Raw genomic sequence first — 57317 nt, forward strand, 5'->3', positions numbered from 1 at the left:
ACCCGGCTCCGCTCGCCCGCATCCATCCGCCACACCCGCCCGGTCGCGGCCGTGAACGGACCGGCCACGGTGGGTGAACCCACGGCGAGCGCCACATCCACGCAGTGCCGGAGATAGTCCTGGGTATCGGCACGATACAGCGGGTCGATGAGGTCACGACCGGGACCCATCGCTCCGACGATCCGCGCACCCATGCCATACCCAGCCAGCACCTCGGCGGCGGTGGCCGGGTCCCAGTCATCCGGGTTCTCCACGGGCAACTCCAACAGACCGAACCCGAATCGTCGGGCTCGGTCCGCCAGATCGCCGAGGTGCTGCGTCGTCAGCGGCGAGGTCCACACCCAGGTGTTGACCCCGATCTCGCGAACGATGCCCGTGCTTCCGCTACCGTCGGTCATGACTTCACTCCCCGATCAGGGGATGACTCGGTCCTGCCACACCTGCGGGAATCCGGCCATGTCCTCGCCGCCGAACTTCGCATAGTGGCCATCGGGCATGCCCTTGGTGCGGTCAAGGTAGTCATCGAGGTCCTCGGCCGTGATCGGACTCTGCGGCAGCACCCATTCGGTCGGGACTTCCTCGCCCTTGAAGATCTTCTCCGCGGCCAGCAGCGGGGTCCGCCACTGGAAGTTCGAGTAGACGGGAGCCAGTGCGGTCATCTCGGTGTCCTTCCACTTCCGCAGGAAGCTCAGCTCGTCCTCTCCGGTCATCACCGGATAGTCCTTGCCTGCGTCTTCGAACGCTTCGATGGCGGACACGGCACCGTCGCCCGCATCCATCCAGATGCCCTGGACGTCGCCCTTGGCGAGCTCATCGGAGACGACCTTCTTGATCTCTGCCGGATCGCCCTCGGTGAAGTAGTCGACGACTTCGATTCCGGCCTCACCGAAGAGTTTGTCCGCTGCTGCCCAACGCTGTTCGAGCACGTCGACGCCGGGCAGGATCCGCAGGGCCACGACCTTGTCGCCTTCGCTGAGGTTGTCGATGAGGAACTGCGAGGTGTCGATGCCCCAGGCGAAGCCGCCGATGGGATGGATGAACGTCACGGCGCAGTCGGTTTCGACTCCGCGGTCGAAGACGATGACGGGTTTGTCGGTCTTGCACGCACGCTCGACCGCCGGCGTGATCGCGGCCGTCGAGTTCGGGGAGATGATGAAGCCGTCGCAGTCGCCCTCGGAGATGAAGTAGTCGATGTCCGCGATCTGCGTATCATCGTTGTCCTGGGCATCACGGGTCTCCATCTCGGTGATGACGCCGTCCTTCTTCAGCTCCTTGAGCTGCTCGTTCATCGAAATCCACCCGGTCTGGCGCCAGGGGTTGGAGATCGAGGCGTTGGCGAAGCACATCTTGTTCCCGCCATCGGATTTGAACTCCGAGGTGTCCCCCATCTTCGGGTTGATCATCTGCAGGTAGGGCTTGTCCTCCGGACCGTCCGGGACGACTTCACGCTGCTTGAACTGCTGGTCATAGACCTTCTGGTCGAACCATTCCTCGGCCGGCGCTTCCTCCTGCGCCCCGTCTCCTTCGTCCGCCGGTTCCACGGACGGGTCGGTGGTGCACCCCGCCAATGCGATGAGAGCGGCGGCACTGGCAATGCCGAGCGCGCTCCTCAGTCCTCGTTTCATGATGTAATCTCCCTTGTCATTTCCGTGCGGCATCGTCGCCGCCGGTGAGTTGGATCGGCGAAGATGCCTCCGCCGAGGTTGTGCTTGGGTCCCGCGGCTCGGTTGAGCCTGCCGGGTCGGTTGGGTCGGTCGGGTCAGTTGGGTCGGACGCTGAGGTGGAATCCGCCGAGGTGGTCGGTCGTTTGCGCTTCTTCGCGAACACGACACCGGAGTACGCGACTGCCGCGATGATGATGGCTCCCTGGATCGCATCACGCATCGTCGCCGGCACCGAGGTGAAGTTGAGCAGCGTGAACAGGGACTCGAGGGTGAAAGCTCCGATAAGTGCCCCGATGACGGTCCCCCGACCGCCGCCGAGGACGACTCCGCCCAGGACCACTGCCGTGATCGCCGTGAACTCGTAGCCCTGACCGACCGAGGGATGGACGCCGGCATAACCGGCGAGGAGCACCCCGGCCACCGTGGCGGCGAGAGAGGACAGAACGAAGGCCAAAGTCTTCGTCCTCCACACGTTCGCGCCGGCGAAGGACACCGCCTGGGCGTTGTCGCCGATGGCGACCACGGTCCTGCCGAATGGCCTCCGTGAGATCCAGACGGCGAACACGATCGCCGCGATCAGTATGAGGACGGCGTAGGGCAGGAGGCCAAGGACCGGTATCCCCTCGATTCCTCCGCGGCCCAGCTGTCGGAAGGATTCGGCGGGGTTGCCCGTCGCCGCTCCTCCCGTCCACCACATGACCGCCCCGTGGATGACGAGCATCGTGCCGAGGGTGACGATGAATGAGGGGACCTTGAGCAGCGTCGTTGCCAGCCCGTTGACGATGCCGACCACGACGCCGATGACGAGCATGATGATGAGCACCGGCACCGTCTTCGAGTCGTCCTCGCCGATGAGATGGCCCGCGGTCATCACCTGCGCCGTGACCACTGCACCCATCGACAGGTCGAACTCACCGCTGACGATGACGAAGTACTGGCCGATGGCGACGATCGCGACCGGCGAGACCCGCTGAATGAAGCGCATGAGCGCCCCTGGTTCAGCGAAGCTCGGATTGAGGACGACGATGGCGATCAGAATCACGATGAGGAGGACGACCACGGCGCCGCGCGGATCCGCGATTCGCTCGATCAGTCGACGAAGTCCCCCATCGCCGAGGTGGGTCTCGGGAGTTCTCGAATTCATCCCAGGCTCCCTTCCTGGTCGCTTCGCGCGCCGGTTTCCCGTGGACCGCCGATCGCCGCCGAAGCGGACTCCGGAGCGGGTTCGGACCCTGCCGCGATATTGGGCCCCGTGGGCACATCAGCGAAGCGGATTCTGCGGGCGATGACTCTGCGGCGAGCATAGAGCGCCACGGCGATGATGATGACGAGTCCGCGGATGACGTCCTTGAGGAAGGGGTTGAACTGCATGACGCTCATGAGATTATCGAGGACGGCGAAGATGGCGACGCCGCCGATGGTGCCCCAGATCGAGCCGCGTCCGCCCATGAGAACCGTTCCGCCGAGGACGACTGCCGCGATCGAGAGCAGGTCGTAGCTGCCCTGTGAGCCGACGGTCGGGCTGCCCACACCCAGGCGGCTGGCCAGCAGCAGACCCGCCAGTCCCGCGAATACGGAGCTGCCGATATGGGCGCCGATGAGAGGCAGACGCTGCCGGACACCGGAGAGTCGAGCGACCTCCGAGTTGCCGCCCACAGCGAAGAGATGATGCCCGAAACTGGTTCTGACCAGGATGAATGCCACCAGCCCGGCCAAGGCGAGCATGACGATCGTCGAGATCGGCACGGGGCCCACGCCGGTGGCGCCGAAGAGTTGGAAGGACCAGGGAACGCTGCCTTCGGTGCCCTGGTAGTTCGTATCCAGATATCCCTTGAGCATGAGTCCGACCCCAAGGGTCGCAACGAATCCGTGAACTCCGAGGACGGTGACGATGAGACCGTTGGCCAGACCGATGCAGGCCGTGACCACGAGCGTCAGCAGCACCGCGGGCAGCACCATCGCATCGCTGCCGTTCATCGTCTGCGCCGCGATCAGACTGGCCAGGCTCATCACATAGGGAACCGAGAGATCCAGGGAGGCGCCGAGGATCACCAGGGTCTGTCCGATGGCGACGAATCCCAACACGCTCATCCCGGTGAGAATGTCGCGGATGTTGCCGGGGCTGAAGAAGTTGCGACCGGTCGTGGCGACGAGCACGGCACCGATGATGAGCACGCCGACGAGCGCGAGGTAGACAAGGGCCGTCGTATCGAGGCGACGCAGCTGTGTCCTCATCGCTCCCCCACCTTCCGCCCATCGTCATCAACCAGCCCATCGTCACTGACCACCTGGGCCTCGGTTCCCGTGGCCAGGGCCAGCACCTCTTCCTCGGTCGAACTCGGGGGAAGCTCCCCGGCGATGCGACCATCTGCCATGACAAGAACCCGATCAGACATGCCCAGCACCTCGGGAAGCTCACTGGAGACGAGAAGGATCGCGACACCTCGGCGAGCGAGACTGCGGATCAGACGGTAGACGGCGACCTTGGCGCCGACGTCGATTCCTCGAGTCGGCTCATCGAGCAGCACCACGCGTGGCGAGGTGGCCAGCCACTTGGCCAGCACGACCTTCTGCTGGTTGCCTCCCGACAGAGCCCTGACCTCCTGATCCGCACCGCGGCTGATCACCTCGAGGGATTCGAGGATCCCGGGGATCTTCGCACGCATCCCGGAGGTGCGGGAGGGGAAGACTGCGCGGATCGCCAGCAGTGCATTATCGAGAATGGATTGGGAGAGCACCAGGCCAGTGCCCTTGCGGTCCTCTGTGACCAGAGCCAGACCGCGCCGGACACCTTGCCTGGCGGTGGCGATACGCACTGCCTCACCGTCGAGGCGCACCTGGCCACGAGTGAAGGGCTCGGCGCCGAAGATCGCGGACAGCAGCTCCGAGCGGCCGGATCCCTGCAGTCCCGCGAGTCCGAGGATCTCACCGGCACGAAGGTCGAGGGTGATGCCGTCAAGCTGTTCGTTGCCTCCGCCGGTCACCGAGAGAACGGTGTCACCGATCTCCGTTCCCGTCTCGGCCTCGGGAAAGAACGTGCTGATGGGCCTGCCGACCATGGCGCGCACGAGCCCCGCCTGATCCATCTGGGACGCCGGTTGACTGGTGACGAGAGCACCGTCCTTCATCACGGTGATCGTGTCGCAGAGGTCGAAGACCTCCTGCAGTCGGTGCGAGACGTAGATGATCGCCACGCCCTTGGATTTGAGAGTCTCGATGACCCGGTAGAGGACTGCGACCTCGTTGTCCGACAGCGCCGCGGTGGGTTCGTCCATGGAGATCACCCGGGCATCGACGGAGAGTGCTTTGATGATCTCGACGATCTGCTGTTCGGCCACGGTCAGCCAGCCGACCTTCGCATCGGGGGTGATTCCCTCCACGTCGAGGTCATCGAGCAGGGTCTGCGTCTTGGCTCGCATCGTGGCCACATCGACGAGACCACGGCGTCGGGGTTCCCTGCCTAAGAACACGTTCTGCGCCACGGTGCGGTCGGGCAGCAGATTGAATTCCTGGAAGACCGTGGCCACGCCTGCCTTGCCGGCATCGACGGGATGGGAGAAGTCGACGACCTGCCCATCGATGCGTACCTCGCCGCCATCTCTGCGGTGGACGCCGGCGATGATCTTCATCAGGGTGGACTTTCCGGCTCCGTTCTCCCCGACGAGGCCGTGGACCGTGCCGGCGCGCACCTCGAGCGAGATGTCGTGCAGGACTTCGACTCCGAAGAACTGCTTGCGGATCCCTGTGGCGCTGAGCACCGCTGCCTGGGTCATCGCGCTTCGACCTCGACCCAGGAACGTTCAGCCGCTGATTTGAGTACGGCTTCAGTCACGAGCGCCGCGCGCACACCGTCGTCGAGAGCCGGCACGCCCTCGCGCACCTCACCGGCGAAGACAGCGTAGGAGTCGGCGATGAACGCGTTGAACGCGTCCTGATAACCCTGCGGATGACCGGGCGGAACCGTGCACAGCCGAGCGGCGTCGGGAGACAGCGCGTCCGGGTCACGATCGAGGAGCTGACTGCCCACGCGGCGACCGACCCACAGCTGCTCCGGCTGCTCCTGGGCGAACCGCAGGCTCTCCTTCGAACCGCCGACCTCGATGACGAGTCGATTCTTGCGTCCCGGTGCGAGCTGGGAGATCAGGATCGATCCGATGCCGCCGCCGCTGAGCTCGACCGTCATCGCAACGGTGTCCTCGGTGGTCACCTCGGCACCGCCTCGGCGAGGGTGAACGGTTCTCGTCGTCGCGACCACGGACATGATGTGTTCGCCGGTGATGAATTCGATGAGGTCGACGAGGTGGGAGCCGATGTCGGCGAAGGCTCGGGAGGGTCCTCCGGAGCTGGCATCGACGCGCCAGTTCTCGTCCTCGGCGCTCAGCAGCCAGTCCTGGAGGTAGCTTGCGTCGACGGTCAGCAGTGTTCCGGCGTCTCCTCGGCGAATTCGGGCGCGGGCCTCGCGGACCATCGGATGATAGCGGTAGACGAACGGAACGGTTCCGCCCAATCCGAGTGATTTCGCCCGGTCGCGGATGGCGGCCGCAGCGGAGGCATCGGTGGCCAGGGGCTTCTCGCAGATGATGTTCGAGCCCGCGTCCAGGGCGCGCAGCGAGTGTTCGGCGTGGGTGCTGTTCGGGGTGCAGACGTGGACGACATCGAGATCGTGGTCGAAGAGATCCTCGCCGTTCGCGGCCGCCTCGTAACCGAGTTCAGCTGCGGCTCTTCGACTGCCGGCTGCGCTCGAGGTCGCGATCACGCGAAGCTGAGCTCCGGCGGCGCGGGCGGCCCGAGTGTGCGTGCGGGCCATGAAGCCACCACCCACCATCCCGATTCGAGGTGGAGGGGCGAAGGTCTGGGCAACGGTGTCCATGACCCATTCTGATGTCGGCTTCACCACTTTTGTCAAGTACTTTTTAAAAGTCTGTAGTCAATCGTCACCTTCTGATAATCCCCTTTACCGAATGTGCTTTACTGAGGGAATGAGCCAGGTGACCGTTTCGCACGCCCTCGATCTGTCGCATGCCGGCGGGCTGTTCCAGCTGCTGCGCGACGGACTGCCGCGAACTCGGGCCGATCTGGCGAAGTCGACCGGCCTCTCACGTCCCACCATCGCGCAGAGGATCGACCAGCTCCTGGGCCTCGGACTCATCACTCCCGTCAGTGACGCCGCCTCGACCGGTGGTCGGCCCAGCTCGCAGTTCGCGTTCAATCCCCAGGCCAGGGTCGTCGTCGCCGCGGACTTCGGCGCCTCTCACGCCCGCCTGGCCGTGACGGACCTGACCGGCACCGTCCTGGCGGAGCTCGGCGAGGAACGCGAGATCTCCGACGGCCCAGTCAGTGCCATCGAGTGGCTGAGATCTTCGGCCCTGTCCCTGCTCACCGAAGCCGATCGCAGTGCCGACGACGTGGTCGGGGTGGGCATCGGCCTGCCCGGACCGGTCGAGTTCTCCACCGGGCGCCCGATCAATCCGCCGATCATGCCCGGCTGGGATCGCTTCGATCTGCCCGGTGCCCTCAAGCAGACCTTCTCCGCCCCGGTTCTCGTCGACAACGACGTCAACATCATGGCCCTCGGCGAGCAGACCTCTGCCTGGCCGGAGACCACGGATCTCATCTTCGTCAAGGTTGCCACGGGAATCGGCGCCGGCATCATCTCCGGCGGCTCGCTGCGTCGCGGCTCGCATGGCGCCGCGGGCGACATCGGCCACGTCGCCCTGCCCCGGGCCGCGGGCATTCCCTGCGCCTGCGGCAATCGCGGGTGCCTGGAGGCTGTGGCCTCCGGCAGATCGATCGCCCGCGAACTCTCCCGGGCCGGGCTCGAGGCCAGAACGCCCGGCGATGTGATCCGGCTCGTCAAGGCCGGTGACCTGCAGGCGATACAGGCCGTCCGCCAAGCCGGCCGAGACCTCGGTGAGGTGCTGACCACGTGCGTGAGTCTCATGAATCCTTCGCTCATCCTCATCGGCGGCGCCATGGCGCAGGCGGCAGAGCACCTCGTCGCCGGCGTCCGAGAGGTCGTCTACGCACGGTCGATCCCGCTTTCGACCGAACATCTCACGATCGCGCCATCGAATGCGGCGGGCAATGCCGCCATCCTGGGAGCGGCTCATCTGGCCATCGACGCGGCACTGTCACCCGAACGCATCGCCGCCGCCCTGTCCCGGCAGTGAGGAACGTCCCACACGCCCTTAGCGTCCCAGGTGACTGATCTGCGAGCTCGCACCATTATCATAGGAAGTGCGCACCCCCAAACAGCGGCGCCCTTTCTATGAAGGAGTCCCCCACTTGCCCCATAATCGAGCATTCGCCCAAGTCGACGTCTTCTCCGCGGATCCCTACCGCGGCAACCCCGTCGCGGTCATCCTCGACGCCGAGGGACTGAGCGAGACCGACATGGCCCGGATCGCGAACTGGACGAACCTGTCCGAGACGACGTTCGTCCTCCCTCCGACGAATCCCGACGCCGACTACCGCCTGCGGATCTTCACCCCCGCCCGCGAACTCCCCTTCGCCGGCCACCCCACCCTCGGATCGGCGGCGGCCTGGCTGGAAGCCGGAGGCGTCCCTCGCAACGAGGGGACCATCGTCCAGGAGTGCGGGCTCGGACTCGTCACCCTGCGCCGAGGTGACCAGACCCTGTCCTTCGCCGCTCCCGAACCGATCCGCTCCGGTGACCTCGACGAAGACTTCGTCGAGCAGATCGCCGCCGCCCTCCACGTCGAGCGCACCGAGATCCTCGGTCACCAATGGGTCGACAACGGCCCCGGCTGGGCCGCAGTCAGACTCGCGAGCGCGCAGCAGGTCCTCGACCTCGAGCCCGACTTCTCGCAGATCCCCGACACCAAGCTCGGCGTCCTCGGCCCACACCCCGACGACAGCGCCCACGAGTATGAGATCCGGGCGTTCGTCCCCGGCACGGCCATCGGCGAGGATCCCGTGACGGGCAGCCTCAATGCCTCGGTCGCGCAGTGGCTCATCAAATCCGGCCTGGCCCCGGAAAAGTACACCGCCACTCAGGGCACAGCGCTGGGACGAGCCGGAGTCATCTCGATCTCCCACGAGGACGATGAGGTCTGGGTCGGCGGACCCACGACCGTATGCTTCAAAGGGACGGCATTCGCATGAGCCAAACAGAGAAGAAGCCGGTCACCGGGATCAGGCACAACAAGCGCAATGCCCCGGACAAGCCCCTGCGGATCTTCCACGGCCGCATCTACTTCGCCCTGCAGGCTCTCGCCGGGGCTGCCTGGTGGCTCGGGATCATCAATCTTCCGGGACTGCGCGATGCGACGCTCGGCGGCCTCAATCCGCTGCTCGTCTCCGCCATCCACATCCCGCTCTTCGTCATCGGCTCCGCCCTGGCAGCACTCAACTTCCGGTGGGCCGTGTGGGGAGCCGTCGCCTGGACCACCCTCGTCGCCGTCTTCATGGTCATCTACGCCACCGTCACCACCGAGGGTGGGCTGGGCGCCGTCCTCATGGTGTTGGCCACGGTCGGCAGCCTCATCGCCGGGACACTCATGATCCTCGGCAGGATCCCGTCCGAGCGTCTCGTCACCGGCCCGTTCGCCTTCCGCAGCTCTCACACACGCGTGAGGTCGCAGCTCCTGATCAGAACCACGATCCAGATCATGGTCTTCTGGGGAGTCTTCCTCATCGTCATTCCTGCGATCATCAATGCGTTCGAGGAACGCTGGGACCTGTCCGTGAAGTTCCCGATCCTCGTGATCGTCGCCGGCTTCGCCCTTCTCGCCTTCGGCACCGTCCTCGGCGTGTGGTCCGCACGGGCGATCGCGAACTTCGGTTCCGGTACTCCGCTGCCTTCCGCGATGGCCCACCATTTCGTCCAGCGGGGACCCTACGCCTTCGTGCGCAATCCGATGGCCATCGCCGGCATCGTCCAGGGCGTGGCGATCGGACTCTTCATCGGTTCGTGGTTGGTCATCGTCTACGCCATCGTCGGTTCGCTGCTGTGGAACTGGCTGATCCGTCCGCACGAGGAGGCCGACCTGCGTCAGCGCTTCGGCGCCGAGTACGACGAGTACGCCGCTCGAGTCTCCTGCTGGATTCCGACGTTCTCACAGTCCGACGAGGACTATGACGATGAGGATCGCGACGAGAACGAGGATGAGGCCGCGGTCGCTGAGGGTCGCGCCGACGATGCCAACGCCGACGGAGCCCGCGCCAAGCGCGACAACTCCTAGAGCTCGTGCCCGGCCCGGCCAGGACCGGAGTAAGATTCGGCCATGACCGGAGTAGGATTCGGCCAGGACCGGAGTAGGATTCGGCCATGGTCACCTTCAGCACAACTCTCCTGCAGCTGGGCAACAACGTCGGCATCGAGGTGCCCGAGGACATCGTGCTCGGCTTCGGAGTCGGCAAGCGGGTCCCGGTCATCGTCACGATCGCCGGGTACTCCTACCCCTCGACCACTGCGGTGATGGGTGGGAAGCTCCTGCTGCCGTTGGCCAAAGAGCATCGCGAGGCGAGCGGTGTCTCCGGCGGCGAGACTCATGAAGTCACGCTGACCCACGACACCTCGTCCCGCGAGACTCCGGTTCCCGATGACCTCGCCGAGGCGCTCGGCACTGCCGGTGTCCGTGAGGTCTTCGATGGGCTGGCTCCGTCGAAGCGCAAGGAGCATGTGCGGCAGGTCGAATCGGCCAAGGCCGAGGCCACACGGGAGCGTCGGATCGCGAAGATCGTCGACTCCCTGGGATGAACACCCTCCGCTGACTGATCGGCACTCCCGAGTCTGTCCGGCCTCGAAATGTCCTGCCTCGCAGACTCAGCCCGCGTCGTGCATCGTCACCGCATAGCCATCGGGATCGACGAAGGTGAACGTCAGGCCGAAGGGACTCGGCGCTGGTCCCCGCAGAATCTCCACACCGGCCGCGACGAGGCTGTCGTGCAGCGCCTGTGAATCATCGCAGTTGAACCACAGCGCCACCCCGGTGCCGGGACGATCGATGGAGTCGAGATCGACGTCGGGCAATGGCTCACGCACGGCGAACGGTATCGGCGATGTCGCGAAGACCACCGCTCCGGGTGGCCCCGCAGGCGCCCGCGGCAGCCCGATCGTCTGCTCGTAGAATTCGGCCGACTTCTCCAGGTCTCGCACCTGCAGTGCGAGGAAATCCGGTCCTGTCACAGTCATGATCGTTCCCATCTCTTGCCATTCAGTTGCATGTCAGTGTTCTGACATAACCAATGTATGTCAGAATACTTACATGAGTCAAGAGATGCAGTCGCAGCAGTCCCAATCACCCCAGGCGCTGGAGGCGATGATCGGATATCAGCTCAAGCACCTGCAGTCGGTGCTGCGCTCACGCATGGACGAGACGCTACGGCCCCTGGGACTCTCAACGCCGCAGTACGCCTGCCTCGAACTGCTGCGCCGAGCCCCGGGCGCATCGAACTCGGAACTTGCTCGCGGCGCCTTCGTCACGCGACAGACGATGAATACGCTGCTGAAGGGCCTGCAGGATCGTGGCCTGGTGACGAGAGCAACGAAGGCCGAAACCGGCAGAGCTCTGCCGACGACCCTGACCGCGGAGGGAGGCAAGGCCCTCGATCAGGCGGTCGAACGAGTTGAACGGATCTCGGCACTCATGGTCTCTTCGCTCGATGAGGAACTGAAGGGCCACCTCGGCGAGGCTCTCGATCTGTGCATCGGAGCCCTCGAGAGCGAGGACACGAGAAGCCCACACGAGGGCTGAGGTCGTCGAGGTGATCGTCCTCAGCGTACGACGCGCTCGACCTCTTCCGGTTCGTCACGCTCGGGCAGCAGAACCATGATGAGAAGGGCGAGGACGGCACCGATCCCGGCTCCGAGCGTGTTCGTGATGAGATCGCTGATCGTACCGAAGCGGGTCGGCGAGAGCAGGGTCACCTGGGCTCCCTCGATCAGGCAGGTGAAGGCCGCGCCCGCCGCCCAGCCGACCCACCAGCGCCTACGCCCCATATGCAGGGCGAGCAGGAACCCGAACGGGACGAACATGGCGACGTTCGCCAGCTTCTCGACGAGCGTATAGGTCAGCCATGACGTCACCTGATGATCGGCGAAGAACTGGAGCAGCCTGCCGATCGGACCTTCTGGGCTGACGTCGAGCTGGTAAGGAGTCAGCGTCATGAAGCCGATGAAGACGGTGTAGAGGATCAGCAGCACCAGGGGCATATCGCCCATTCGTCTCTGCCCACTCGTCATGCGATTCAGACTACCGCCGATGCCCCACGACGGCGCCCGGATTGCGGTATCCCGCAACCCGGCTCATAAGCCGTTCAGCTCGCAAATCGAGCACACGACTGCCGATCGAACCCATGACGAGGGGCCGCCTCGCTGCTTCAGCGAAACGGCCCCTGAACCTCACCAGACGGTCACATAGATCGTCGGTCAGTCCGGCTGTCGGTCAGTCCGACTCTCAAACGAGAGCGGTCACCTCGGCGCCTTCGAATGTGGCGGTGTCGATGACGGCACGGAAGTACACGTCACCGGCGACGACGCGATCGTAGGTCTCATCCGCCTTGTCGATGCTCACGGTCTCGATCTTCGCTGCGATGTCGTGCTTCGCGCAGAAGTCGAGCATCTCCTGGGTCTCGGCGATGCCGCCGATCATCGACCCGGCCAGCACTTTGGCGCCGCCGATCACGGAGGCGAAGGACAGCGGCTGCTTCTCCGGAGGCATACCGACGACGGTCATGACCCCGCGAGGCTTGAGCAGGCTCAGGTACTTGTCGACGGGAATGTCGGCGCTGATCGTGTTGAGGATGAGGTCGAACTCTCCGCGGTGGTCACTGAAGAAGTCATCCTCAGTTGTCGCGAGCATCTGCTTCGCGCCGAGCTCGAGTGCTGCCTTCTCCTTGTTCAGGGTGCGGGAAAGGACGGTGACGTCGGCGCCCATGGCGACGGCGATCTGGACGCCCATGTGGCCGAGTCCGCCGAGTCCCAGAATGGCGACCTTCTTGGGTGCGCCGTCCTTGGTCTCGCCTGCGCCCCAGCGGTTGAGTGGTGCGTAGGTGGTGATGCCGGCGCAGAGCAGCGGGGCCGCGACATCGAAGTCGAGAGCGTCGGGGATACGGCAGACAAAGCGTTCGTTGACGACGACTTTCTCGGCGTAGCCGCCCTGTGTGATGGTGTCGTCGACGTCGGTGGAGTTGTAGGTGCCGACCTGGCCGTTGAGGCAGTTCTGCTCCTGCCCAGCCCGGCATTCCTCGCACTCTCCACACGAGTTGACCATGCAGCCCACGCCCACGCGGTCGCCGACCTTCCAGTCGGTGACATCGGAACCGACGGCCTCGACGACGCCGGCGATCTCGTGGCCGACGGTCAGGGGGAAGTGCGCCTCGCCCCATTCGTTGCGGATGGTGTGGATGTCGCTGTGGCAGATTCCGGCGGCCTTGATGTCGATGACCACGTCATCGGGCCTGGGGTCGCGGCGTTCGATGTTGGCAACCTTGAACGGCTGGTCGGGGCCGGTCTTCTGCAGTGCCTTGACGGTGAAAGTCATGAAAACTCCTCTGTGCGGTGACGACTCCGGATGCTGCGGCGGCTCTGTTTCGGGGCCGCCGACACCTTACATGCAGCACTGATTATCTGTCGCCTATTCCGGGCCCTCCCGTGATCTCTGCAACAGACGATCGTTCAGGACCAGTCGCAGCCCCGTCGCCGCCCCCTAGTCCTTGGCTGCCCGCTCGGAGATCGTGAGGTCGAGAGGGAAGTCCACGGGCGCATTGCCGAATAGGAGTGTCCCCGCCGAGGCGGCCGCTTCCCTGATCGCCTCCGCTGCGGCTTCGGCGTGCTGGGCCGGCGCGTGCACGATGACCTCATCGTGGAGGAAGAACACCAGGTGAGCGCGTCGGGAGAACACCGGACCCGAGGCATCGGCGACGTGCCCCATCGTCTCCCCCGCCGAGGTGGTTCCCCCATCACCATCAACCGCCGAGGTTGTCCCCGGGTTCCCGTCATCGATGGCCGGCAACTGTGACAGCCGCAGTCTCAGGTCGGCCAGCCAGGCCAGGGCCCATTCGGCCGCGGTTCCCTGGACGACGAAGTTGCGGGTGAAGCGTCCCTGGTCACCGGCGGCGCGACGGGCCCGGTTCTCATCGGCAGGCGTGGCGTCGAACTGGTTCGCCGCCGACTGAACGCGGCGCCACCCTTCACCTGGCACCGGTGAGGTTCGGCCCAGCCAAGTGGACACGACCCCTCCGGCGGCCCCCACCTCGGCGGCGGAATCAACCAAGCCCATGGCGGCGGGAAAACTGGTGCGCAGTCGCGGCACGAGCCTGCCGCTGTCACCGGTCGTGGACCCGTACATGGCGCCGAGCACGGCGATCTTCGCCTCCTGCCTGGTCGCGACGATGCCTTCGTCGACAAGACCCGAGTACAGGTCGCGACCTCGGCCAGCTTCGGCCATGGCCCGGTCCCCCGACATGGCGGCGAGCGCCCGCGGCTCCAGCTGGGCGACATCGGCCGAGATCAGCCGCCATCCGGGGTCGGCGCGCAGGGCGGGTCGCAGTTGGCGAGGAATCTGAAGTGCACCACCGCCGCTGGCCGCCCAGCGCCCGGTGACGACTCCCCCGGGAACATAGACGGGACGGTAGCGGCCCTCGCTGACCCATTCGTCGAGCCACGCCCACCCGTTGGCGGAGAGCAGACGGGACTGCTTCTTGTACTCCAGCAGGGGCGCGATCGCCGCGTGGTTGCTCTCCTGCAGCTCCCATTTCGAGGTCGAGGCGACGTTGATTCCGGCCGCGTGCAGGGAATGGAGGAGTTTGACGTGGGAGTCGAGATTGGCTCGCGGGTCACCGAGGGCGGCCCGCACCTGCTCGGCCACGGCGAGCATCTTGGCAGGCTTCGCGTCCCGTGCAGGACGGGGCCCGAGTTCCTCGGCGAGGATCCGATCGTGCTCGGCGATGTCCCAGGGCACCCCGGCGGCCTGCATCTCTGCGGCCACGAGTCCACCGGCTGATTCTGCCGCGAGCAGCAGACGCAGCCGGCCGGGATCGGAGGCAGTCTGCAGGGCGGTGGACTGACGTGCGAATTCGGCGAGCGCGGACTCGATGTCGTGCGGGACCGTTTTGATGTGGCTGCGTCGTTCGGTGACCTCGAAGAGCGCCTCCGCCTCGGGTGCGGTCGGTGCGCTCACCGGGCCCGCGTCCCATTCTTCGGCGCTTGCGACGGCGTTTCGGTCGGCCACGAGTTCCGAGCGCATGAGGATCGCGTGGGTCAGCCGCAGGTCATAGCAGCGCTCGATCTGCACGCCGGCAGCCAGCAGGGCCGGGTACCAGTTGGGAGTGTCACTGAAGACCCACCTCGGCCGGCCCTGTGCTTCCCGTTCGCGGACGAACGTGGGCAGCTCATCCGCGCCGAGGTGGTGGTTGCCGATCCGCTGTCTGGCGTCGTCGAGGTCGACGACGGCGATCATCGAACCCATGCCGCGAACGCCGCCGAGGGCGCTGTCGGGAGCACGCCCGATCACGCACCACGCAGGCACGGCAGCGCTTGGGTTGGTCATACCTCAACACTACTGCGAGGGGCGGACGTGGCTGTGCTCCCCCGAGTCTCTCCCCGCGAGGAGTCGACGAGAGGCCCTAGCTCCGGCTCGCGTCGAGGGCCGCTCGTACGATCGAGTCGACATCGATCCCGTGATAGCGGTAGACGTCGTCGATATCGCCGGACTGACCGAAACTGCTCACCCCGAGCGCGACATGGTCGACCTTGTTGATCGTGGCGAGGAACGACAGCGTGTGCGGGTGGCCGTCGAGGAGGGTGACCATCGGCACGGCGCGCTCGGCGGGGAACACCTGGTCGAGGATCCACTCGGATCCCGGACCGGCAGCAGAGACACCAGCTCCTGCACCAGGCGAGCGATTCCCCTGCGCAGCCCGCAGCGCCCGATAGAGCAGACCGGGGCTGGTCACGCACACGACATCGGCGTCGATGCCCATTGCTTCGAGGCGGTCTGCTGCGGCCAGGGTCTCTGTCATCATGGCACCCATACCCACGAGCTGGACTCGCGGCTGCTTCGTCGCCCGCAGCCGGAATCCTCCGGCGATGACCTGCTCCCGACGACGCCGACGCGCCACCGGATCGCTCGGCACCTCGGCCAGGGACTGGTCGACCGCCCGGGTCGACAGGCGCAGGTAGGCCGATTCACCATCAGGCCTGCCCAAGCGCGTGATGGAGTGGAGCAGGGTCCACTCGACGTCCTGGGCGAACGCGGGCTCATAGGTCACCAGACCCGGCACCTCCATGCCCGTCGAGGGGGTCGTGATCGACTGATGCGCACCGCCTTCGGGTGCCAGCGTGACCCCGGACGGAGTGCCGACGAGGATCGACTGTCCACCCGCATACATGCCGAAGGTCCACGGCTCGAGGGCACGGTTGACGAAGGGGTCGTACATCACGCCGATCGGGAAGAGCGGCTCTCCCCACCGGCTCCAGGTCGCACCGAGCTCCCCGAGCAGACCGACCAGGTTCGTCTCGGCGATGCCCAGTTCCATGTGCTGGCCCTGTTCCGATTCGTTCCACTGCAGGATCGTCTCGGCGTCATCGGCGAACCAGTTGCGGCCGGCTTCGGAACTCCACACCCCGACCTTGTTGACCCATCCGCCGAGGTTGGTCGTCGATGACACATCGGGACTGACCGTGACCACCCGGCGGGCCGTCTCCGGTGACTGCCGACTGAGGTCCATGAGAACGCGGCCCAGCGCGGCCTGCGACGAGGAGGTGCCCTTGTGCGCCCGCTCGAGATCACGCGGCAGCTCGCTCTCGGCAGCACGAGGGAACTCCGGTCGCGCCAGTCGCTTCGCACTCACCTCGATGATCTCTCCGGCGGCAGAATCGTGGTCGAACCTGGTCCACGGTGCCTGTGTGTCCTGGCCGCTGCGCCGGGCCAAAGCACCGTATTCCTCATCGCTGATGAGCGCGGAGTGGTTCTGCGGGTGGCCGGAGCTCGGCAGACCGAACCCCTTGATCGTGTACGCAATGATGGCCGTCGGCTTCGAATCGTCGATCCGCGCGAAGGCGTCGAGGAGCGCGGGAATGTCATGGCCGCCGAGGTTTCTGATCGCATCCGTCAATGTGGCGTCATCGAGGCTGCCCACCAGATCCCGCAGGGCCTGGGCGTCCTCCCCCTCACCGGGCAATCGCTCGCGCAGCTCGGCGGCGGTGCATCGCAGCAGACGCTGGTATTCGGGGTTCGACATCGTCAGGATCCGCTGTCTCAGCTCAGGACCACAGGGTCGGGCGAAGAGTTCGTCGAGCAGGCGTCCGAACTTCACGGTGATCACCTGCCAGCCGGCGGCGTCGAACATCGCTTCGATGCGCCCGGCGGCGATATCGGGGATCACGCGGTCCAGTGACTGGCGGTTGAGGTCGACGATCCAGACGATTTCGCCGAGGTGTTTGACGTCGGGGTCAATGACGGCCTCCCACACGGCACCCTCGTCGAGTTCCGCGTCTCCAACCAGGGAGTACTGTCGCCCGAGGCCGATGGGTTTCAGCGTCGAATCGACGTAGCGTCGGGCGATCGAGCCCCAGATGGGTGCCGTGGCTCCGATGCCGACGGAACCGGTGGAGTAGTCGGCTGGAACCGGGTCCTTGGTGCGACTCGGGTAGCTCTGCAGACCGCCGAAGGCCCGCAAGGAGGTCATGTCTGCTTCGTCGAGTTCACCGAAGAGGTAGTTGATGGCGTGCCAGACGGGGCTGGCATGCGGTTTGATGCTCACCCGGTCTTCGGCGCGCAGTTCGTGGAACCACAGTGCGGTCATAATCGTGGCGATCGAGGCGCATGAGGCCTGGTGTCCGCCGACCTTGAGCCCGCTGCGGTTGGGACGCACGCGATTGGCATGGTGGATGATCGAGGTCGACAGCCACAGAATCCGATCGTGGATCTCATCGAGGGTCTCGAACGTCGAGGCTTCTGAGGCGGTGTTGATGTCTGTGTCTGTATCGATGGTCACGGTTGTCCTCCCGAGGTGTGCGCGCATGCATTGTGCCCGCAGATCCGAATTCGCGGCAGGTGTCCTGAACCGGTTGGCTCAGGAGACCTGCCGCCGCAGGACGGAATCGTCCTGTGAGTCGCCGACGGGATATGTCGAACGTGACGCCAGTCAGGTTGATGATCGACGGTGAACCCATTCCAACCCGCCTGAAAGAAATGCTCAATAGTCAGTTTTGAAATTGAGCAGATTGCTCAGAATGTGCGATTCGTCGGTACAGTGGGCTGAACGTTTCGAGCATGTAATGGGGGTCACAGACGATGACGGAGAAGACACGCAGGATCGCCGACGCTCTCGATGCGCGCATCCTCCTCGAACTCGTGCGACAGCCACGATCCACGGTCGCCGGTCTCGCCCAACGGCTCCAGGTTGCCAGGAACACCGCGCAGGCCAGACTCACCCGCCTCGAGGACGAGGGCCTGCACTCCTTCGACCACCGAGTCGACACTGCCGGGCTCGGATATCCCCTCCGGGCACACGTCCTGGCGAACCTCAAACAGCGCAAACTCGATCAGGTCGGCGCCGAACTCGCCCGAATCCCAGAGGTCCTCGAGGTCATCGGAGTCTCGGGCACTGCCGACACCCTCATCCAGGTCGTCGCCCGGGACACCGATGACCTGTACCGCATCGCCGGGCGGATCCTGTCGATCCCCGGCGTCAAACGCACACGCACACTCGTGTCGATGAAGCAGATGGTGGAATACCGAGTGACTCCGCTGCTGCGCCGCACGATTGCGAAGCGCTGAGGCCCTCACTCGGCGGATGAATTCCGCCCGCCAGCGGCACGAATCTCACCCACTTCGACGAATTCCGGCAATAATTGTTCTCAGACGTGTCGAATCGACGTGAACTCGGTCGTCTCAATGATGAGCGATCGAAACGCGATCGCACCTGAGATGAACGGAGTTCAATCATGCGCTACTCACTGGTCTTCCACGCACCCGAACCTCAAGAAGGCGGACCCCAGCCCTCCGCCGAGGTGATGGCCGAGATGCAGAAGCTGATGTCCGACTACGCTGATGCCCTCTACTCCGCGGGAGTCTTCATCGCCGCAGAGATGCTTGAACCGCAGCAGGCGACAACCACCGTCACCCGCCGAGGTGGCTCTGTCGTCATCGAGGATGGTCCCTTCGCAGCAGCGAAGGAGGCCCTGGCCGGAGTCTTCGTCATCGACGTCGAGAGCCGCGACGCGGCTCTGGCGTGGGCAGAGAAGTTCCCCGGCACGAGCTACGGAGTCATCGAGGTCAGAGCGGCGGCAGTCTCCTATATAGACGGACGTTGGGTGCAGCCCTGAACGAACATCGGGACCCGATCGATCGGGCGATGATCCTCTCCCAGGACGGCTGGGGGCGGATCATCGCCCTCATCGCTGCCGCCGACGGGGACTTGGCCGGCGCCGAGGATGCCCTGAGTTCGGCTCTCGAACGCGCAGTTCGCGTGTGGCGGGAGCAGGGAGTGCCGACCAATCCCGAGGGGTGGCTCTACCGGGTTGCCCTCAATGCACGACGCGACGTGTGGAAGTCGGCCGCGGCCCGCACCTCGGCGGCCTTGGATCCCGAGGTTCATGATGGTGCCGATCTAGGTAACCACGACAGGTCCGCGTCCCACGGCGCAGGCCAGCCGGCTGCAGCCCACCTGGTCGCTCCAGCGGATCCTGATGCCCTGCCCGATCGTCGTCTCGAAGTGCTGGGCGCGTGTGCTCATCCGGACATCGAGCCGGGAGTCCGGCCGCTGCTCATGCTCTCTGCGGTCATGGGCATGACCGGGACGCAGATCGCTGCAGGAATGGCCCTGCCTGCAGCGACGGTCGCTGCGCGGCTGACTCGGGCGAAGAAGCGCATCGCCGCCTTGGGCATCGGTTTCGGCCTGCCAGATCGCACCGAGCTCGAAGCTCGCCTGCCCGACATCCATGAGGCGATCTACGGTGCCTTCGCCATCGACTGGGTGCATGCGGCGAGCGAACCACGCGATGGCATCATCGGCGAGACCCTCTATCTCTCCCGACTGCTCGCCGAGCTGTGTCCCTCCGATGGGGAATCACACGGCCTCGCGGCCCTCATCCACCTCTCTGCCGCCAGGTTCCCGGCCCGCCGCAGCCCAGACGGAGAGTTCGTACCCCTCGGCGATCAGGACCCGGGCAGTTGGGACTCCGTACTCATCGCCAGGGGCGAGGATCATCTGCGGGCAGTGCAGGGCAGCGGCGAGATCGGTCGCTTCGGTCTGCAGGCTGCGATCCAGATCCTCCACATGTCCGGTGTGCGCAGCGGAAGCACCGATTGGCCGATGCTGCTGCGCCTGCACGACGATGTGGAGCGGATGGCGCCCAGCCTCGGCGGAGCTGTGGCGAGAGCCGCGGTGATTGCTGAGATCGACGGCCCGAAGGCTGGTCTGGCTGAACTCGACACTCTGGACGGCCCCAGTAGTGGTGAGCCCCCTGTCGGAGAGAATGCGTTCTCCTCCGCACGCGTCGACTCGTTCCAGCCGACGTGGGCATTGCGCGCACACCTGCTCGCCCGTGCCGGGCAGGGGCAGGAGGCCCAAAACGCCTATCGCCGTGCCATCGAGCTGACCACCGACCCTGCCGAACGCGCCTACCTCGAGGCCCGATCACTCGAGGCTCAATCCTGCCGCTAACCCGCACAATCGAAGTCACCTGGGAACGGGATCGATCGAAGTTTCAGAGCCCTGCTTCAAAGTCGAGCTTTGAAACTTCGATCGATCCCTTACCTCTGAGGCGACGCATCCCACCCGCACCCGAACCCGCACGACGCAGCACCCAGACACGAAACAGCCCTCCACCTTGGCCCCGAAGGGTCCCGGTGAAGGGCTGTTGTTCACTGTGCGCGAGGGGGGACTTGAACCCCCACGACCTTGCGATCACTGGCACCTGAAGCCAGCGCGTCTACCAATTCCGCCACTCGCGCGAACAAGAGAAAACTCTAGCATCGCGGCCGGGAAGAATGAAACCGAGTTCGGTCGAAACACCCAAAACGTGTCGACGCTCACACCCACCACCCCCTGCACCACCCGCGTTTCGTGACCCAGCACTCATTTCCGGTAACATCGGCGCTCGTCACAGGCTCATGGAGTACTCAGCGACAATCTCTAAACTGGGCGACTGCCGGGAATCCGAACAGACCTCGGCCCCGAAATACCTAGTGACGTGAGTTGAGAGCCTCACCGCGTTAGGATTGGGTGTTGATGTCTCCGTTTCGGTGTTCCTTTCCGAACTCGGATTCACCAGGACAGACTCGTTCGGGCGCATGCGTCCGGGCTGGTGGCGAACGGTTCGTCACGCGCACGACACCTGGAAGAGGAGGTGCCATGGGGATTCTCGATCGTTTCGAGAAGGGATTGGAGAATGTCGTCAACGGCGCCTTCGCCAAAGCGTTCCGCTCACAGGTGGAACCGGTCGAATTGGCCGGCGCGCTGCGACGCGAAGCCGATAACAAGGCCGCTGTGGTCTCACGCGGACGAACACTGACGGCAAACCACTACAGCATCGAACTGTCTCCCACAGATTTCGACCGTCTCTCTGGTCTCGAGAACGAACTTCGCTCCGACCTGCGACAGGTCATCGGCGATCACGCGGTCGAGCAGGCCTACAGCTTCGTCGGTCCCGTCTCCGTCGAGTTCGTCGAGGCAGAAGACCTCGACACCGGAATGTACCGAGTCGTCTCCAGCACTCAGCGACCCGACGGCTCACACGCAGCCCAACCGGCCAACCGCGGCGGCTATGACCCCGTGTCCCGCTCACACAACATCGTGGGCGAAGGACAGGCCAACTCCGGATCACGTCCGGTCCCACCCAGACGCACACCCGAACCAGCACCGGCCCGACCGGCGGCCACCAGCCGCCCGGCATCGGCCCCCGTGCGACAGGCAGCACCAGCACGGTCGCGCACCATCAGCGCCAGCGTGACCATCCACGGTCAGGACTACGAGCTGCACCAGGGCACGAACGTCTTCGGACGGTCCTCCTCCAGCTCCGACTACGTCATCGATGACCCCGGCGTCTCCCGCCGACACTTCGAGATCACCGTCGAACGTGACCATGCGGTCGCCAACGACCTCGGATCAACCAACGGCACCCTTCTGCGCGGACGCAAGCTCACCTCGGCGAACCTCTCCGACGGTGATGTCCTCATGGCCGGAGACGCAGAGGTGCGCTACCACGAGAACGAACAGGACGCCCAGTGAGCGAGTTCACCGTCACCGTCTTCCGGTTCGCCTTCTTCATCATCCTCTGGCTCTTCGTCCTCGGTGTTGCCGGCGTCCTGCGCCGCGACATCTTCGGTGCCAGGAAGGGTCCCCGGAAGTCTCGCCGAGGTGGCCGGGCCTCCCGTAATGCAGCGCCGACCCCTGCCCCGAGCAGACCGGCGCCGGCACCGGCTCCTACGCCCTCTCCGGCGCGACAGCATGCTCATCCGGGCTCCATTCGGGTCACCGGTGGGCCCTTGGCCGGGACACTGGTCACGCTCTCCGGAGCACCAGTGACCTTCGGACGAGCTCCGGACAATACGATCGTCATCAGCGATGACTTCGCGTCCAGCCATCATGCGCGAATCGTGGCCTCCAACGGCTCCTGGGTCCTCGAGGACCTCGGTTCGACCAACGGCACGATCGTCGACGGCTCGCCCATGCATTCGCCCATCAGTCTGCGAATCGGCACCCAGATCACCATCGGCCATACGACGTTGGAGACCCAATCGTGACGACCGACGGTACGATCACCCTCCGCTCAGCAGCCCGGTCTCACACCGGGCTGGTGCGTAAGAACAACCAGGACTCCGGCTATGCGGGTCCGAATTTTCTGCTCATCGCGGATGGAATGGGCGGACACGCCGGCGGTGACGTCGCCTCGGCGATCACCGTGTCCCGGCTGGCCGACCTCGATCGTGAACCCAGCGGCGAGGATGCGCTGGAGATCCTGCGCACCTCGATCCTGGAGGCCAACGACCGCATCTGCCGCGGCGTCGCCGAACAGCCCGAGCTCGCCGGCATGGGCACCACAGTCACCGCACTGCTGCGCGCTCCCGGCAACCGCTTCGCCTTAGCCCACATCGGCGACTCCCGCGGCTATGTGCTGCGCGACGGCGAACTGCAGACCGTCACCCATGACCACACCTTCGTCCAGATGCTCGTCGACGAAGGCCGCATCACCCCGGACGAGGCCGAAACACACCCGCAGCGTTCCGTTGTCATGAAGGTCCTCGGCGACGTCGGGGCCTCCCCCGACCTCGACCTGACCCTGCGTGAGGCTCACGTCGGCGACCGGTGGATGCTCTGCTCGGACGGGCTCACAGGCTTCGCCGACGTCGATGACATCGCCCGCGTTCTCTCCGAGGTCTCCGACCCCGACGAATGCTGCCGTCAGCTCATCGATCTGGCCCTGGCCGGCGGCGGCGCCGACAATGTCACCGTCGTCATCGGCGACGTGCTCGAAGGCACCCTCGACACCGTTCAGGGCAGCTCCGTGGGCTCCGTCCACCTCAACCCGAAGTACGCCACCATCGGCATGAACACCGATGTCGACGAGCCCGCTGCTGAGACTCAGCCCCACTACGGCAACGGCGACATTCCCACCGACACCGTGCCCCTGCAGACGGTGTCCGGTTCCGATAAGCAGGAGCCCACCGCCGAGGTGGTTCCCCCTTCCCAGCGCACCGACTCGGAGTCGTCCGACAGGGACGCACCCGCCGAGGAGGATGACCTCGACGCTGACGACGACGAGGTGGAAAAGCGGTCCTACCTGGGCTGGATCATCGCAGCGATCGTCATCGTCGCAATCGCGGTGGGCGGGTTCTTCGCCTATAACTACGTGAGCAACCACTACTACCTGACGAACCAAGATGGAAAGGTCACCCTCTACCGGGGCCTCGACACGACTCTGGGACCCATCGAACTCAGTCAGCTCGAAGACACCACCGACATCGAAGTCGGGACCCTCAACAGCTTTTCGCAGGATCGTCTGCGCGGCTCCATTCAGGCCGATTCCCGTGATGAGGCCGATCGCATCATTGATAACCTGCGACAGGAAGCCGATAAGTCCGGTACCGTCTCCGGCAATGTCGAGGATGCCGGAAGTCCCAGCGATCCCGCGCCCTCACCGCCGAGTTCCCAAGCGGTCGATCCCAGTGATGCCATCACTGAGGAGTCACAGTAATGTCCGAGAACCCCAACCAAGGCGCACGGCCACGGCCTTATCGCTTTGCTGAGCTCGGCCTCCTCATCCTCGCGATCGCGGTCTCCACGAGCGCCTATGCACTTGTAGGGCTCGGCACCGAGGACACGATTCCCGCCAACGTCTATCAGTATGCGGCGTGGTTGGCCGCGCTGGGCCTCATCATCCACGTCGTCGTGTGGTGGAAGGCCAAGTACGCCGACCCCGTCCTCGTCCCGATCGCCGTCCTGCTCAACGGCTTGGGCCTGGCCATGATCTACCGCGTCGACCTGGGTCGGGATGAGTATCAGAACAGCGGAGTCACTCAGCTGATCTGGATGACCTTGGGCGTGGCCCTGGCCGTCGGCATCATCATCTTCTTAGGTGACCACCGGTGGCTGCGCCGCTACACCTTCCTCTCGGGGTTCGCTGCGCTGATCTTCCTCCTGCTCCCGCTGATTCCCGGCCTGGGCAAGACGGTCAACGGCGCACGCATCTGGATCGGCATCGGCCCGATGTCCTTCCAGCCCGGTGAGATCGCGAAGATCCTGCTGGCCATCTTCTTCGCTGGCTACCTCGTGTCCTACCGTGACCAGCTGGTTCTGGCCGGGCCGAAGATCCTCGGCATCCGCTTCCCGCGCCTGCGAGACTTCGGCCCCATCGTCATCGCCTGGGTCGCCAGCGTCGGCATCCTTGTCTTCGAAAGAGACTTGGGAACCTCGCTGCTGTTCTTCGGCCTGTTTGTGGCCATGCTCTATGTGGCGACAAGCAAGGTCTCCTGGATCATCCTCGGACTCGGTTTCTTCGCCGTCGGTGCGGTCACCGCGACCTTCCTCTTCGACCACGTCGGGCAGCGCGTGGACGGCTGGCTCAACGCCCTGACCGCTGAGGAGTACAACAAGACTCCAGGCGGGTCGTATCAGCTGGTCCAAGGCCTGTTCGGCATGTCCAACGGCGGTCTGACCGGCACCGGACTCGGCGAGGGCCGACCAAATATGGTCCCCTATGCGGAATCTGACTTCATCTACGCCAGCCTCGGCGAAGAGTTGGGCATGGCCGGACTCTTCGTCATCCTGCTCTGCTACCTCTTCATCTTCCAACGCGGCATCAAGACCGCCCAGCAGCTGCGCGACGGATTCGGCACCCTGCTCGCCACGGGCTTGAGCTTCACGATCGCCCTGCAGGTCTTCGTCGTCGTCGGCGGCGTCACCCGCCTCATCCCCCTCACGGGTCTGACCACGCCGTTCCTTGCCCAAGGCGGGTCGTCTCTGATCGCGAACTGGATGATCATCGCCCTGCTCCTGCGCATCTCCGACAATGCCAGGCGCCCAGTGGAGGAATTCCACACCGGCGTCCTCAAGATCACGGAGGATCCCGAGGAACCCACCGCCTCGGCGCGGGGAGCCGGAACCCGCAACGACACGAAACGTGTCGAGGGGGCGCGCGAACACGCGGCGGGCAGCCTCGCGACCGACCGGACCACCAGTGACGACGCACCGACGACCAACCTCGGCGCCGCCGATCTTAAGACCACCGGGTCCGATGAGGACCCGACGACGAATCTGGGCACTACCGGAGGTGAACGATGAAGAGACCACTGACACACATCAGCATCGTCGGGTTCGTCATGTTCGCGCTCCTGTTCGGCTCCACGAGCTGGGTGCAGTTCGTCACCGCCGACTCGCTGAACAACAATGCGCTGAATAACCGCAAGGTCCTCGATCAGCTGGCCCGCGACCGGGGTCCGATCCTCGTCGACGGCAAGCCGATCGCCTACTCCGAACCGGTCGACGACAAGTACAAGTTCCAGCGCAAGTACGGCGCTGAGGGCCTCAACCCCCGCGCGTACGCCTCAATGACCGGGTACTACTCCATCGTCTCGGGAGCCTCGGGCATGGAACGCGCGTCCGGAGACTACCTCTCCGGCGATTCCGACGCCCTGTTCTACGACAAGGTCGGCAGCCTGTTCACCGGCGAGCAGCCGCGCGGAGCGGCCGTGGAGCTCACGATCGACCCGAAGGTGCAGCAGGCCGCGTGGGACGGCCTGGGCAACCAGAACGGTGCCGCCGTGGCATTGGACCCGAAGACCGGCAAGATCCTCGCCATGGCCTCGACGCCGGGCTGGGATCCCAACCCGATTGCCAGCCATGACTCCGAGACGGCGCAGTCCGCCTTCGAGGAGCTCAACAACGCTGAGGGCAAGCCTGCCTACAACCGCGCGATCGGCGGCAACCTGTACCCACCGGGCTCGACATTCAAGGTCCTCGTGGCCGCGGCCGCACTGGAATCAGGCGACTACAAGCCGGATTCGACCCTGAACGGTCCGGCGGAACTCGACCTGCCCCAGACAACTTCCACCATCGGCAACTCCCATCCAGGAGCCTGCCGCAACGGAGGGCAACCGACGCTGGCCGATTCCCTCGCCGAATCCTGCAACACCTCGTTCGCCTCACTCGGCATGGATCTGGGCGAGGACGCGATCAAGGAGCAGGCGGAGAAGTTCGGCTTCGGCCAGGACATGGAGATTCCGCTCAAGGTCAGCCCGTCCACGTTCCCCGACAACCTCAATCCGCCCCAGCTGGCGCAGTCCTCGCTGGGTCAGTACGAGGTCAGGTCCACGCCGATGCAGATGGCGATGATGACCGCGGGGATCGCCAACGGCGGCAAGATGATGAAGCCTCAGCTTGTCGACCGGGTGCTCAACGCGAACACCCTCGAACCCATCAAGGAGATGCGTCCGGCGCAGAAGTCTCGGCCTGTCTCAGGCAAAACCGCCGATCAGCTCACCACCATGATGGAAGGCGTTGTCGAGGATGGAACCGCCTCGGTGGCCAAGATGGACGGAACGAAGGTCGCCGCGAAGACCGGTACCGCGCAGCACGGACCCGGTGCGGCCCCGCACGCCTGGTTCATCTCATTCGCCCCAGCCGATGATCCGAAGATCGCAGTGGCGGTCGTCGTGGAGAACGGCGGAAACGCGGGCAACGAAGCTTATGGAGCGACGGTCGCAGGACCGATCGCCAAGAACATGATGGAAGCGGTGGTCGAAAAATGAGACCCGTCGAAGGCACACTGTTGGGAAACCGATACAAGCTCACCTCTCGCATCGCCGTGGGCGGTATGGGTGAGGTCTGGAAGGGCGTCGACTCCGTGCTCGGCCGTGAGATCGCAGCGAAGATCCTCAAGGACGAATACCTCTCGGACACCACCTTCCTCGCACGCTTCCGCGCCGAGGCGCAGAACATGGGCCGCGCATCCGACCCCGGAATCGCCGGCGTCTTCGACTACGGCGACGAGCAGGGATCCCCCTATCTCGTCATGGAGTACGTGCCCGGCGAGGCACTGTCGGCGATCATCGAACGCAGCGCACCCCTGTCGGAGACGGACACTCTGAGCATCGTCTCCCAGTCCGCGCAGGCGCTGGGTGCGGCCCACAAGGTCGGCGTCATCCACCGCGACATCAAACCCGGCAACATCCTCATGACACCGGACTTCCGGGTCAAGATCACCGACTTCGGCATCGCCCGAGTCACAGACCAGGCTCCGCTGACGAAGACCGGTCAGGTCATGGGCACCGCCCAGTACCTGGCACCGGAGCAGGCCACGGGCAAGGGCTCGGGCTCCGGCTCCGACCTCTACGCCCTGGGAATCATCGCCTATGAGGCACTGGCCGGGCAGCGTCCGTTCACCGGTGACTCGCAGGTCGCGATCGCCATCGCCCAGGTCAATCAGCAGCATCCGCCGCTGCCGGACACGGTGTCCGAACCGCTGCGTCGCTTCGTCGACTGCCTCCTGGAGAAGAAGCCCGAGCGCAGGCCCTCGGATGCCATGGCCGTGTCCCGAGCCGCCGATGCGCTGGCCGCCGGCGATGTCGCCGGTGCCGAGCAGATTCTGCCGCAGATGGTGCTGGGCAGCGCCGCCTCCGAGGCATTGACCCAGGTCTTCAACAACCCCGAACCCGTGCCGACGACCAAGGCGATGCCGGTCACTGCGTCCAATGAGGAGACTCGCGTCTACCCGGGCGCCGCTGCCGCAGGTGTCGCCGGTGCCGGTGCGACAGGAGCCGCTGGGGTTGGGACTGCGAATGGCAGCGAACTCGATGCGGAGAACGCAGAGGACAAGGAACTCGACGAGAAGCAGTCGAAGAAGGGCCGCGCCCTCATCTGGATCCTCGCGATCATCGCGCTCATCGCCGTCGGTTCGCTGCTGTGGTTCTTCCTCGGCGGGGGCAATGCCGAACCCGAGCCGGACCCCAGCACCAGCGCGCCTACTACTTCCGAGGCCGCGAAGACGATCGAGATCGACAAGAGCGATTACATCGGACTCACCGAATCCTCGGCGACTCAGAACCTCGAACAGCAGGGCCTGGAAGCCGATACCCAGACCATCGAGTCCTCCCGCGCTGCGGGCACGGTCGCCGATGTCGGCGAGGGCGAGAACGGCTACACCTTCGAAGAGGGCGACACCGTCACGCTCTACATCTCCTCAGGTCCGGCCGAGGAACCGGTGGAGACCGAGGAACCTGAGCCCAGCAGCACTCCCACGCCGTCAGAGACCAGCGGCGACGATGGTTCGGGTTCCGACAACGGTTCCGGCTCCGACAACGGCGGCTCCTCGAGCGATGACAACAGCAGCTCGAACGACAGCGGTTCCAGTTCCGACAACGGATCGAGCAACGATTCCGGCAACGGCTCGTCAAGTGACTCAGACACCTCTGGTTCGGGCTCGAACGGTTCCGACAACGGATCGAACTCGAATGGCTCTGACAGCGGTTCGGACAGCGGATCCGGCAACGGATCGGACGCTACGGGCAACGGCGGATCGAACCCATCCAGTGGCAACAACGGGAACTCGAGTGCCGGAGCGAACCTGGACGAGGCGATCTTTGGTTGACATCATGCGCTGAGAAGACGAGTAATCTACATGACATGCGGAGTACTTTCCCACGACGTGGGTGAACCAAGCGGAGGACCAGAATGAATGAACCCAAGGTGCTGTCGGGGCGATACGAAGTTCGTGCGCTCCTCGGCCGTGGGGGCATGGCAGAAGTGCACGAGGGCGTCGACAACCGACTCGGTCGACGCGTCGCGATCAAACTTCTGCGGTCCGATCTCGCCCGCGATCCCTCGTTCCACACACGTCTCAAGCGTGAGGCTCAGTCCGCCGCAGGGCTGAACCATCCGGGTATCGTCGCCGTCTACGACTCCGGCGAAGAGGACTTCGTCGAAACCGGCGGCTCCAGCGTCTCCGTGCCGTTCATCGTCATGGAATACGTCGAGGGTCAGACCCTGCGCGAGGTCCTCAACGAACACGGCACCCTGACCATCGACGAGGCGCTCAACGTCGTCGCCGGTGTGCTCGCGCCGCTCGAGTACTCCCACCGCAACGGCATCGTCCACCGCGACATCAAACCCGCCAACGTCATGCTCACCCCCGAGGGTGACATCAAGGTGATGGACTTCGGCATCGCCCGCGCGCTCAAGGACAACAGCGGCCTGACCCAGACGCAGTCCGTCGTGGGCACCGCCCAGTACCTGTCCCCCGAACAGGCCCGCGGTGAGGTCGTCGACGCCCGCTCCGACCTGTACTCGACGGCGTGCCTGCTCTATGAGCTCCTCGTCGGCCGTCCCCCGTTCGTCGGTGATTCGCAGCTCGCGGTCGCCTACCAGCACGTGGGTGAGACGCCGAAGCCTCCGAGCTTCTACAATCCCAATGTTCCCCCCGAGGTCGATCGCCTCCTCATGCATTCCCTGCTCAAGGACCGCGACGAGCGCTACCAGGACGCCTACATCTTCCGTGAAGACGTTCTCGCGGCCCGTGACGGCCGTCCGCTGAGCTTCGATGACGACATGGATCGCACCCAGGCGTTCCCGATGGCCGGGGCCATGATGGGTCCCCCGCAGTACGCCCAGGACTCCGAGGTCGACCCGGAGACGGGTGCCGTGTCGACGATCATGGCCAAGCAGGACGAAGCACCACCGCCGAGGCGGTCACGTGCCTGGATCTGGATCGGCAGCATCTTCGTGCTGTTGGCTCTGGCCGCAATCGCACTGTGGGTCTACGAGATCAACAAACCACCGGACATCATCCAGGTCGAGGTCACGGACGTGGCCAATATGAATGCCGACGAGGCAGAATCCGCCCTGATCGAACAAGGCCTGAGAGTCGACCGTGATGAGGCGTACAGCGAAGACGTCGACGAGGGCAAGGCCATCAAGACCGACCCCGCCGGCGGTCAGCGAGTTGAGCAGGACAGCGTCGTGAAGCTGGTCATCTCCTCCGGCCCTGAGAGCGTCAAGGTCCCCGATGTCTCCGGCAAGTCTGAGGAGAGCGCTCGCAAGGTCCTCAATGACGCCAAGCTGCAGGCTGGCACGCACATCTCACAGAACTCTCCGGACGTCGAGAAGGGCGTCGTCATCGAGACGAAACCCGGCAACGGCTCCGAGGTGGATGTGGATTCCAACGTCGACCTGGTCGTATCCTCGGGAATGGTCGAGGTCCCCGATGTGACAGGCAAGTCCGCAAAGGAAGCCTGCGAGATCCTTGAGGGCGATGACTACCAGTTGGGGTGCAAGACCGAAGAGGTCGAGACCGCCGACGAGCCGGCCAAGAAGGTCTTCGAGCAGTCGTCCAGCGGCGGCAGCGAGGTCAAGCAGGGCACGGAGATCACCGTCAAGGTTGCCAAGAAGCCACCGGAGGAGCCTTCGTCGCCGAGCATCCCGTCGATCCCTGGTGGAATCCCCACCTCACCGTCTGACGACGGTGGCAGCGACGATGAGGGCAATGACACCGGCGGTAGCGGTGGTAACGACAATGGCGGCAACGACGATAATAAGGACGACGACAGTTCCATGGGTCCCGGTGACGTGGGCGGCCTGTTCGACGGTTTCTCAGACGCCAGCTGAACCGGCCGCCAGCTTAAGCGCCAGCTGAACTGACCAACTGAACCGACCAGTTGAACTGACGACCAGCCTGTCCACCTATGGTGTGGGCACCCGCCCTCAGGACAAGGTGATGAACAGGTCTGTACGCAGGTCCGCGGGGTCCATGTCGGGGTTCGGTTCGGTCACGTAGACCTCGAAGAACGGCAGCCCGGGATGGTGCCCCGCATCGACGGCAGCCTTCGTGAACACCGCCCAGGCCTCACCGAGGCCGTCGTATCCTCCGGTGTGACTCATGGCTGCGATCGATCCCCCAGGCAGCTGAGAGGGGATCGCGATGAGGTCCCTGCTCAGAGGCAGGGCCTGGGTCAGTCCCGAGGTCAGCGGAAGCCCGATCTCCAGGTCAACAGTGTCGCTGGGCTGGCGCGTGTACAGTGCGAACGCAGGACCGGCGATCTCCATCTCGGCCTCCTGCAGTGTAGGAAACAGCCCGGTGAACGTGGCATCGAAGAGTGCCGGAAGGTCCTCCATGGCGACGTTCCTGGCCTCCACGACGGCCGTGGGGATCTCGGACGCCTCGAACACGGTGAGTTCGGAGAATGGCTCGGTGCGGTTGAAACTCGACTCTGGCATCAGTGGTCCTCTCGGTTCCGCCTGCCGGCCCAGCCCCACCTCGGCGAGCTTTCGGGGTCTCCCGGGGATGGCAAGCGGTGCTGGATCTCTTGGTGACTCACAATCCTAATGCGGCGAGAGAGCCACAGGAAGAGCGTGAGCGCAGATGCCTGTCGCGACGGCTGAAGCGGTGCTGGCTTATGCGGGTGTGCCGGCCGGCACGGACTTCGCTGCAATCGCCGATGCCATGGGCGACATCGTCGCGGCCTGTGAGGCCGCGCCCTCGATGCCGCAGACCTCGAGCCAGTTGCCCAGCATCAGGTAGCCGCATTCGGTGAGGACCGACTCCGGATGGAACTGCACTCCGAACAAGGGCTGCTCACGATGTTCGATGGCCATGACGACGCCGTCCTCGGTGCGGGCCGTGACCACGAACTTCTCGAGGTCGATCGTCTCATCGACGATTGCCAGCGAGTGGTACCTGGTCACCGTCAGAGGATTCTTGCAGCCGAAGAAGATGCCCTGGCTGTCGTGGGTGATGACGGAGGTCTTGCCGTGCATGAGCACCGGCGAGTGGGTCACCGTGGCGCCGAAGACCTCGCCCAGCGCCTGGTGGCCCAGGCAGACTCCGAACACCGGAGTGCCCGAGGACTCCGCCCACGCGATGAGGGCCGGGCAGACTCCCGACTCGGCGGGGACACCCGGGCCTGGGGACAGGAGGACTCCGTCGTATTCGGCTGCCAGGGCCACGACAGCCTCGGCGGTCATATCGTCATTGCGGATGACATGAGTCTCGGCGCCGAGCTCACGGACGTAGGACACGAGCGTATAGACGAAGCTGTCGTAGTTGTCGACGACGAGGATCTTTGTCATTGGCCACCGCTTCCGTCAGTCACTGTTGCGTTGTTGAAGGGCATGTAGGGGGCGACGACCGGGAAGACGTACTGCATGAGCAGCAGCACCACGGCCGCGATGAGGATGAGGGCGAAGATGAGTTTGACGAACCAGTTGCCCGGGAGCAGACGCCAGATCAGACCGTACATTCTCAGGCACCACCGTTCTTGCTGACCTTGTCGTAGGCCTTCGAGTCCTTGATGTTGTCCGGGGCGCCATCGCCGGCCGGGGTCCAGTCGGTGAGCTCGGCGTAGGCGACGTAGCGCTCCCTGGCCGAGAACATCGGGTTGCAGGCCGTCATCGTGAGAATCCGGTCCTTGCCCTTGAACTTGGGTTCGTTGGGAACCGGGGCGAGAACCTCGACGGCGTCGGGAAGGATGATGTCGAAGTTGCGGAACGTGTAAGTGTAGAAGCCGTCCTTGGTCTGGACGATGATCTCATCGCCGGGGCGCAGCTGCGCGATCTGGTTGAGCGGCTTGCCGTAGGTGACGCGGTGGCCGGCGATCGAGAAGTTGCCGACCTCTCCGGGCATCGCCGAGTTCGGGTACCTGCCCACGCCCATCCGGTTGAGGACGGGTTCGAGATCGACACCCTCGGCGACGGTGCGGTAGTAGTCATCGCCGAAACGTGGAATGTAGAAGATTCCGAACGCGCTGTTCTTCTCCACCGGATCCGCCACGACAGGTTCGTCCGGGTCATCGGGAAGCTCGTTGGGATCCTGGTTCTGCCAGTCCTGGGCCAACTTGTCGGCGAGCTGCTCGTTGTCCCGGTTGGCCTCGATATCGGTCCACCACAGCTGCCAGACCACGAACAGGATGAGGACCATTCCGGCCGTGATGCAGAGCTCGCCGAAGGTGCGGATGGTGCCGCGAACGGGGCCCAGTGGCTCACGTTCCGGTTTCTGCCTCCGCCGATTGGTGCGACGACTGCCCTCGCCGGGTGCACTGTAGCCCGCAACGGCCGCACCCGCATAGGCGCCGAGGTTGGGGTTCGTTTCACTGCTGACCGGCTGCTGCACCTGGGTGGAGTCGGTGTACGCGGGCGGGGCGTCGGAGTAGACGGCAGTCGGGGCACCGTTGGCCGCGGCCGCTTCGGCTTCGCGGCGCCGAAGTTCACGGCGACTGGGAAGTGGCTGATCGGTTCCTGCCTGTGAGCCCGTCCCGGGATGCGAACCTGCTCCGGAGTTCTGGCCCCCGCCAAGCTCGGGTGCGGTGCTCATGGGTTCTGTGGCCGGGCTGGCTTCGCGTCCGCGGTACCCGCCCTGAGCGGGGTACTGGTCGTGAGCCGGGTGATGGGAGGAGTTCTGCCTCTGAGCAGGACGAATAGTGGGTCGCGATGACGCATCCGCGTCTGATTCGTTACCCGAGGAGGGACTATTCACCACTGCTGCACCGTGCCTAATGTTTCGAATCCGGGGCTTGCCCAAAGGACAAGCGGGGACACCGTATTGCACTTTATCGTATGAAACTGCACAAACAGGTCGTTCTCAGGGTAGTTGGAGTTTTTAAAACTGCCGGATGTCACGAGTAGACTGGTGTGCGATTGTCCCTATACATCAATCGGTGACCCCAGCAACGGTCGGCCGTAAAAGGAGTACTCGTGGCCAAGTCCAACGGACGGACCCAGCGCCCTCAGCGCACTTCTCGCAACTCGTCGAAGGCCAAGGTCGAAACCAAGGCCCAGTCGAACGACGATGTCGAGGCAGTCGAGGATCCCCAGACCGTGCAGGCCGAGGATCCGAAGGACGAGCGTCTCGACGGCGATCTCCTCGACTTGGATGATTCCTCGGACGCCTCCGATGTGGTTGCCGACGATGCTGATGCAGACGAGAAGTCCACCGCCGCCACGACTGCCGCGGACAAGAAGTCCGCGCCGAAGAGCGCCGGAGCCGGGGCCAAGAAGGTTGACGCCAAGGACAGCGACACGTCCGCCGACCTCGATGCCGACGACGCTGTTGACGTCGATGATTCCGATGCTGATGAGGCCGACGCCGACGACTCAGCCGAGGACTCGAAGACGGCCACGAAGTCTGAGAAGTCTGCCAAGGCGGCCAAAGTCGACAAGCACGAGAAGGACAGCAAGTCCTCGAAGAAGAACGAGTCCTCCAAGACTGCAGCCAAGGGTTCGTCCGCCAAGGGCTCCTCGGCCAAGCGCACCTCGCGTTCGGGCAATCCGGCCAAGCGCCCCCAGGGCCGCAAGACCGCCTCATACACCTCGCAGTCCGGTCAGCAGACGATCAAGCCGAACCCACGCTGGTTCCTGCCGGTGCTCATCGGCCTCTTGCTCATCGGCCTGGTCTGGCTCGTGACCTTCTACATCTCGCAGGGAGCGTTCCCGGTCGAGGCGTGGGGCAACTGGAACATCCTCATCGGCTTCGCCTTCTTTGTCGCGGGGCTGATCATGTCCACGCGCTGGCGGTAGTCAGCAAGCCGCTTCACGAATAACGGGCGTTGTGTCGACGCACGGGTGCGTAATCCCGATAGTCGACGCAGCGCCCGTTATTCGATCGCGCAATGGGTGCACTCGCGCACCCGCACCATGCTGGCAAGCGGCTCATCTGCGGTTGTGTCGAGGACCCGATATTGACGTTTCAATCGCCTCGTGATCGCCTCGTGATCGCCTCGCCATCGCCTTTGTCCACAGGGTCGAAGTTATACCCAAGCCGGGTGCGTCGCTTGTGCATAACTTATTTTGAGCTTGTGACCAGGGAAAATACACCTATGTAAGTTATCCACCATGTGGATAAAGGTTGTGGACAAGCAAATTCGAGCCCCGCAGGTGCCAATTTTCGACGGAAGTCTGATATAAGCCTGAGAGCCGCCTATCACCCGTGGTCGACACCGTGGATGCTGCGGCGCTCGGTGCCCATCACATCGCAGCAATCTGCCAAGCGTCGTTGATCCTCCACGCCCCGGCGACAAGCATCGCCAGCAGCAGACCGACGGCTGTCAGCACGAACACCAGCGTCGACTGCTTCTTCGGTACGAGAAGAGCACCGCACCCGAGCACGAAGCCCGCAATGAGCCCGCCGAGGTGGGCCTGCCAAGACACTCCTGCGACGAGGAATCCGTATCCGAAGTTGAGTGCTACGAACAGCACGACGCCGGTGATGTTGCGATCCAGCTTCTGCGTCGGCACCAGCAGGACGCCGACGATGGCGAAGACCGCACCGGAGGCGCCGATGTTGTTCGTCACCCAATCCACCGTGAACGGCTTGGCGAGGACGAGGACCATGACTGATCCGCCCACCGTGCCGAGCAGATAGATGGTGAGGAACCTCCAGCGGCCCAAGGCACGCTCGATGAAGGATCCGAAGAAGAACAGGCCGATCATGTTGGCCAGGAGATGGAACGGCGAGGGCTGTTCGTGCACCAGCGCCACGCTCAGGACCCGCCAGGGCTGTTCGAGCACGAGTGCGGGAACGAAGCTGAGTCGATGGACCAAGTCCAGGCTGGGCAGCAGCTGGGCCAGGAAGACCACGCCGGTGAGGATCATGATGATGCTCGTGACAAGGGGTGGAGACACAGAAGGGGCCCGGCCGGTCTCCCGGGCCGAGCCCTCCTGCGGTGTGTCCATCACACCATGGTACTCAGTTCAGTGAGTCTCAGTACTCCGCACTCGAAGTCTGCTGCTCACCGGTGAAGCGGTCTCAGGCGCTGATCTCGACCGATTCGAGAACGACTGGCTCCACTGGCTTGTCCATGGCTGCGGTGCGAACGTTGTTGATCTCGTCGACAACCTTCTGTGAGGCTTCGTCGGCCACCTCGCCGAAGATGGTGTGCTTGCCGTTGAGCCATGGGGTCTCGGCGGTGGTGATGAAGAACTGCGATCCGTTGGTGCCGCGTCCCATCTGCTTGCCAGCGTTGGCCATGGCCAACAGGTACTTGCGGTCGAACTGGAGCTCCGGGTGGATCTCGTCGTCGAAGGTGTAGCCGGGTCCGCCGGTACCGGTGCCCAGCGGGCAGCCGCCCTGGATCATGAAGTCCGCGATGATGCGGTGGAAGTTGAGACCGTCGTAGAAGGGACGCTTGGTGGGTTCGCCGGTGGCGGGATCGGTGAACTCACGCTCACCTTTGGCCAGTTCCACGAAGTTGGCAACAGTCTTCGGCGCGTGATTGCCGAAGAGGCTGATGGTGATGTCACCGTGGTTGGTGTGCAGGACTGCTGTATGCGTAGAAACTGTAGTCATAGGTCCATTCTTCCACGCCCTCACGGCTAATGCAGATTCCCGTGGCTCGGATTGCGGACTCTGTCAGCGTTTCTGCAGACAATTTCATGACGCCCTGGTGACCAGCGGCTTGCGCCTAGGCCGTAGACTGAGACTGATCAATTGACCCCGACAAAGAGGATTGGGAATGTTCATGTCGAAGAAGTCAGCTCGAGATCCGTTCACTTCGAAGCTCGATTCCGCGAAGAAGACGTCACTCCGAGTCCTGGCCGATGCCAGCGGGGCCGCAAGTCCAAAGCTCCGCGAAGCCGCTGACAAGGCACGCCCTCAGGTCGAGGCCCTTGCAGAGAAGGCACGCCCTCAGGTTGAAGCACTTGCCGATCGGGCCGAAGGTCTTGCCGTCAAGGCACGTCCGCAGGTCGAAGCATTCGCCGACAGGGCGAATGAGCAGGTTCACGCCTGGGCAGACAAGCTCGATGCCTACCGCCCCGAGGCCACGGAACGTGCCGGCAAGTTCGCGTCCAATGCCGCCAACTCGCTGGCCGCCGTCGAAACCCCTCAGCTGGTCGACGACCTCGCTGTGCGCCTGACCGGTGACAAGAAGGCAGTGAAGAAGGCCCGCAAGGCCCTGACGAACGCCGGCAAGCGGATTCAGAAGGACACCGCTCGCAAGTCCGGTGGTGGCAAGGCCGCAGTCGTGTGGACCCTGGTCATCGGCTCGGCAGCCGGAATCGGCTACTACGTCTGGAAGAAGGCGCAGCCGGTCGAGGACCCATGGTCGACGCCGCTGCCCAACAACCGTCCGCAGGATGCCCGTCCGGTGGGCTCGACCCCGGCTTCACGCCAGGGAACAGCACCCGAGGTATCGCAGACGGCAGTGCCTGAGTCGAAGACCGCCGCAGCGGCCACCACGACGGCACCGACCCCGAAGCCTGCAACCGAGGCCAAGGGAACCCAGGCAACGCCGGCCAGCGTCGTCAAGCCTGCAGAGGATTCGAAGTCAGCGGCCGAAACAGCCGAGGACAAGAACGCCAAGCACTGATCTGTTCTGACTAGCTGGTCAGCTGACCGGCGCAGACAGATCGAACGGCTCCCGTCGTCGAGGTGCTCACTGATTGAGGTGAGCGAACCTCGACGACGGGAGCCGTTCGTCATTCATCCAGAACCTCACGCCTCGTGGCCGGTCCGCCGCCCCGGAAACGCCCGGAGATCCGAACCGCCAGCAGACCGGTGATCGTGAACGCCAGAGTCGCGGCGAGGATGAGCAGGATCGGGGCCGTCCACCCATCGGTGACATTGCCCAGCCAGCCCGCGAACGGCGGAGCCAGGGTGGCTGCGAGGTAGCCGCCTCCCTGCACCCGGGCCGAGGCCGAAGCTGTCTCCCGGTCACTTCCCGCTGTGCGGGCGATGATGGAGAAGATCGCGGTGAATCCGCCGCCCTGGGCGATTCCGCCGGTGATCGACCACAGCACGAACGAGCTGGGAGCCAGCAGCAGTCCGACAGGCAGCGAGAGCCACAGTGCGGCGATGATCGCCACCGGCACCCAGGGTCGGGTGCGGGCCGCCAGCAGCGGCACTCCGAATGCGCCGAGGATGGCCGCGATCTGGAACAGCGAGGCAGTGCCGCCCGAGGCTGTCGCGCTCAGCCCTCCGGTGTCTGCCAGGATCGACGGCAGCCACGTTGTGGTCGTGTAGTAGGCGATCGACTGTCCGCTGAAAGTGACCACGAGCAGTGCGATGATGGCGCGGAATTCGGGCGGGGCCTCCCGCCACGGGCGACGTTCCGGTGTGGGTGCGGGCGTCGGCGGCGTTTCGGCCGCGGCTGCGACGATCGCGTTGCGTCGGATCCGCAGCCGGATCGCGAACAGCCAGTAGGCGAGTCCGAGCACGGCCATTCCGCCCCAGATGGCCACGGCCCACCGCCACCCGACGGCTGCGGCCAAGGGACCGGTGCCGAGAAGGGTGATCATGGACCCGACATTCATGGTGGCCGAATACAGGCCGGTCACCATCGACACCTGGCTCCAGGGGACCTCGCGCCGGATGATCACCGGGACCGCGATATTGCCCAGAGTGATGGCGAAACCGATGATTCCGGTGCCCACGAGCACGAGCCAGGGCGGTCCGAGTGAGCGCAGCACCGTTCCCAGCAGCACACCGGTGAGGCAGGACAGCACGGCCGCCTCGGCGCCGAACCGTCCGATGGCCTTGCCCGCCACCGGGGTGACGAGGGCGAACAGCAGCACCGGCAGGCCCGTGAGGAGGCCAACCCCGGCCGCGCTCAGTCCCGTATCGTCCTGGATGTCGCCGAGGACGGCCGTCGGTGCGATGATCGGTGCCCGCAGGTTGATCGCCAGGACGACGATGCCCACGACCATCCACGGCAGCATCCGCCGGGCGACGGAGGGGTCCGACTGGTTCACATGCGCTCGGGCACGCGGATGCCCAGGACTCCGAGTCCGGCTTCGAGCACCTCGAGGACGGTCTGGCTCAGGCGCAGCCGAGAATCGCGCACCTCGGCGGTTTCTGCGATGAGAACCGGGCACTGCTCGTAGAACGATGTGAACGACTGGGCGAGGTCGAAGAGGTACGTGCACATTCGGTGCGGCGCGGACCCGGCCACCACCTCGGCGACGACATCGGAGAATCCGAGGAGCGCCAGCCCCAGGTCACGTTCGGCAGCCTCGCCGAGGTGGATCGGCGCAGCCGTGAACGCATCCCCTTCCGCCTTGCGCAGGATCGATCGGATCCGTGCACCGGCGTACTGCAGGTACGGGGCGGTATTGCCGATGGGGGCGAGCATACGGTCGAGGTCGAAGGTGTAGCTCGTGTCGTGGGCGACGGAGAGGTCGGCGTACTTCACGGCTCCGATGCCCACGGTCTTGGCCACTAGGGCCTCCTCCTCAGCATCGAACTCGACGTTCGACTCCTGGAGGGTGGCCTTCGCGCGGGCGACAGCCTCGACGAGGAGCTCGGCCAGACGCACCGGAGCTCCGCTGCGCGTACGCAGGATCTTGCCGTCGTCGCCGAGCACATTGCCGATCTTCACGTGCTCGAATTCGACGCCCTCGGGCAGCCAGCCGGCGGCCCGAGCGATGGAGAAGACCATCTCGAAGTGCATAGCCTGCGGGGTGCCGACGACATAGAGGACACGGTCGGCATTGAGGTTGCGCACGCGGTGGCGAACAGCCGCGAGGTCCGTCGTGGCGTAGCCGTAGCCGCCGTCGGACTTGCGGATGATGAGCGGCAGCGGTTCGCCCTCACGGCCGGTGAAGCCTTCCGGGAAGACACACAGGGCACCGTCGCTGATGCGCGCCAGGCCCGCGTCCTCGAGTTCCTGGCAGACCGCGGCGAGATCGTCGTTGTAGATGCTCTCACCTGCGAGGTCGTCATCGGTCAGGGTGACGTCGAGGAGTGAGTAGATGTGGTTGAAGTAGGTCTTGGAGAAACCGACGAGCCGCTCCCACAGTTCAAGGGTCTGCTTGTCACCGCCCTGCAGTTCGACCACCCGGGCGCGGGCGCGGGTGGCGAAGGCCTCGTCGCTGTCGAACTTCGCACGCGCTGCCTGGTAGAAGGCGTTCGGGTTGGCCGAGATGTCCTGGGCCGTCTCGGATTCGATGCCGACGTCGAGTAGGTGTTCGATGAGCATGCCGAACGGAGTGCCCCAGTCGCCGATGTGGTTCTGGCGCACGACGGTGTTGCCGAGGAATTCGTGCGTGCGGGCGAGCGCATCGCCGACGACGGTGGTCCGCAGGTGACCGACGTGCATCTCCTTGGCGACGTTGGGTGCCGAGTAGTCGATGACGACGCGCTGACCGGCAGCGGCCGCACCCTCGGATGTCGCCCCCTCGGTTGTCGCAGGTGTCTCAGCCACAGCCTCGGCGGCGGTGCCCTGGTTGAGGGTCGAGGCTAGGAAGTCGGAGGTGAAGGTGAGGTTGATGAAGCCGGGGCCCGAGATCTCAGGGGTCTCGCAGATGCCCGCGAGGTCCAGGTTGCTCACGATCGTGTTCGCGATGTCACGCGGTTTGGACTTCAGCTCCTTGGCCAGGGGCAGAGCCACATTCGCCTGAAAATCGGCGAACTGGCTGCTCCTGATCACGGGGTCGCGTCGCTTGAAGTCCTCGCCGAAGGACTGTTCGAGGGCGAGTGCGAAACGATCGTTGAGAAGCGAAGTCAGAGATGGCATGACACCATTCTATTGGTCAGGGGCCGACCGCGCCGCATGGGCCGCGTCACCTCGCGGTACCGAGCCCGGTCGCCTGTGCCGACGAGGGCTCGCCGAGCGTGCAAGTTGGCTGGGCATCCTCGTCCTTCACGGGTCCGCGTCCGTGCATGCTTGTAATGTGGGTCACGTGAATTCCAACACTTATCTCCGGTATCCGCACATCCACGGTGATCTCATCACCTTCGTTGCCGACGATGACGTGTGGCTCGTCGCCGCCGAGGGAGGGCGTGCTTGGCGTCTGACCTCGGATCATGCTCCCGCGCGCAGCCCGAGGTTCTCCCCTGATGGGTCCCGTATCGCCTATGTCTCACACCGCGACGGCCACCCTGAGCTCATGCTCGCCGAGGTGGCTTCCGGTTCTCTGCACCGGCTCACCTGGCAGGGGTCGACGGCGATGACGATGCTCGGTTGGGCCGACGATGAGCACTTCCTCATCGGTTCCAATGCCGGCGAGTTCGAGTCACGCAATCACGTGGTGCGTTCCGTGGGAATCGACGGCAGCGTCGAGCGCCTGTCCTGGGGTCGCGCCTCGGGAATGGCCCGCCATCACTCATCGGTGACCGCCCTGGCGACTCCCTACAGTCGTGAACCCGCGCACTGGAAGCGCTACCGAGGGGGAACCGCGCCCCGGCTCTGGCTTGATCGCAGCGCAGACGCCACGGGCAGCGGAGTCCAGTGGCAGCGGCTGCTGCGCGACGAAGAGGCGTCGCTGACCGACCCGCTGTGGGTGGGAGACTCACTGGTCATCACCTCTGACAAGGCCGCGAGCTTCCCCCATCATGCCAACGAGCAGGCCAACCTCTGGATCTGGGACGGTCTGGCTACACGCAGCGATGGGGATCCGGGTGAGCCCAGGCAGCTGACGTTCCAGACCGAAGCCGAAGGGTACGTCCGCAATGCGACGACCGACGGGACGCGCATCGTGTGGCACAGCCGCGGCGAGATCCGCATCCTCGACAGCCTCGATGCCGCCATCCGGACCCTTGCAGTCCAGCTTCCGGGCACCCAGGTGCAGCCGCTCAACCTCGACTCGAAGTCCAGGATCGGCGCCATCGCCCCAGATCACGAGGGCAATGCCTCCCTCATCGAATGGCGAGGAAAGACCTTCTGGTTGGCTCATCGTGAGGGCCCCGCACGAGCATTGTGCGCGGACTCTTCGATCCGCACACGCCTCCCGGTGGTGCTCGGACAGACCGGGCAGGCGGCCTACATCACCGATGTCGAAGGTGAGGATGCCATCGAAGTTCGCGCCACCTCGGCGACGGCGACGGAACGGCGAATTGGAGCCGGCGCTCTGGGACGGGTTCTGCACATGACCTCCGATCCGTCCGGGAAGACCTTGGCCACGATCTCCCACGACGGAAGCGTTCGTCTCGTCGAGGTCGGAAACGGCAAGACCAGATTGGTCGGGCGTTCCGGCTTCGGTGAGGCCAGATCGCCTGAGTTCTCGCCCGACGGGCGGTATCTCATCTGGTCACAGCCCACTCAGGGTGAGGAGCAGTTGGCGCAGCTCATGCTCGTCGACACCAAATCAGACCGTGAGGCGCTGGCGCTGACCAGTGGGAAGTACAACGACTACTCCCCCACGTTCTCCGCCGACGGCAAGTACATTGTGTTCCTGTCTGACCGGACCTTCGATCCTGCCTATAATCAGCACTCCTTCGATCTGTCGTTCAACGGTGTGACCAGGCCGTGGCTGCTGCCCTTGAGCGCCACAGAGCCGGCTCCGTTCGGACCGACCTCGAGCGGTTGGGCGATCAGCGAGCTGACCGATGAGGCCTCGAAGGCAGAGAAGACCAAGACGGAGAAGTCCAAGGTCACCAGCGTCGAGCTGGATGTCGAGGGTGCCGAGGAGCGGATCCTCGCGCTCCCCGTCTCTGCTGGTGTCTTCCGGAAGCTTGAGTCGGCCGTCGGCGGTGTCCTGTGGATCCGTGCCGGGGAATCGGAGGACGGTGTGCTCGGCACCGACCTTGATGCCCCTCCGACGGAGTCGATCCAGTACTTCGACTTCGCCAAGCGCAAACTCGTCACCATCGTCGATAAGGCGGATGCCTATTGGGTGAGCGGGGACGGCAAGCTCATGGTTGTCTACGATGACGGCGATGTGACTGTGCGTCCGAGCAACCGCAAGGTCGAAGACGACGATGACGAGTGCGTCTCGGTGGATCTCTCTCGGCTGCGTTTCGAGCTCGACCTGCGTGCCGAGTGGCTGCAGATGTTCGAAGAGAACTCGCGGATCATGCGCGATCACTATTGGCGTGCAGACATGAACGGTGTGAACTGGGAGGGAGTCACCCTGCGGTGGCGCCGAGTCGCCGCGAAGGCTCTGACCCATGATGATCTCGTCGATGTGCTGTGGGAGACGGTCGGGGAACTCAACACCTCTCATGCCTATGTCACTCCCTCGACTGGCTTGGGCAACCCGTCGAAGCGACTCGGCTTCCTCGGCGCCGACCTGGAACGGACACCGAACGGTTGGCAGATCGCACGAATTCTGCCTGGTGAGAGCAGTGAACCCGCGGCCAGGTCGCCATTGCGTCAGGCAGGTGTCGGGGCTCAGGAGGGCGACATCATCCTGGCAGTCGATGGCCAACGGGTCGATGAGGTACGCGGTCCCGCCGCCCACCTGCAGGGTGCCGGCAATAGGATCGTCGAACTCACACTGCGCCGCGGCCGCAAGGACCGCGTGGTCGCGATCGTGCCGCTGACCAGCGAGGAGAAGCTGCGGTACCAGGACTGGGTGCGATCGAGGCGAGAGTATGTGAGGTCGAAGTCCGAGGGACGCGTCGGCTATGTGCACGTCCCGGACATGATGCCCAACGGTTGGGCACAGCTGCATCGCGACCTCAGACAGGCGATGTCGGCCGACGGCGTCATCGTCGATGTCCGGTTCAACCGCGGCGGTCACACCAGCGCCCTGGTGGCCGAGCGCTTCGCCGATCGTGTCATCGCCTGGAACGCCGTGCGCAACTACGACGCCATGATCGCCGATCCCGAAGACGCACGCCGAGGGCCAGTGGCCTTCGTCGCCAATGAGTTCTCGGGCTCCGATGGTGACATCATCAATGCCCGTGCTCAGGCGAAGGGCTTGGGCCCCGTCATCGGTGTGCGCACCTGGGGCGGAGTCGTCGGCATCGATGGCCGCTACGACCTGGTCGACGGCACCGGTGTGACTCAGCCGCGCTACGCCTTCTGGCTTGAGGGCAAGGGCTGGGACGTGGAGAACTACGGTGTCGAGCCTGATATCGAGGTCGAGCATGATCCCTCACAGCTGTTCGGTGAGGACGATCTGCAGCTTGACCGCGCCGTCGCCGAGGTGCTCACCAGCCTGGAGAGGACCCCCGCGGCCGCGCCCCCGGACTTCCCAGCCCCGCGCGTGCAGGCACCCCCGAAGCCCCAGGCCCCAGGAGCTCCATCGGAGTAGGCACTCTGAGCGACGGCTCCCGCGGACGACAGTCCCGGGGCCTCAGCCATCGGGACGTCTAAGCCATCGGGACGCCTAACCAGCCGGGTTCGAACTTGGGACTGGCATATTGAGGAACTTTTGGTGTACTTCTGGCCTCCGCGAGCACACCAAAAGTTCCTTAATGACCTTCGAGCGGCACGAGCGCCCACAGACCGAAGGCGAGGAGCACGAAACCGGGGATGATTCCGCCTAAGACGGGGATGAAATCGGGGGCACCGGCGAAGAAGGCGATGAAACCGGCGATGCCGCACAGCGTGACGACCGTGGCGAGAATGTGGAAGCGCCCGAGCTTGAAGACAGAGCCGAGGGCGTAGAAATGCGTTCCGACGACGAATGCTACCCAGGCCACGCCGAGTTCGGGATGACCCATACCGCTGAGCAGACGAATGCCTCCGAAGAGCGCGACCGCCTCGATCGCGACGATGATCCAGTAGCTGCGCCCGAAAGGACCGCCGGTGCGCACCTGCGAGTCTGCAGTCTGCGCCTGAGCACGCTTCATCCGCCCCAACCCGCGAAGCGCGAGAAACGCGATGGCGGCGAAGGCGGCTATGCCCACGATGAGCACCAGCGTCCGGCCCAGGGTGGAGAAGCCTGCGCTGTTGACGATGAGGAAGACGAGTCCGAAGGCTCCGCCGATGAGCGAGCCGATCTCCGCGCCCGCGGCGGGCTGCGGTCTGGAGTGCACTGCGTGGGTCATCATCGTCCTGTCGGGAGTGCATGGACACCACTTCTTCGGTGGTGACTCGGGGGACCCTGAACCCGCTGCCGGGGCACGAGACTCGGGTCTGTGCTCACATTCTTACACCTGAGACCGCCCCTCGCTGTGAACACTCGAAATTTTCCTACCCCCTCTCACCGTCAACGCACGGAAACTTCCTGCCGGGTCGTCGACGAGCATCGTCAGGCGGTTGTGCTGACCTATCAGGTCTCACGGTCACTGTCGCGTGATGGCCTCGAGTCCATTCAGGCTCAGGAGCTCGCGACTCTGCAGCCGCTCATCGATGTCGTCGCCGAGGCGGGGGCACAGGGCGATCTCCATAACGTCGACGCGAACACCCTCGGCCACGACCTCATGACGATGGCGCACATGTGGGCGCTCAAGCACTGGTACTTCCAGCAGCGTGAGGTCGGTCTCGAGGAGTACATCCACCAGCAGGTGCGCACGGTTGTGATGAACAACCTCAGCGAGAGCGCGCGGAAGCGAGTGGGTACGTCCGCAGTCCGGTGAGCGCGGCGAGTCAGCCTGTGCGGCGGTAGAGCAGGTAGAGATAGCCGTCGTCGGTGCCGTAAAGGGACGCCAGGGAAAGGTCGGCTGGCGGGTCGAACCGCGCACCGTGGAGAATGCTGGTTCCATCCCCTGCCACCAGCATGGGGCTCCTCGTCAGGCTGAGTTCGTCGACGTCCCCGGTTCTCAGCAGATCGGTGAACAGGCGGGGTCCGCCTTCGCAGACGATGCGCGTCAGCCCGCGAGAGACGAGCTCAGCGATCGCCGCGCTCAGGTTCACGGTCGAGCGCCCGGCCACGACCACCTCGGCGACCTCAGCTGCCTGCGCACGGGCTTGCGCGGGAGCATCGGCACACGTGATGACGATTGTTCGTGCATCGTCGGGAGCCTCGGTGAACAGCGGGGACGAGAAGTCGAAGTCCAGGCTGTGTGAGACCACAGCCATGGGCGCAGTCGGGGTTCGCCCCTGACGCAGGTGACGCCACTGCCGATCGTCTTCGGCCGGGCCGTAGTCCTCGATCCGAGCCGTGCCCGCGCCCACGAGGATGACGTCGGCCAGCGCGCGATTGAGCGCGAAGAGCGACTTGTCCGTGTCATTGCCCAGTCCACCAGCGTGACCGGCGATGGTGGCAGCGCCATCGACCGAAGCCACGAACACGGCGCGCACCCAGTGTTCGACACCCTCCGGGAAGGCGAAGGCCTCAGGCAGCGTGACCGTCTCCAGCGGCGCGGGCACGAGCCTGTTCACACTCGGAGCGCCGGGCGGGGCGTCACTCGGAGCGCCGTTCATCGACCGTCCTTGTTGCCGCTGAGGATGAGGTCAGCGGTGCAGGGGAACACTGGATTCGTCCGTCAGGGCGAGGAATCCGAAGGTCTCCTGCAGGTAGAGCTCGACGCTGTCGCCGTTGTGGCTGTGATAGCCGATCGAGAGGTCCTGGCCGAGGTGCAGTTCGTAGTCTCCGCCGCGCACTGAAACGAGAAGCGCGCCCTCGAGAGCCGGGGCCCAGATGATCTCTCCGTCGCCGAGCAGGCGGGACAGATGATCGCGGACCGGGTAGCCGTGGTCGGTCGATTCGGAGACCTTCGTGTACTCCTCGGAGGACAGCAGCAGACTGTAGGGGCCGTCGACTCCGGCCTTGCGCAGACCGCTGAGCGCTTGGGCCACGGAGTCGGCGAAGTCCTCGACGGCATCAGGGATCGCCACTGGGGTATTCGAGCTGCCGGGCACGATTCCGCCGATGCCGGCCGAGTCGAGGCCGTGGAGGATCGCGCTGTCCTCGGCCATCGCGATCGTGGTGGCGGCATCCTTGACCGGCTGCCAGTCCGAATCGCCGGACCCGCGTTCGACATCGTCGATGGCCTGCCGGGTGACCGTGAACGGCACTCGCAGCTCGATGAATTCCTGCGAGATGCGCTGCTTGATCGAGATGTCGCCGCCCGTGCTTCCGAGCGTGCGGATGTGACCAGTGCCCACGGATGAGGTCTCGAAGCCCGTGGGGCCTTCGACGTCGACGATGCGGCGGCCGGCGATGTTGCGTTTGAAGGTGCGGCGGGCTTCCTCTTCGATCTCGGCCCAGGCGGAGTCCGTGACTGGGGCGAGATCGCGATAGAGATTATTCACTGTCTACTCCTTTTGAGACTGCCTATTCCGAGGCTGCCGTCGGATGTATCCCGAGCGGCTTCTTCGGCTGTCTGATCTGCGGGTTCGGTGGAATCCTCGGCGAGGACCTCGGCGCGACCAGTGTCGTCGTCCGTGGCTGCATCCTCGTCCTCGCCCGGATCCTCGAGGAAGTCCTGGGTTGGGACGTAGAACAGATTGCCGGTCTCCGCGGTCGAGAAGTCGAGGATGCGGTCATAGGTCCCGGGAGGATCTCCGATGAACATGTTCTCCAACATCTGCTCGGTCACCGAGGGATCGCCGGCGTAGCCGATGAAGTACGTTCCGTATTCGCCGGACTCGACGGAACCGAAGACCATGTTGTCGCGGACGATCTTATGTTCGGTGCCGTCCTCATCCTCGATGGTGTTGAGGATGAGATGGGAGTTCGCGGCCTTGTCATCGTCGTCGAACTCCATGTCGGAGAGCTTGTGGCGACCGAATGCCGCCTCTTGGTCCTCGACGCTCAGCGATTCCCAGTCCTTCATCTCGTGCGTGTACTTCTGCACGATGACGTAGCTGCCGCCTTCGCAGTCGGGGTCCTCGGGACCGACGTAGGCCGAGTCGATGGCCTCCTGATCTTCGGGATTCTCGGTCCCGTCGACGAATCCCAAGATGTCGCGTTCGTCGAAGTAGCGGAATCCGTGCACTTCGTCGACGACGTCGACAGACGAGCCGATTTCTCCGATGATGAGCCGCGCGAGTTCGAAGCACAGGTCGATGCGTCGCGCGCGGATGTGGAAGAGGATGTCACCCGGGGTCGAAGGTGCCGTGTGGGTGTCACCGCGCTGTTCGATGAAGGGGTGGAGCTGAGCGGGCCGCGGTATCGAGTACATGCGGTCCCACAGCAAGGCGCCGATGCCCGTGACACAGCTCAGGTGGTCTTCGCGGGAGCGGAATCCGACGGTGCGCACGAGTCCGCTGACATCGCCGAGGAAGTCCTTGACCTCAGCTTCCGCGCCCGGGTGGACGGTGACGACGAGGAAGATCGCCGAGGGGGCAGGCGGACCCAGGACGTGCTGCGGAGTCCTCCCGTTCGGAAGTGCCACGTTCTGTACCGTCACGCCATCATCTCCTCGTTCGCACGAATGATCATCGAGGTGCACTGCATCATCGCAATGGTGCTTGGCTGGTCAGTATACACCCCCTCTGACAACGGCCGGCAACCGTCTGACAACGGGAAATATCCGTTTTCGACAACCGCGGAAGTTGTCCTTGCCGTTCACTTCGTCTGTCCTACACTGGGGTCAGAACGACAGTAATGGGACCAGACGACGGAACTGGGACACCGACGACAGCATGGAGGTCGAGCATGACGCAGAAGCATCAGGTTCAGGTTCGGCGGGCCTATGACGACCCGGCTCAGAACGACGGCACTCGGATCCTCGTCGACCGCATCTGGCCGCGCGGAGTGAGCAAGGACAAGGCCGAGCTCGACGACTGGCTCAAAGAGCTCGCTCCCTCCAGCGACCTGCGCAAGTGGTACTCCCACGACCCCGACAAGTTCGAGGAGTTCTCGCGACGCTACCGTGACGAGCTCAAGGACGATGACCATGCCGAGGCGTTCAAACATCTCAAGGAGTACGCGAAGAAGGGCAAACTGACACTCATCACGGCCTCGAAGCGCGACGACATCAGTGACGCGACGGTGCTCAAACACGTGCTCGACGGCAAGAAGTCGAGCTGAGGGATCAAGGGGCGGATCATGAACGAGATCGAACCGGATACACGCGATTGGGCGGATGTGCTCGAGGGCGGGTGCTCCGAATGCGGGTTCACCGGACACGAGGACGTCACGAGTGTCCCAGACTTCGCGACAACCTCGGCGGAGGCATGGAACGAGGTGTTGACCAGGCCGAATGCGCGCGAGCGTACCCAACCGGACCGTTGGTCCGACGTCGAGTACGCCGCTCATGTGCGTGACATCCTCGATCTGTTCCGCGAGCGCACTCACCTGATCGTCACGCAGGAGTCCCCGACCCTGCCGAACTTCGACGGTGATGCTGTCGCAGTCGAATCCGACTACCGGAACCAGGACCCCGCCGAGGTGGCCGTGGAACTGAGAGCCGCAGCCCTGGCTTACGCTGCCGGCCTGTCGCAGGTCTCCGGGGACCAGTGGGATCGGGTCGGCTACCGAGCCGATGGACGCGAATTCACGGTCGCTTCACTGACCCGGTACGGACTGCACGAACTCAAGCATCATCTCCACGACGTGAACGCGTGAAGGCCTGAGCACCTCGGCGCTTCAGAAGACGATCGCCCAGATGAGGATCGCGATGACGGCGAAGACGAATACGAGGGCCCAGGGACTGCCGTAGTTGAATCCCCAGCCGATCCCGACGCGCTTCGGCACGAGGAACGCTGGGTCTTTGGGACAGAAGTAGAGGACTCCGAGCTTCCAGTTCGCATCGTCATCGCGAAGTCTCTGCTTCTCTTCCGGGCTGATCGAGCTCATGGACGACTCTCCTCCTCGAGTGTGGTGCGTGAGCATGGTTCCTTGCCGTAACGCTACACCTGCAGTACCCCGTTCGGCACCTGGGCCCGGTTCACAAGTGCTCGCGCGAAAACTATCGTTGACTCATGGCACTGGAATGGGAGCAGACCGTCGTTGATGCCCACAACCCGCAGGCCCTCGGCCGCTGGTGGGCCGAGGCACTCGATTGGGTCGTCGTAGGCAATGATCCGGACGAATTCGAGATCCGCGAGACCAAGGACAGGCTTCCGGGCATCCTCTTCGGACGCGATGATGAGACGAAGTCCGTGAAGAACCGACTCCACTTCGACTTCCGACCGAAGGATCGCGACGCCGAGGTGGAGCGACTGCTTCGTCTCGGCGCCGTCCGCGTCGACGTCGGCCAGACCGGTGAGGAGCCCTGGGTGGTCCTCGCCGACCCGGAGGGCAACGAGTTCTGCGTGCTCTCACCCCGCGATCCGTAATCTGGCGCCACCCATGATCTGACCAGCTCTCAGCCGATATTGGACAGCAGTGTCCAAAATAACCTACTCTCGTTCCATGGGCAGGAAGAAGAGCTTCGACGAGCAGGCGGTGATCAACGCCGCGATCGCCGTCTTCAGCGAGCACGGCTATACCGGCACCGACGTCGGCCTCGTCTGCGAACGCGCTGACATCGGCCGTTCCAGCTTCTACAACACCTTCGAGAGCCTCGATGCCCTGTTCCTGCGCGCACTGCGCGAATACACCGCGTCCGGAATCCCGCTCCGGGAGGAACTGAGGACAGGGGCAGCGCCGGCACCAGCACTCATCATGCACCGCCTCGGCGGGGAACTGGCCAAACAGTGCGAGGACGATCAGCGCATTGGATGCCTGTCTGCCAACACCGCGGCCGAACTCGGACGTGAGATCGACGCGGTGTGCACGATCCTCGATCCCGATCGTCAAGCCTGGCTGGAGACGTACCGCATCGTCTTGGAACGCGGCCAGATCGAGGGCCACATTCGCTCCGAGCTCGATGCGGGAGTGCATGCGGAGCTCATCCACAGTGTGCTCGCCGGGCTGAGAGTCGCCGCTCGAGTCATGCCCGCCGAAAACGTCCAGGCGCAGGCGACCGCGTTCATCGCAGGGCTGTGCACTCCTGCGGGGCTCACAGCACTTCACGACCACACGGCAGCCTCTACCGGCATCGACTCACCCGGACTTCCCGTCTCAACCGAAAGCAGCCCCCAGTGACGACTTCGACTCACGCGAGAGTCCGTGTCCCGGCCCAGGTCTACCTTCTGGCAGCGGTGATCTTCTGCCTGGGCACCAGCGAGTTCATGATCGCCGGGATCCTCGAACCCATCAGCGCTGACCTGCAGGTCAGCATCCCCCAGGCTGGTCTCCTAATCACCGGGTTCGCCGTGGGAATGATCGTCGGGGCACCGGCGATGGCGCTGCTGACCCTCAAGCTGCCGCGGAAGGCGACGATGATCATCTCGATCGTGGCCTTCTCCGCACTGCACATTGTGGCCGCTCTGTCGCCGAACTATTCGATCCTCATGGTCACCCGTGTCCTGGCGGCCATCGCCTGCGGCGGGTTCTGGGCCGTCGCCGCCGTCCACACGACCCGCATCGCCCCCGCCGAGGTGCATGGTCGTGCCCTGGCCAGCCTCGTCGGCGGTCTGACCGTTGCAAACCTCATCGGTGTGCCCGTGGGCACGTGGGTGGGCACCCAGTTCGGTTGGCGGGCGACCTTCTGGGCCGTCGCGATCGTCACCGCTCTCGCCGCCGTCCTCATTGCGCTCACAGTTCGCAGCGCGACCGGGGAGCGCAGCGGGTCGAGCCAGCATCTGCCCACCCTTTTCAAGGCCGAGATCCAAGCGTTCAAGGGCCCGCGGATCTGGTTGGCTCTGGCCACGACTGCACTCTTCCAGGCTTCGGTCTTCGCAGCCTTCTCCTACTTCTCGCCCCTGCTCACCCAGGTGGCCGGAATCTCCCACGACCTTGTGCCGGGAGTCCTGGCCGCCTTCGGCATCGGCGCATTCATCGGCGTCGTCGTGGGCGGGCGATTCGCCGATCGCAATATCTTCGGCAATATCGTCGGCAGCCTCATTGCCCTGGCGATCAGCCTCTTCGCCTTGTGGCTCGTGGCCGAAAACGGCTGGGCGGCGATCGTGATGATCGTCCTCGTCGGCGCCAGCGGGTTCTCCATCGCCGGGGCGCTCAATGCCCGCGTCTTCCAGATCGCCACCCAGGCACCGACCCTGGCAGCCAGTGTGAACACCTCGGCGTTCAACGTCGGCAATGCCATCGGACCGGCGTTGGGCGCGGCGGTCATCGCACTCGGGTGGGGATTCACGGCACCGGTCGTCGTCGCCATCGTGTTGGCAGTGGCAGCACTCGGGGTCGCCGCGATCGCGATCAGGGGCGAGCGGAGGTTTGCAGCCGACAACGTCGCTTCGGCCTCGCTCGACTCGGTGTCGCTCGACTCGGCCCTGCTCGACACGAAACCCTCGGGCGATGACACGAAGCATTCAGCTATCGACGCCTCCCGCTGCGCCGATTAGCAATGACCGCTGCCACCGTCAGTCGGCAGGCGGCTGCCACAGCTCGATTCGGTTGCCCTCGGGGTCATGGACCCATCCGAAGATTCCGACACCCTCCATCTCCTGGGTCTCAGCCGTCCCCGGCCCGTTCGAAGCGCAGCAGGGTCATTCCACCGGGGTAGCTTGTGGCCTCGGCCCGAGACCAGATCTCCCTGTCGAATCCTGCGTCGTGACCCCAGAGCGGAATTCCCGAGCCCAGGGTCACGGGCCCGAGTTTGATGATCAGTTCGTCGATCTCCGGTCGCAGGCTCGCCGCGAGTGTGCCTCCACCGACAAGCCAGATGCCCTTGCCCGGTTCGCCCTTGAGCTGCCTGATCCGCTCGATCGGATCGCCGCTGACGATTTCGACGTCCGAATCGGATGGAGACTCCAGAGTCGTTGAGACCACGAGGTGGCGCAGATGAGGGTAGGCGTTCGGCAATCCAGCGGCCAGGCCGATTTCGAAGGAACGACGTCCCTCGACCACGGTGTCGAAGTGATGCCCAGGGTCGGTGACGCCCAGCGCCTGCCGGGCGGGGCCGGGCAGAGTCTCGGGGTACTCGGTGCGGATGAAGTCGAGGTAGTCATCGGTCATGGGCCACCAGGAACTCGGATCGCTCCCATCGGGTCCTGCGATGAAGCCGTCGAGGGAGGAGGCCACGAAATAGCTCAGTCTTCGTTGATCGGGCATCTTCGCAGTCTAAACCAGCGAACCCGCCGGCCCCAGGGTGACGCGAACGTTCTTCCACGGCTTCACCCAGGTCATCGCCTCGGCCACGAGCGTCTGACCACACGAGCTGCACACTTCACCGTGCGTGGTCTCCTCGCCGCAGACTTCGTGGATCATCGCCATATGTCCGCCTGCAGCGGGCATCTCCGTGTGCTTCTCTCCCCAGAGCGCAAGCTGCTGGAGGATCGGCAGGAGATCGGCCGCGGCTTCGGTGGCAGCGTATTTCTGGCGGGTGCGCGCACCGTCCTGGTAGTCGACCCGCTCGAGCAGACCGGCCTCGACCATCGCATGCAGACGTCGGCTGAGCACCGCTTCGGAGATCCGCAGACCCTCACGCAGCGCCTCAAAGCGACCGCGTCCATGGAGGACGTCACGGACGATGAGCAGCACCCAGGGGTCACCGAGCACATCGAGCGATCTCCCGATGGGGCACAGCGCCTCGGACCAGTCTGATCTCAACGGCATGAGCCCTTTCCTTTCTTCAGCGAAGTCTGTCTATACTTCTTCAAGCATAACTTCTTTCAAGAAAGTGTGAGGGATCGATGTCGACCACTCCTCGAGGCACCACCGGACCACAGGGGTCGAAGCGCCGCCGCGTTCACCCTGCCTGGTGGGTAGCGGCCGTCGCCTTCCTTGCCCTGCTCGCCGCAGCAGGCTTCCGGGCAGCACCTGGCGCACTCATGATCCCGCTCCACAATGACTTCGGCTGGTCGATGAGTGTCATGTCATTGGCAGTCAGCGTCAACCTCATCCTCTACGGACTCACGGCCCCGTTCGCCGCTGCGCTCATGGATCGCTTCGGAGTTCGCCAAATCGTCGCCCTCGCGCTCTTCCTCGTCGCCGCCGGCGCCGGTGGCAGCGTCATCATGACCGCTTCGTGGCAGCTGCTCGTCTTCTGGGGCGTGCTGATCGGGCTGGGCACGGGGTCAATGGCCATGGTCTTCGCCGCAACCATTGCCAATCGCTGGTTCATCCGCCGGCGCGGACTGGTCATGGGGATGCTCACCGCCGGGTCGGCCACCGGTCAGCTCATCTTCCTGCCCCCGGTCGCCGCAATCGCCGAGTCCACCGGGTGGCGACCCGCTTCGCTGCTCATCGCCGCCGCGGCTCTCGTGGCCGTGCCGATCGTATGGTTCGTCCTGCGCGATCACCCTGAGGACCGCGGAGTCCTGCCCTACGGTGCCGATCCCGAGACCTATGTTCCCGAGGAGAAGCCGACGGGCGGAGCCGCCAAGCGCGCGTTTGCGGGGCTGGCTTTCGCGGTGCGACACCGTTCCTTCTGGGCTCTGGCGATCGCGTTCGCCATCTGCGGGGCAACGACCAACGGGCTCATCGGCATCCACTTCATCCCGTCCGCCCATGACCACGGAATGCCGTCGACAACAGCGGCGGGCCTGCTCGCCGTCGTCGGTGTCTTCGACATCGTCGGCACCGTATTCTCGGGCTGGCTTACCGACAAGTTCGACCCGCGCATCCTTCTCCTCACGTACTACACGTTCCGCGGCGTCGGGCTTCTGCTTCTGCCCTGGCTGCTCTCGGACATCGTGCACCCGTCCATGGTGCTCTTCATCGTCATCTACGGCCTCGACTGGGTCGCCACCGTTCCGCCCACCTCGGCGCTGTGTCGTGAGGTATTCGGCGAGCAGGGGACGATCGTCTTCGGCTGGGTCTTCGCGGCCCACCAGCTCGGTGCTGCGGCTGCGGCCTTCGGTGCGGGCGTCATCCGCGACGTCTTCGGCGAGTACACCTACGCCTGGTGGGGCGGTGCCGCGATGTGCGCGGTCGCTGCCGCGCTGTCGTTTGCCGTGAAACGCAGCAGGCAGTGCTCTTCCCGGACCACCATCATCGCCGAGGCGGCCCCCAGTTCCGCTTCTCGCGCTGAGAACTGAGGCCCGAGATTCGGGTCAGAGGTGGGCAAGGTGTGAGACCGACTTGCCCCAGCGGAATGCGCACGTCATTCTTCTTGTTGACCCTGTATCGCCGTTTCCTATGCTCGAGAGGACGTTCATGAGCAAGTTCGCAGTGACAAATGCCAATACCGGTGAGATCGAGGAGGAGTTCGCCTCCGTTCCCAAGGAAGAGATTCCCGGTTACATCGATCGCGCCCACGAAGCCCACCTGTCGTGGAAAGAGACTCCGCTGCATGAGCGCGCGACGATCCTGCGGAAGTTCGCTGACCTCGTCGATGCCAATGCCGACGAGATGACCGACATCATCGGCCGTGAGATGGGCAAGATCAAGAAGCAGGGACTCGGCGAGGTCGACAAGGTCGCCCGCACAGCCCGCTGGATGGCCGACAACGCCGCCACCCACCTGGCACCCACACATCTGGCTGCCGCAGGTGCGGCCAGCAGCTACGTGCGCCACCAGCCGCTTGGCGTGCTGCTGGGAATCATGCCGTGGAACTTCCCCTACAACCAGATCGCTCGCTTCGTGCTGCCCAACCTCATGGTCGGCAACTCGATCATCATGAAGCAGGCCTCCATCTGCCCGAAGTCCTCACAGTACTTCGAAGATCTCCTCACCGAGGCGGGGCTGCCCAAGGGTGTGTACCAGAACATCTACCTCGACAGCTCCCACGCCGAGGAGGTCCTCAAGGACTTCCGCGTCAAGGGCTTCTCGCTCACCGGGTCCGAGGGTGCCGGTGCCTCAGTGGCCGCCATCGCCGCCAAGTACTACAAGCGTGCCGTCCTCGAACTCGGCGGCAATGACCCCGCCGTCGTCCTCGACTCGAAGGACGTGCCGGCACTGGCCCAGAAGCTCGTCGGACTGCGCCTGGCGAACGCCGGTCAGGTCTGCACCTCACCGAAGCGCATGATCGTCGTCGATGATCTCTACGACGAGTTCCTCGCCGAGGCCGTCAAGGCCGCCGAGGCGACGAAGGTCTCGACCTTCGATGACCCGGATGTCGGCATGGGACCGGTCTCCTCCGAGGGCGCCCTCGATGAGGTTGTCGCCATGATCGACAAGGCAGTATCCGATGGTGCCACTTTGCACACCGGCGGCAAGAAGCTCGACCGTCCAGGTTGGTTCATGTCGCCTGCAGTGATCTCCGACATCGACCCGAAGTCGGACCTCGGCTGCAATGAGCTCTTCGGACCCGCAGTCATGATCTACCGAGCCAAGGACGAAGAGGATGCACTGCGTCTGGCCAATGACACCGAATACGGTCTCATGAGCTCGGTGTGGACCGATGACCTCGAAAAGGGTCAGCAGTTCGGCGCCAAGATCAACGCCGGCATGACGCTGATCAACTCCCACATGGAGTCCGGTCCCGAATACCCGTTCGGCGGCATCAACCGCTCGGGTTACGGTCGCGAGAACGCCCAGTGGGCATTCCAGGCGTTCACAAACGAACACCTGATCCGCGTTCACGCCTGAGGACCGATCCTCGAATCTGAATAGACAAAGATCCCGCCGACAGCGTCCATATCGCTGTCGGCGGGATCTTCTTTTACGAGTGCTGTCTCAATAGCTTCTCGAGTGGAGGTAAGGGGACTCGAACCCCTAACCCCCTGCTTGCAAAGCAGGTGCGCTACCAATTGCGCCATACCCCCTCAGAGCACAGGCCGATATTACCCGCTTGAACGGTGCGTGCGAAATCGGCTGTGGTCCACAAGCAACGGCAACGACCTGCGAAGACCCCTCCAGGCCCATCTACACGCGCTTGGCACCCCGACCTCGGGGCCGGTGTCGGCAATCTTCGTAAACCCCTCGTTTTCAGACAATCACCCGTGGCCCGAGCAATCACCGAAGATTCTTACGCAGGGTCGCTATATGTCGAGTCCTCGAATCGATCACCGGTGTGCCTCAGCGATTCCGATCCTGTCTGCGCCTGCCCGCCGATGGTTTCGACCTGGAGTGTCAGTGCCGCGATCGACTCCTCGAGGGCATGGATGTGGGCGACGGTGGCTGATTGGTTCTCCTCCGCATCCGTCGATACCTTCTCGACGATCCAGGAGGCCAGCGTGCCGGTGACGACGCCGAGCAGAGCAATCCCACCCAGCATGAGGCACACAGCGAGCATCCGGCCCAACCCGCTCATCGGCGCCATGTCCCCGTAGCCGACGGTGGTCACGGTGACGAAGGCCCACCAGATCGCATCGGGGAAGGAATTGATCGCCGATTCGGTTCCGCGTTCGGCGTCGAGGACGGCGAGTGCAGCGGCGTAGACGAGCAGTGCTGACGCCGAAGCGGTGTAGATGAGGATCTTCCCGCGCACAGCGGTGCCGACGGTGCGGTTGAGGATGTGCAGGACCGTGATGGCCCGCAGGACTCGCATGGGCCGCAGCAACGGCAGGGCGATGACTGCGAGATCGAAGAGATGGTGACGAAACCAGGCCCAGCGATCCTCGGCGAGCCAGAGGTTGACCACGTAGTCGATGACGAAGACGAGCCACGTGATGATGACCAAGGCCATAGCGAGTTGGGCATATGTGCCGGTGGGCGCTCCGATCACCTGCCAGCTGTAGGCACCGAGGAAGGTGAGCGCGGCGACCACGAGTGGCCATTCCATGATGTGCTGCCAGCGTTTCGAATTCACGCCGATGACTCTAGTTCAGGTCGTTGCCACAGCGCCACACGTGCAGATGGGCAGGAACCTTGGGT

General features: G+C 64.5%; 53 protein-coding genes and 2 tRNA genes (1 of these 55 cut by a window edge). 26 read left to right on the plus strand and 29 right to left on the minus strand.

Annotated elements, in window-relative coordinates; all coding sequences use genetic code 11:
• The 6 genes in view from BAUR9175_RS02115 to BAUR9175_RS02140 are tightly spaced (at most 16 nt apart) and all read right to left on the minus strand, a layout consistent with a single transcriptional unit that may run on beyond the window.
• Positions 1-398 carry the 5' portion of a sugar phosphate isomerase/epimerase family protein gene (locus tag BAUR9175_RS02115; protein WP_069599145.1) on the minus strand. Its footprint begins 601 nt before the window's first position, so only the first 398 of its 999 coding nucleotides appear in the window; its start codon is at positions 396-398; its stop codon lies off the left edge, out of view.
• A gap of 15 nt (positions 399-413) precedes the next feature.
• Positions 414-1625: a substrate-binding domain-containing protein gene (locus BAUR9175_RS02120; RefSeq protein ID WP_101582885.1), complete on the minus strand. Its 1212-nt coding sequence runs from the start codon at positions 1623-1625 to the stop codon at positions 414-416.
• A gap of 16 nt (positions 1626-1641) precedes the next feature.
• A complete protein-coding gene (locus BAUR9175_RS02125) occupies positions 1642-2808 on the minus strand; it encodes an ABC transporter permease (protein ID WP_101582835.1) in 1167 nt (388 codons plus the stop codon).
• Positions 2805-3899: an ABC transporter permease gene (locus BAUR9175_RS02130; RefSeq protein WP_069599143.1), complete on the minus strand. Its 1095-nt coding sequence runs from the start codon at positions 3897-3899 to the stop codon at positions 2805-2807. Before BAUR9175_RS02130 ends, BAUR9175_RS02125 begins: the two co-directional genes overlap by 4 nt.
• Positions 3896-5437, minus strand: coding sequence for a sugar ABC transporter ATP-binding protein (locus BAUR9175_RS02135; protein ID WP_101582838.1), 1542 nt, complete (start codon positions 5435-5437; stop codon positions 3896-3898). Before BAUR9175_RS02135 ends, BAUR9175_RS02130 begins: the two co-directional genes overlap by 4 nt.
• Positions 5434-6534 (minus strand): Gfo/Idh/MocA family protein, encoded by a 1101-nt coding sequence (locus BAUR9175_RS02140; protein ID WP_101582888.1) that lies wholly within the window; start codon positions 6532-6534, stop codon positions 5434-5436. Before BAUR9175_RS02140 ends, BAUR9175_RS02135 begins: the two co-directional genes overlap by 4 nt.
• 109 nt (positions 6535-6643) lie before the next feature.
• Between BAUR9175_RS02140 and BAUR9175_RS02145 the strand changes: the two genes are divergently transcribed.
• From BAUR9175_RS02145 to BAUR9175_RS02160, 4 genes are all read left to right on the plus strand, one after another.
• Positions 6644-7834, plus strand: a complete 1191-nt coding sequence (locus BAUR9175_RS02145) for an ROK family transcriptional regulator (RefSeq protein ID WP_009884722.1) — start codon at positions 6644-6646, stop codon at positions 7832-7834.
• 115 nt (positions 7835-7949) lie between these two features.
• Positions 7950-8789, plus strand: coding sequence for a PhzF family phenazine biosynthesis protein (locus BAUR9175_RS02150; RefSeq protein ID WP_009884721.1), 840 nt, complete (start codon positions 7950-7952; stop codon positions 8787-8789).
• Positions 8786-9868, plus strand: coding sequence for a methyltransferase family protein (locus BAUR9175_RS02155; protein ID WP_096146201.1), 1083 nt, complete (start codon positions 8786-8788; stop codon positions 9866-9868). Before BAUR9175_RS02150 ends, BAUR9175_RS02155 begins: the two co-directional genes overlap by 4 nt.
• Positions 9869-9954: 86 nt before the next feature.
• On the plus strand, positions 9955-10386 hold the full coding sequence (locus BAUR9175_RS02160; RefSeq protein WP_101582841.1) for a YdeI/OmpD-associated family protein: 432 nt from the start codon (positions 9955-9957) through the stop codon (positions 10384-10386).
• A 66-nt stretch (positions 10387-10452) separates the two neighbouring features.
• Here BAUR9175_RS02160 and BAUR9175_RS02165 read toward each other — a convergent pair whose 3' ends face one another.
• Positions 10453-10821, minus strand: a complete 369-nt coding sequence (locus BAUR9175_RS02165) for a VOC family protein (protein WP_101582890.1) — start codon at positions 10819-10821, stop codon at positions 10453-10455.
• A gap of 73 nt (positions 10822-10894) precedes the next feature.
• Between BAUR9175_RS02165 and BAUR9175_RS02170 the strand changes: the two genes are divergently transcribed.
• On the plus strand, positions 10895-11383 hold the full coding sequence (locus tag BAUR9175_RS02170; RefSeq protein WP_096160108.1) for a MarR family winged helix-turn-helix transcriptional regulator: 489 nt from the start codon (positions 10895-10897) through the stop codon (positions 11381-11383).
• 20 nt (positions 11384-11403) lie between these two features.
• Here the strand turns inward: BAUR9175_RS02170 and BAUR9175_RS02175 are convergent, their stop codons facing one another.
• The 4 genes from BAUR9175_RS02175 to BAUR9175_RS02190 form a co-directional block, all read right to left on the minus strand.
• A complete protein-coding gene (locus tag BAUR9175_RS02175; protein ID WP_240517979.1) occupies positions 11404-11871 on the minus strand; it encodes a VanZ family protein in 468 nt (155 codons plus the stop codon).
• A gap of 214 nt (positions 11872-12085) precedes the next feature.
• On the minus strand, positions 12086-13171 hold the full coding sequence (locus tag BAUR9175_RS02180) for an NAD(P)-dependent alcohol dehydrogenase (RefSeq protein ID WP_096146197.1): 1086 nt from the start codon (positions 13169-13171) through the stop codon (positions 12086-12088).
• 165 nt (positions 13172-13336) lie between these two features.
• Positions 13337-15178, minus strand: a complete 1842-nt coding sequence (locus tag BAUR9175_RS02185) for a bifunctional 3'-5' exonuclease/DNA polymerase (RefSeq protein ID WP_096157856.1) — start codon at positions 15176-15178, stop codon at positions 13337-13339.
• Positions 15179-15254: 76 nt separating this feature from the next.
• The gene (locus tag BAUR9175_RS02190) at positions 15255-17627 is read right to left on the minus strand and encodes a transketolase-like TK C-terminal-containing protein (RefSeq protein ID WP_101582843.1); all 2373 of its coding nucleotides are present in this window, start codon (positions 17625-17627) and stop codon (positions 15255-15257) included.
• A 299-nt stretch (positions 17628-17926) separates the two neighbouring features.
• On the opposite strand from BAUR9175_RS02190, the gene BAUR9175_RS02195 reads away from it, so the two are divergent.
• The 3 genes from BAUR9175_RS02195 (at position 17927) to BAUR9175_RS02205 (ending at position 20300) form a co-directional block, all read left to right on the plus strand.
• On the plus strand, positions 17927-18412 hold the full coding sequence (locus BAUR9175_RS02195) for an Lrp/AsnC family transcriptional regulator (RefSeq protein ID WP_009884712.1): 486 nt from the start codon (positions 17927-17929) through the stop codon (positions 18410-18412).
• 167 nt (positions 18413-18579) lie between these two features.
• On the plus strand, positions 18580-18960 hold the full coding sequence (locus tag BAUR9175_RS02200; protein ID WP_009884711.1) for a YciI family protein: 381 nt from the start codon (positions 18580-18582) through the stop codon (positions 18958-18960).
• Positions 18945-20300 (plus strand): RNA polymerase sigma factor, encoded by a 1356-nt coding sequence (locus BAUR9175_RS02205; protein ID WP_180959193.1) that lies wholly within the window; start codon positions 18945-18947, stop codon positions 20298-20300. Before BAUR9175_RS02200 ends, BAUR9175_RS02205 begins: the two co-directional genes overlap by 16 nt.
• Positions 20301-20506: 206 nt before the next feature.
• On the opposite strand, the gene BAUR9175_RS02210 is transcribed toward BAUR9175_RS02205, so the two are convergent.
• Positions 20507-20590 (minus strand) — tRNA-Leu (locus tag BAUR9175_RS02210).
• Positions 20591-20990: 400 nt separating this feature from the next.
• Here BAUR9175_RS02210 and BAUR9175_RS02215 point away from each other — a divergent pair.
• The 7 genes from BAUR9175_RS02215 (at position 20991) to pknB (ending at position 30734) form a co-directional block, all read left to right on the plus strand.
• The gene (locus tag BAUR9175_RS02215; RefSeq protein WP_069599132.1) at positions 20991-21866 is read left to right on the plus strand and encodes an FHA domain-containing protein; all 876 of its coding nucleotides are present in this window, start codon (positions 20991-20993) and stop codon (positions 21864-21866) included.
• Positions 21863-22381 carry an FHA domain-containing protein FhaB/FipA gene (locus BAUR9175_RS02220; protein WP_009884841.1) on the plus strand — a complete coding sequence of 173 codons (519 nt, stop codon included), beginning with the start codon at positions 21863-21865 and terminating at the stop codon, positions 22379-22381. Before BAUR9175_RS02215 ends, BAUR9175_RS02220 begins: the two co-directional genes overlap by 4 nt.
• On the plus strand, positions 22378-23832 hold the full coding sequence (locus tag BAUR9175_RS02225) for a PP2C family protein-serine/threonine phosphatase (protein ID WP_069599131.1): 1455 nt from the start codon (positions 22378-22380) through the stop codon (positions 23830-23832). The genes BAUR9175_RS02220 and BAUR9175_RS02225 overlap by 4 nt, the downstream gene beginning before the upstream one ends.
• Complete coding sequence (locus tag BAUR9175_RS02230; RefSeq protein WP_096157853.1) at positions 23832-25418, plus strand: FtsW/RodA/SpoVE family cell cycle protein; 1587 nt, start codon at positions 23832-23834, stop codon at positions 25416-25418. The genes BAUR9175_RS02225 and BAUR9175_RS02230 overlap by 1 nt, the downstream gene beginning before the upstream one ends.
• A complete protein-coding gene (locus BAUR9175_RS02235) occupies positions 25415-26884 on the plus strand; it encodes a peptidoglycan D,D-transpeptidase FtsI family protein (protein ID WP_009884838.1) in 1470 nt (489 codons plus the stop codon). The genes BAUR9175_RS02230 and BAUR9175_RS02235 overlap by 4 nt, the downstream gene beginning before the upstream one ends.
• A complete protein-coding gene (locus BAUR9175_RS02240) occupies positions 26881-28722 on the plus strand; it encodes a protein kinase domain-containing protein (RefSeq protein WP_069599129.1) in 1842 nt (613 codons plus the stop codon). The genes BAUR9175_RS02235 and BAUR9175_RS02240 overlap by 4 nt, the downstream gene beginning before the upstream one ends.
• Before the next feature lie 83 nt (positions 28723-28805).
• The gene (pknB, locus tag BAUR9175_RS02245; protein ID WP_101582847.1) at positions 28806-30734 is read left to right on the plus strand and encodes a Stk1 family PASTA domain-containing Ser/Thr kinase; all 1929 of its coding nucleotides are present in this window, start codon (positions 28806-28808) and stop codon (positions 30732-30734) included.
• A 96-nt stretch (positions 30735-30830) separates the two neighbouring features.
• Here the strand turns inward: pknB and BAUR9175_RS02250 are convergent, their stop codons facing one another.
• The 4 genes from BAUR9175_RS02250 to BAUR9175_RS02260 all read right to left on the minus strand — a co-directional run bounded on the left by BAUR9175_RS02250 (position 30831) and on the right by BAUR9175_RS02260 (position 33435).
• Positions 30831-31343, minus strand: a complete 513-nt coding sequence (locus tag BAUR9175_RS02250; RefSeq protein ID WP_069599127.1) for a GyrI-like domain-containing protein — start codon at positions 31341-31343, stop codon at positions 30831-30833.
• 177 nt (positions 31344-31520) lie between these two features.
• Complete coding sequence (locus BAUR9175_RS02255) at positions 31521-32195, minus strand: anthranilate synthase component II (RefSeq protein WP_009884834.1); 675 nt, start codon at positions 32193-32195, stop codon at positions 31521-31523.
• Entirely contained in the window at positions 32192-32365 is a 174-nt protein-coding gene (locus tag BAUR9175_RS19295; RefSeq protein WP_009884833.1) for a hypothetical protein, read from the minus strand. Before BAUR9175_RS19295 ends, BAUR9175_RS02255 begins: the two co-directional genes overlap by 4 nt.
• Positions 32366-32367: 2 nt before the next feature.
• On the minus strand, positions 32368-33435 hold the full coding sequence (locus BAUR9175_RS02260) for a class E sortase (protein WP_069599126.1): 1068 nt from the start codon (positions 33433-33435) through the stop codon (positions 32368-32370).
• 380 nt (positions 33436-33815) lie between these two features.
• Between BAUR9175_RS02260 and BAUR9175_RS02265 the strand changes: the two genes are divergently transcribed.
• Positions 33816-34637 carry a cell division protein CrgA gene (locus tag BAUR9175_RS02265; protein ID WP_101582849.1) on the plus strand — a complete coding sequence of 274 codons (822 nt, stop codon included), beginning with the start codon at positions 33816-33818 and terminating at the stop codon, positions 34635-34637.
• 447 nt (positions 34638-35084) lie between these two features.
• On the opposite strand, the gene BAUR9175_RS02270 is transcribed toward BAUR9175_RS02265, so the two are convergent.
• Positions 35085-35792, minus strand: coding sequence for a rhomboid family intramembrane serine protease (locus BAUR9175_RS02270; RefSeq protein WP_009884829.1), 708 nt, complete (start codon positions 35790-35792; stop codon positions 35085-35087).
• Between the two features lie 73 nt (positions 35793-35865).
• Positions 35866-36405 carry a peptidylprolyl isomerase gene (locus tag BAUR9175_RS02275; RefSeq protein ID WP_069599124.1) on the minus strand — a complete coding sequence of 180 codons (540 nt, stop codon included), beginning with the start codon at positions 36403-36405 and terminating at the stop codon, positions 35866-35868.
• 172 nt (positions 36406-36577) lie between these two features.
• Between BAUR9175_RS02275 and BAUR9175_RS02280 the strand changes: the two genes are divergently transcribed.
• Entirely contained in the window at positions 36578-37426 is an 849-nt protein-coding gene (locus tag BAUR9175_RS02280) for a hypothetical protein (RefSeq protein WP_180959194.1), read from the plus strand.
• 109 nt (positions 37427-37535) lie between these two features.
• Here the strand turns inward: BAUR9175_RS02280 and BAUR9175_RS02285 are convergent, their stop codons facing one another.
• Both BAUR9175_RS02285 and argS read right to left on the minus strand, forming a co-directional pair.
• Entirely contained in the window at positions 37536-38807 is a 1272-nt protein-coding gene (locus BAUR9175_RS02285) for an MFS transporter (protein ID WP_083248591.1), read from the minus strand.
• Complete coding sequence (gene argS / locus BAUR9175_RS02290) at positions 38804-40570, minus strand: arginine--tRNA ligase (RefSeq protein ID WP_101582852.1); 1767 nt, start codon at positions 40568-40570, stop codon at positions 38804-38806. The genes BAUR9175_RS02285 and argS overlap by 4 nt, the downstream gene beginning before the upstream one ends.
• A gap of 166 nt (positions 40571-40736) precedes the next feature.
• Here argS and BAUR9175_RS02295 point away from each other — a divergent pair, with 166 nt between their 5' ends.
• Positions 40737-44033, plus strand: coding sequence for a S41 family peptidase (locus BAUR9175_RS02295; protein WP_101582853.1), 3297 nt, complete (start codon positions 40737-40739; stop codon positions 44031-44033).
• A 160-nt stretch (positions 44034-44193) separates the two neighbouring features.
• On the opposite strand, the gene BAUR9175_RS02300 is transcribed toward BAUR9175_RS02295, so the two are convergent.
• Positions 44194-44775, minus strand: coding sequence for a hypothetical protein (locus BAUR9175_RS02300; protein WP_241211322.1), 582 nt, complete (start codon positions 44773-44775; stop codon positions 44194-44196).
• 210 nt (positions 44776-44985) lie between these two features.
• On the opposite strand from BAUR9175_RS02300, the gene BAUR9175_RS02305 reads away from it, so the two are divergent.
• Positions 44986-45303, plus strand: coding sequence for a hypothetical protein (locus BAUR9175_RS02305; protein ID WP_069599119.1), 318 nt, complete (start codon positions 44986-44988; stop codon positions 45301-45303).
• 10 nt (positions 45304-45313) lie between these two features.
• On the opposite strand, the gene BAUR9175_RS02310 is transcribed toward BAUR9175_RS02305, so the two are convergent.
• Genes BAUR9175_RS02310 through BAUR9175_RS02320 form a run of 3 tightly spaced genes read right to left on the minus strand, consistent with a single transcriptional unit; the run spans position 45314 to position 48021 of the window.
• The gene (locus BAUR9175_RS02310) at positions 45314-46090 is read right to left on the minus strand and encodes a pyrimidine reductase family protein (protein ID WP_069599118.1); all 777 of its coding nucleotides are present in this window, start codon (positions 46088-46090) and stop codon (positions 45314-45316) included.
• A 30-nt stretch (positions 46091-46120) separates the two neighbouring features.
• Positions 46121-46921, minus strand: a complete 801-nt coding sequence (locus BAUR9175_RS02315; protein WP_009884820.1) for a family 1 encapsulin nanocompartment shell protein — start codon at positions 46919-46921, stop codon at positions 46121-46123.
• A complete protein-coding gene (locus tag BAUR9175_RS02320; protein ID WP_069601202.1) occupies positions 46918-48021 on the minus strand; it encodes a Dyp-type peroxidase in 1104 nt (367 codons plus the stop codon). The genes BAUR9175_RS02315 and BAUR9175_RS02320 overlap by 4 nt, the downstream gene beginning before the upstream one ends.
• Before the next feature lie 248 nt (positions 48022-48269).
• Between BAUR9175_RS02320 and BAUR9175_RS02325 the strand changes: the two genes are divergently transcribed.
• Positions 48270-48644 carry a DUF488 domain-containing protein gene (locus tag BAUR9175_RS02325; RefSeq protein WP_096177551.1) on the plus strand — a complete coding sequence of 125 codons (375 nt, stop codon included), beginning with the start codon at positions 48270-48272 and terminating at the stop codon, positions 48642-48644.
• A gap of 18 nt (positions 48645-48662) precedes the next feature.
• Positions 48663-49181, plus strand: a complete 519-nt coding sequence (locus BAUR9175_RS02330; protein WP_096177552.1) for a DinB family protein — start codon at positions 48663-48665, stop codon at positions 49179-49181.
• A 21-nt stretch (positions 49182-49202) separates the two neighbouring features.
• Here the strand turns inward: BAUR9175_RS02330 and BAUR9175_RS02335 are convergent, their stop codons facing one another.
• On the minus strand, positions 49203-49412 hold the full coding sequence (locus BAUR9175_RS02335; protein ID WP_096177567.1) for a DUF5808 domain-containing protein: 210 nt from the start codon (positions 49410-49412) through the stop codon (positions 49203-49205).
• 125 nt (positions 49413-49537) lie between these two features.
• Here BAUR9175_RS02335 and BAUR9175_RS02340 point away from each other — a divergent pair, with 125 nt between their 5' ends.
• From BAUR9175_RS02340 to BAUR9175_RS02350, 3 genes are all read left to right on the plus strand, one after another.
• Complete coding sequence (locus tag BAUR9175_RS02340) at positions 49538-49894, plus strand: VOC family protein (protein WP_096157841.1); 357 nt, start codon at positions 49538-49540, stop codon at positions 49892-49894.
• Between the two features lie 76 nt (positions 49895-49970).
• Positions 49971-50645, plus strand: coding sequence for a TetR/AcrR family transcriptional regulator (locus BAUR9175_RS02345; RefSeq protein ID WP_096146185.1), 675 nt, complete (start codon positions 49971-49973; stop codon positions 50643-50645).
• The gene (locus BAUR9175_RS02350) at positions 50642-51961 is read left to right on the plus strand and encodes a Cmx/CmrA family chloramphenicol efflux MFS transporter (protein ID WP_009884813.1); all 1320 of its coding nucleotides are present in this window, start codon (positions 50642-50644) and stop codon (positions 51959-51961) included. Before BAUR9175_RS02345 ends, BAUR9175_RS02350 begins: the two co-directional genes overlap by 4 nt.
• A gap of 109 nt (positions 51962-52070) precedes the next feature.
• Here the strand turns inward: BAUR9175_RS02350 and BAUR9175_RS02360 are convergent, their stop codons facing one another.
• Together BAUR9175_RS02360 and BAUR9175_RS02365 are read right to left on the minus strand one after the other, a co-directional pair.
• A complete protein-coding gene (locus tag BAUR9175_RS02360; protein WP_096161508.1) occupies positions 52071-52670 on the minus strand; it encodes a dihydrofolate reductase family protein in 600 nt (199 codons plus the stop codon).
• Between the two features lie 9 nt (positions 52671-52679).
• On the minus strand, positions 52680-53174 hold the full coding sequence (locus tag BAUR9175_RS02365; RefSeq protein ID WP_069599113.1) for a winged helix-turn-helix transcriptional regulator: 495 nt from the start codon (positions 53172-53174) through the stop codon (positions 52680-52682).
• Between the two features lie 77 nt (positions 53175-53251).
• On the opposite strand from BAUR9175_RS02365, the gene BAUR9175_RS02370 reads away from it, so the two are divergent.
• Complete coding sequence (locus tag BAUR9175_RS02370) at positions 53252-54598, plus strand: MFS transporter (protein WP_069599112.1); 1347 nt, start codon at positions 53252-53254, stop codon at positions 54596-54598.
• A 118-nt stretch (positions 54599-54716) separates the two neighbouring features.
• Positions 54717-56090: an aldehyde dehydrogenase family protein gene (locus tag BAUR9175_RS02375; RefSeq protein ID WP_101582893.1), complete on the plus strand. Its 1374-nt coding sequence runs from the start codon at positions 54717-54719 to the stop codon at positions 56088-56090.
• Positions 56091-56193: 103 nt separating this feature from the next.
• Here the strand turns inward: BAUR9175_RS02375 and BAUR9175_RS02380 are convergent.
• Positions 56194-56266 (minus strand) — tRNA-Ala (locus tag BAUR9175_RS02380).
• Positions 56267-56469: 203 nt separating this feature from the next.
• A complete protein-coding gene (locus tag BAUR9175_RS02385) occupies positions 56470-57252 on the minus strand; it encodes a potassium channel family protein (protein ID WP_205677671.1) in 783 nt (260 codons plus the stop codon).
• Between the last annotated feature and the right edge of the window lie 65 nt (positions 57253-57317).

This window comes from Brevibacterium aurantiacum (genome assembly GCF_900169065.1).
Classification (GTDB): Bacteria; Actinomycetota; Actinomycetes; order Actinomycetales; family Brevibacteriaceae; genus Brevibacterium; species Brevibacterium aurantiacum.

Coding starts and splice junctions, on each gene's coding strand:
- BAUR9175_RS02235 (WP_009884838.1), top strand. CDS start 25,415: ATGAAGAGACCACTGACACACATCAGCATCGTCGGGTTCGTCATGTTC.
- BAUR9175_RS02280 (WP_180959194.1), top strand. CDS start 36,578: ATGTCGAAGAAGTCAGCTCGAGATCCGTTCACTTCGAAGCTCGATTCC.
- BAUR9175_RS02365 (WP_069599113.1), bottom strand. CDS start 53,174: ATGCCGTTGAGATCAGACTGGTCCGAGGCGCTGTGCCCCATCGGGAGA.
- BAUR9175_RS02330 (WP_096177552.1), top strand. CDS start 48,663: ATGAACGAGATCGAACCGGATACACGCGATTGGGCGGATGTGCTCGAG.
- BAUR9175_RS02345 (WP_096146185.1), top strand. CDS start 49,971: ATGGGCAGGAAGAAGAGCTTCGACGAGCAGGCGGTGATCAACGCCGCG.
- BAUR9175_RS02125 (WP_101582835.1), bottom strand. CDS start 2,808: ATGAATTCGAGAACTCCCGAGACCCACCTCGGCGATGGGGGACTTCGT.
- BAUR9175_RS02335 (WP_096177567.1), bottom strand. CDS start 49,412: ATGAGCTCGATCAGCCCGGAAGAGAAGCAGAGACTTCGCGATGACGAT.
- BAUR9175_RS02310 (WP_069599118.1), bottom strand. CDS start 46,090: ATGAACGGCGCTCCGAGTGACGCCCCGCCCGGCGCTCCGAGTGTGAAC.
- BAUR9175_RS02215 (WP_069599132.1), top strand. CDS start 20,991: ATGGGGATTCTCGATCGTTTCGAGAAGGGATTGGAGAATGTCGTCAAC.
- BAUR9175_RS02260 (WP_069599126.1), bottom strand. CDS start 33,435: ATGAGCACCGCACCCGAGCTTGGCGGGGGCCAGAACTCCGGAGCAGGT.
- BAUR9175_RS02275 (WP_069599124.1), bottom strand. CDS start 36,405: ATGACTACAGTTTCTACGCATACAGCAGTCCTGCACACCAACCACGGT.
- BAUR9175_RS02185 (WP_096157856.1), bottom strand. CDS start 15,178: ATGACCAACCCAAGCGCTGCCGTGCCTGCGTGGTGCGTGATCGGGCGT.
- BAUR9175_RS02370 (WP_069599112.1), top strand. CDS start 53,252: ATGTCGACCACTCCTCGAGGCACCACCGGACCACAGGGGTCGAAGCGC.
- BAUR9175_RS02165 (WP_101582890.1), bottom strand. CDS start 10,821: ATGACTGTGACAGGACCGGATTTCCTCGCACTGCAGGTGCGAGACCTG.
- BAUR9175_RS02325 (WP_096177551.1), top strand. CDS start 48,270: ATGACGCAGAAGCATCAGGTTCAGGTTCGGCGGGCCTATGACGACCCG.
- BAUR9175_RS02195 (WP_009884712.1), top strand. CDS start 17,927: ATGACGGAGAAGACACGCAGGATCGCCGACGCTCTCGATGCGCGCATC.
- BAUR9175_RS02375 (WP_101582893.1), top strand. CDS start 54,717: ATGAGCAAGTTCGCAGTGACAAATGCCAATACCGGTGAGATCGAGGAG.
- BAUR9175_RS02160 (WP_101582841.1), top strand. CDS start 9,955: ATGGTCACCTTCAGCACAACTCTCCTGCAGCTGGGCAACAACGTCGGC.
- BAUR9175_RS02120 (WP_101582885.1), bottom strand. CDS start 1,625: ATGAAACGAGGACTGAGGAGCGCGCTCGGCATTGCCAGTGCCGCCGCT.
- BAUR9175_RS02300 (WP_241211322.1), bottom strand. CDS start 44,775: ATGATGACCCACGCAGTGCACTCCAGACCGCAGCCCGCCGCGGGCGCG.
- BAUR9175_RS02140 (WP_101582888.1), bottom strand. CDS start 6,534: ATGGACACCGTTGCCCAGACCTTCGCCCCTCCACCTCGAATCGGGATG.
- BAUR9175_RS02360 (WP_096161508.1), bottom strand. CDS start 52,670: ATGCCCGATCAACGAAGACTGAGCTATTTCGTGGCCTCCTCCCTCGAC.
- BAUR9175_RS02240 (WP_069599129.1), top strand. CDS start 26,881: ATGAGACCCGTCGAAGGCACACTGTTGGGAAACCGATACAAGCTCACC.
- BAUR9175_RS02175 (WP_240517979.1), bottom strand. CDS start 11,871: ATGACGAGTGGGCAGAGACGAATGGGCGATATGCCCCTGGTGCTGCTG.
- BAUR9175_RS02180 (WP_096146197.1), bottom strand. CDS start 13,171: ATGACTTTCACCGTCAAGGCACTGCAGAAGACCGGCCCCGACCAGCCG.
- pknB (WP_101582847.1), top strand. CDS start 28,806: ATGAATGAACCCAAGGTGCTGTCGGGGCGATACGAAGTTCGTGCGCTC.
- BAUR9175_RS02130 (WP_069599143.1), bottom strand. CDS start 3,899: ATGAGGACACAGCTGCGTCGCCTCGATACGACGGCCCTTGTCTACCTC.
- BAUR9175_RS02170 (WP_096160108.1), top strand. CDS start 10,895: ATGAGTCAAGAGATGCAGTCGCAGCAGTCCCAATCACCCCAGGCGCTG.
- BAUR9175_RS02230 (WP_096157853.1), top strand. CDS start 23,832: ATGTCCGAGAACCCCAACCAAGGCGCACGGCCACGGCCTTATCGCTTT.
- BAUR9175_RS02340 (WP_096157841.1), top strand. CDS start 49,538: ATGGCACTGGAATGGGAGCAGACCGTCGTTGATGCCCACAACCCGCAG.
- BAUR9175_RS02200 (WP_009884711.1), top strand. CDS start 18,580: ATGCGCTACTCACTGGTCTTCCACGCACCCGAACCTCAAGAAGGCGGA.
- BAUR9175_RS02250 (WP_069599127.1), bottom strand. CDS start 31,343: ATGCCAGAGTCGAGTTTCAACCGCACCGAGCCATTCTCCGAACTCACC.
- BAUR9175_RS02255 (WP_009884834.1), bottom strand. CDS start 32,195: ATGACAAAGATCCTCGTCGTCGACAACTACGACAGCTTCGTCTATACG.
- BAUR9175_RS02135 (WP_101582838.1), bottom strand. CDS start 5,437: ATGACCCAGGCAGCGGTGCTCAGCGCCACAGGGATCCGCAAGCAGTTC.
- BAUR9175_RS02270 (WP_009884829.1), bottom strand. CDS start 35,792: ATGGACACACCGCAGGAGGGCTCGGCCCGGGAGACCGGCCGGGCCCCT.
- BAUR9175_RS02155 (WP_096146201.1), top strand. CDS start 8,786: ATGAGCCAAACAGAGAAGAAGCCGGTCACCGGGATCAGGCACAACAAG.
- argS (WP_101582852.1), bottom strand. CDS start 40,570: ATGCCATCTCTGACTTCGCTTCTCAACGATCGTTTCGCACTCGCCCTC.
- BAUR9175_RS02145 (WP_009884722.1), top strand. CDS start 6,644: ATGAGCCAGGTGACCGTTTCGCACGCCCTCGATCTGTCGCATGCCGGC.
- BAUR9175_RS19295 (WP_009884833.1), bottom strand. CDS start 32,365: ATGTACGGTCTGATCTGGCGTCTGCTCCCGGGCAACTGGTTCGTCAAA.